A 55,136-nucleotide genomic window follows, 5' to 3' on the forward strand; every position below is an offset into this window, starting at 1 on the left:
CTGCTCGGCTGCGCCTGCGCGCTCGGCGCGCTGTACGCGGACGCCGGGGCGGCTGACGTGGCGGCACTGGACGCGTTCGGCCGTGAGGCGGGGCTGGCCTTCCAGCTGATCGACGACGTGATCGGCATATGGGGAGATCCGCGCCGTACCGGCAAGCCCGCCGGTGCGGATCTGGCCGCCCGTAAGAAGTCCCTGCCGGTGGTCGCCGCGCTCACCTCCGGCACCCCGGCGGCGTCCGAACTCGCCGCGCTGTACGCGGCCCCGCATGCGGAGGAGGATCTGGAGCACATCGCCCTGACCGTGGAACGGGCGGGCGGCCGCGACTGGGCGCAGGCCCAGGCCGCCGACCGCATGGCCCGGGTGATGCAGGAACTCGCCCGCGCGGTGCCGGCCCCGGAGGCGGCGGACGGACTGCTGGCCCTCGCCGAGTTCGTGACCCGGCGCATCACCTAGGTGCCCGGTGACCCGGGTCACCGGGCCGCCGGGCCGGGGACGTGCGGGACCCCGACCCCGTACGGCCACCGTGCTCCCGGTCCGGCGGACCCCGCACTTTCCCACGATGCGGGGCCCGGCCGTCCCGCGGCCTCCCGTCCCTGCCCCTGTCATGGCAGGGACGGGAGGGCTTTTGATGAGCGGCCGTAGTCGTTCTCCCGTCGGCCACCGTCGTCCCGATAGGGTCAACCCCCGTACGGTAGGCGAGGGTTGAGGCGGAGGGGCGGACATGGGTGTGGCGATCCGGGCGGCTGGGGACGGGGACCGGGAGCTGCTGGTCCGGCTCCTGGACGAGGCGTTCCAGGACGACCCGGTCAGTGGCTGGGTCTTCCCGGGCACGGAGTACCGCCGTACGACGCACCACAGGCTGATGGGAGCCTTCACCGACATCGTGCTCGCCGAGGGACGCATCGACGTCATGGAGGACGGTTCGGCGTGCGCGCTGTGGATGTCGATGCCGGCGGACGACCACGGCGCCGGGGACCCGGCGGACGACGAGGGCCCGGCGCAGGTACGCCGGGCCGTCGATCCGGAGAACGAGCGGGTGGAGATGATCGGCCGGCTGACGGCGGGCGTCCACCCCACCGGGCGGGCCCACGAGTACCTGTGGATGATCGGTGTGCTGCCCGGCCGACAGGGTGAAGGGCTCGGTACCGCGCTCATCGGCTCGGTTCTCGACCGCTGCGACCGCGAGGGGCTGCCCGCCTATCTGGAGGCGAGCAGTGTGCGCAGCCGCCTGTTGTACGAACGCCTCGGTTTCGCCCAGGTCTGCGAGCCCCTGCGGCTTCCGGAAGGCCCCCGTATGTGGCCGATGTGGCGCGAACCCCGCACCCCGTGACCGCGGCCGGCGTCCCGCCCGCACCCGACCGGACCCGCCCGTGCCCGGTTGAGCCCGTCCGAGCCCGACCACGGTCGACTGAGCCTGCCCGTCTGCCCGCCTGCCCGCGCCCGATCGGGCCGGTTTCCTCTCGCCTCAGGGACGTTCGGCCCTGGCTGCCGGTGCGCGTCCCCGCTTCACTGGCCCTCGCGAGGACCGGTCGGCGAGGATTGTCAGGGGCGAGATGAGCACAACGGCGCGCGACAACGGGGCGGCAGGCGACCAGGTGCCGGGCGGCGGGGCGGCGGGCAGGGAGATCGCGGCGGTCGGACATGCCGATCTGACCCCGCGCACATTCGCGCTGGTGGAGTCCGCGTTCCAGGAGCGACTGAAGCGCCTGGAACGACTGGGGAGGCATGTCGAGCCGGGGTCGGTCATGGTGCGCTGCGGTGCGGGGGCGCCGGTGGCGCTCGGCCGGGCGGCGAGTGCGTCGGGCCGCCGCCTGGTCGTGGTCATCCCCACGCACAACGGCGTCCCCGCCATGCCGCCCCGGCACGACCGGATGGCCGCCGGTGAACTGCTGAACCTCGCCGACCAGGCGCGGCTGCTGCCGTACGACCCGAACCACCGGGATTCCTGCATCGGCGCGGACGAGCGGATGATCGCCACCAGCGGGCTGCTCCTGGCGGTCTGGGACGGCTCCCCGACCAACGGCTTTGACGCCACCGCCCACTTGGTGACGTATGCCCGAGCCCGGGGCATCCCCGTGGAGATCGTGTGGCCCGCGGGAGCCGAACGCGGGACGGGAGAGGCCACGCCTGCCCCTTCCGCCGCACACCCGGTCGGAGGGCTCGTGGAACCGCCCGGCGCGCGTTATTCCTGAGCCCGTTCCTCACCCCGTTTCTCCGCCGTCTCGGTCGTTTCCGCCGTCTCGGTCGTTTCCGGCACGATCGTCGCCACGATCCGGTCCACGAGCCCGTCCGGCACGCTCACCCCGGGCAGTACGCCCTCCAGGACGCCCGGCAGCGTCAGGTGGTCCAGGAGCAGCCCGAGCATGGCCAGGTACAGCACCGCCACCGTCTCGTCGCCGCCCGGAAGCCCGGCGGTCCGCTGGAACTCCATGCCCTCCACGAGGTCGCCGCGGATCGAGGCGGTGTAGGAGGCGAGCAGCCCGGGGCGCCGGGTGGCCTCCAGCCGCATCTCCAGCAGGGCCAGCCAGCCCGTGCGGTCACCGGTCGCACGCGCCGTCAGGTCGTGCATGAACGCGGCGACGAGCGCGCGGTCCCGCGGCCGGGTCAGCAGCTCGGCGACGACCGAGGGGTCGGGCGCGAGCCGTATGTGCAGCCGGGAGTCGATCTGGCGCAGCAGGTCGTCCCGTCCTGCGAAGTAGTTGGAGGCGGTCCCCACCGGCACCCCGGCCTGCGCGTCCACCGCGCGGAACGTCAGTCCCCGGGCCCCCTCGCGGGCGAGCACCTCGACCCCGGCATCGACCAGGGCCGTACGGCGTCCAGGGTTGGCGACCATGCGGAATCCCTTTCCTCACTTGCCTCGGTTTCCGACCCGCGTCGGTATCTCTCTTGCAACCACTACAACTGAAGTACTACAACTGAAGTGGTTCATGGACGAGGCAGCCTACGGAAAGAGACCGCGTTGCGAAAGCTCACCTACTTCATCGCCTGCTCCATCGACGGCTTCATCGGGGACCCGGAGGGCGACGCGTCGGCGATGATGCGCTTCGTCGACGAGGAGTTCTTCGCGTTCCTCAAGGCGGAATACCCGGAGACCCTCCCGACCCACGGTCGCCGCCCGCTCGGCATCGACGACCTGCCGAACCGGCGGTTCGACACGGTCGTCCAGGGCCGCGCCAGCTACGACATCGTGCTGAAGGACGGCATCACCAGCCCGTACGCCCACCTGCGCGAGTACGTCGCCTCGCGCACGCTGAGCGAGTCGCCCGACCCGAACGTCGAGATCATCGCCGACGATCTGGTGGGCCGGGTCCGGGAGCTGAAGGCCGAGGACAGCGGGCTCGGCATCTACCTGTGCGGCGGCTCCGTGCTCGCCGGTGAGCTGCTCGACGAGATCGACGAGCTGGTCATCAAGACGTACCCGATCGTGCAGGGCTCCGGCATGCCGATGTTCGGGGCGGGCTTCTCGGTGACGGAGTTCGCCCTCGAGTCGGTGCGTACGTTCAAGAACGGGGTGCTGGTGCGCACGTACAGCAGGCAGCGCTGAACCGGAGCCGGGCCTACCCTGGGGGCTATGGGCAGCGACGAATCGGTCTGTCCCTCCTGCGGACAGCCAGTGGAGACGGTCATCCGGCGTCACAAGACGCTGGGCGCATGGGTCCCGACCTGGGTACCGGGACCGTGCGGCAACCCGGACTGCGACAAGCACCCCGGCCGTGAAGGCGCCGATTCCCCCCGGCCCGAACACACCGGAAGTCCGGCCCCCGTACCGGAAGAGGGTCCGGGCTGACCCCGACCCGGCGGGAACGGCTCCCGGTCACGTGGAACGCGCGAGCTGTTCCCGTACCCATGCGGGGTCGGGATTGACGTGAGGCCGGCCTGCCACGACGACCGTGGGCACGGTCTCGTTGCCGTCGGCGGCGGCCCTCACGGCTGCCGCGCCGGCGGGGTCGCGCCAGATGTCGACCCAGTGCAGCCGCCGGGCGCCGCGACCCAACCGGATGCGCAGGCGCAGGCAGTAGGCGCAGCCCGGCCGCCAGAAGACGACCGGCCGGCCGTCGGCCTCGCTGCGGCGTTGTGCCTCCAGCGCGCCGACCGACCTCGGGAAGACCAGCGGCGAGTTCACGCCCGCGATCAGAACGAACATCAGCAGGAGTGCCACGGCCGAGCCGGGTCTCCCACCGAGGGCGAGCGAAGTCGCCACGACTGAGCCACCGAGCACCAGCAGCACCGGCAGGATCCATGCGCGCGTCATGACACCGCAGGCTATCGATGAGCCGGTGGGGGGCCTGACGGTGGAAGGAGACGGCGAGGGTCGGCACGGCTCGACCGGCGGGCAGGCCTTCCTGGTCTCCGGGGCGGAGGACGGGCCGGTGACCCGCGGCGATCTTCCCCGTGGGTCGATGGCCCGGTCGTACCGGACTCGGTGGCCGTGGACGCCTTCTGCGGATCATCCCTCGAGTCCGAGTCCGAGTCCGGGTGGTGGAGGTCGCTCCGTCGGGAAGGCGCGGAAGGGGATGGACACGGCTCGGTACCGTGACCGATGATCTCCGGCATGATCCGGGCCGCCACTGTGAAGGACGTCGCGGAGATCCGCGCGATGATCCGCGAACTCGCCGAGTACGAACGGGCTGTGGAACAGGCCCGGGCGACCGGGGAGCAACTCCGCGAGGCGCTGTTCGGAGAACATCCCGCCGCCTTCGCACTGATCGCCGAGGACGACGGGACGGGCGAGGTCGTGGGCTATGCCCTGTGGTTCCCCCACTTCTCGACCTGGACCGGTACACGCGGCATGCACCTGGAGGACCTCTACGTCCGCCCGTCGGCCCGCGGCGGGGGACACGGCAAGGCGTTGCTCGCCTCCCTGGCCGCGATCTGCGAGCAGAGAGGCTACGAGCGCTTCGAGTGGTGGGTCCTGGCCTGGAACGAGCCGGCGATCGACTTCTACAAGTCGCTCGGCGTGGAGTTCCTGGACGAGTGGAGGGTATGCCGGCTGAGCGGTGAGCCCCTCGGGGAACTCGCTGCCCGGGGCCCGGCTGTCCTCGACCGGCCCTCGGCCCTGCGGGACGGAGGGTCCTGCGACCTTCCGTCGCAGCAATGACCAAGGCCACGGGATGCCGGAGAGGCTCGTGGCCGGACCGAACGACCAGCAGGCCGTCGAGGCGTCCGTCCGCGTCGGCCGCGTAGCCTCCGCCCCCATCGCCGGCGGAGCGGGCGTCGGGCCGGTGCGGATCGCTCTCCGTCACGTGTTCGCCGTCATCACGCCGTGGATCTGTGCGTACCTGGGCCCGGGCCGGGCGAAGAAGACCGCACCCGGACCGTCATGGACGCCGTGTTCGGCGGCCTGCGGTCCGGGTGCGGGCAGGTAGACCAGGCGACCAATGAAATCGCAGGTCAAGCGGCATGATCGAAAATCAGGCCTTCTTGGTCTCCCAGAAGATCTTGTCGATCTGGGCGATGTAGTCCAGCGCCTTCTGGCCGGTGGCCGGGTCGGTCGAGCCCTTGGCGGCCGACAGGGCCTTCAGGGTGTCGTTGACCAGCTGGTGCAGCTCCGGGTACTTCTCGAAGTGCGGGGGCTTGAAGTAGTCGCTCCACAGGACGGAGACATGGTGCTTCGCCAGTTCGGCGCGCTGTTCCTTGATGACCGTGGCGCGGGCCTGGAAGTGGGGGTCGTCGTTGCCGGCCATCTTCTCCTGGACGGCCTTCACCGACTCTGCCTCGATGCGGGCCTGGGCCGGGTCGTACACGCCGCAGGGCAGGTCGCAGTGGGCGCTGACCTTGACCTTGGGGGCAAACAGGCGGGAAAGCATGGAGCAGTCCTTCCTCGTGATCGTCTTCTCACAGGGGACATTACTCCGTGGAGCAGTGGATTTCGCGAGTGCCCCCAGGGGCTTAGGACGAAAGTCCGGGGTCAGACTGGGACTGGTGGAGGAAGAACCGGGGAGGTGCCGGGTGATGCCGGAGCTGTCGCAGGATGCCGAGCGTGCGGGAGCGCTGCCCTTCGGGGTGGCCGAGGTGACGGGGCCCTCCATGGTGCCCACGCTGCGCCACGGGGACCGGCTCCTGGTGCACTACGGGGCCCAGATCGGGCCGGGGTGCGTCATCGTGCTGCGGCACCCGTTCCAGCAGGATCTGCTCGTGGTCAAACGGGCCGTCGAGCGGCGCGAGGGCGGCTGGTGGGTGCTGGGGGACAACCGGTACGCCGGCGGTGACAGCACCGACTACGGGGTGGTGCCCGACGAACTGGTGCTCGGCCGGGTCCGCCTGCGCTACCGGCCGCGCACATCGGATCAGCGGTCGCCGCTGGCCGTGGTGGGCTGGGCGCTGTCGGCGGCCCGGCCGGTGTTCTCCGCCCGCTCGGCCTCCAGGCGTTTGCGGGCGCGGTAGGCGGCCACGTTGGCGCGGGTGGCGCAGCGGTCCGAGCAGTAGCGCCGGGAGCGATTGGTCGACGTGTCGAGATAGGCGTTGCGGCAGGGCGGCGCCTCGCACAGACCGAGACGGTCCACGCCGTACTCGGTGAGGTGGAAGGCCAGGCCCATCGCGGCGATGGCGGCGTAGCCGGCGGTCGCGTTGGACGGATGGTCGGCCAGGTGCATGTGCCACAGCGGGCGGCCGTCGTCGTCACGGAAGTCGTGCCCGGAGATCTGCGGGCTCACCGGGAACTCCAGCAGCAGCGAGTTCAGCAGGTCGACGCCGAGCGTCTCGTCCCCCGCGTCCGCCGCCTCGAAGACCGCGCGCAACCGGCCCCGGACGGAACGGAACCGGGTCACGTCCGCCTCGGTCGCGCGCCGCGCCGCGGACTGGTTGGCGCCGAACAGACCGCGGACGGCCTCCACCGAGGTCAGGGTGTCCGTGCCCCGGGCCGGCTCCTCGGTGTTGACGAGACGCACGGCGTAGTCCGAGTAATAGGCCAGTTCCACTTGTAGTCCTTACTCCGGAAGTCTATGGTCGTACCCGCGATCAAGTAACAGGCGATCGCAGTTAAAGGGTATTACGTTTCGCGATGCGGGAGGGGTTTCACGATGACCGCGAACACCAGTACGTCCACGGTCGACTGGCAGACCTGGCAGGAGAGCTGGGACCGGCAGCAGGAGTGGTACATGCCCGACCGCGAGGAGCGGCTGCGGGTCATGCTCGACATGGTGGAGGCCGTCGTCGGCACCTCCCCGCGCGTCCTGGACCTCGCCTGCGGGACGGGGACCATCACCGCCCGGCTGCTCGCCCGGTTCCCGGACGCCACCAGCACCGGAGTCGACCTGGACCCGGCGCTGCTCACCATCGCCGAGGGGACCTTCGCGGGGGACGGGCGGGTCTCCTTCGTCACGGCCGACCTCAAGGACCCCGACTGGCCCGCCGGGCTCCCCCGCGACTCCTACGACGCCGTACTGACCGCCACCGCCCTCCACTGGCTGCACAGCGAACCCCTCGCGGACCTCTACGGCCAGGTCGCGCGGCTGGTCCGCCCCGGCGGCGTCTTCATGAACGCGGACCACATGATCGACGAGACGACCCCCCGGATCAACGCGGCCGAGCGCGCCCTGCGTCACGCGCGCATGGACCGGGCCAAGCGGGACGGCGTCCTCGACTGGGCCGAATGGTGGAAGAGCGCGGCTGCGGACCCCGTCCTTGCCGAGCCCACCGCCCGCCGCTTCGAGATCTACGGCGAGCACGCCGACGGCGACATGCCGTCCGCCGCCTGGCAGGCCCGGGTGCTGCGCGAGAAGGGGTTCGCCGAGGCCCGCCCCGTGTGGTGCTCCCCCTCGGACACCCTGCTGCTCGCGCTGAAGTGAGACCGGCCGCATCCATGGGGCAGGGGCGGCACGGATGATCTCCGTGCCGCCCCTGCCCCATGGATGCGGTGTGTCCCGCGCGGTGTCAGAGCACCTTGGAAAGGAACGACTTCGTCCGCTCGTGCTGCGGGTCGGTCAGCACGTCCCGAGGAAGGCCGGACTCGACCACCACGCCGCCGTCCATGAAGACCAGGCTGTCGCCCACCTCGCGGGCGAAGCCCATCTCGTGGGTGACGACGACCATCGTCATGCCCGACTCGGCCAGGTCGCGCATGACGTCGAGGACGTCACCGACCAGCTCCGGGTCGAGGGCCGAGGTCGGCTCGTCGAACAGCATCAGCTTCGGGTCCATGGCGAGCGCCCGCGCGATCGCCACCCGCTGCTGCTGGCCGCCGGAGAGCTGCGAGGGGTAGTTCCTGGCCTTGTCGGCCAGGCCCACGCGTTCCAGCAGCTGCCCCGCGCGCTCCCGGGCCTGCGCCTTGCTCACGCCCTTGACCTGCACCGGTGCTTCCATGACGTTCTCGACGGCCGTCATGTGCGGGAACAGGTTGAAGCGCTGGAAGACCATGCCGATGTCCCGGCGCTTCAGCGCGACCTCGCCGTCCTTGAGCTCGTACAGCTTGTCGCCCTTCTGGCGGTAGCCGACCAGCTCCCCGTCGACGTACAGACGTCCCGCGTTGACCTTCTCGAGGTGGTTGATACACCTCAGGAAGGTGGACTTGCCGGAGCCGGAGGGGCCGATGAGGCAGAACACCTCGCCGGACTTCACCTCCAGGTCGATGCCCTTGAGGACCTCCACGGGGCCGAAGGACTTGTGGACGCCCTCGGCCTTGACCATGGCGGGGGAGGACTGGTTCATGCCGCGACTCCCTTCGGGCGGCGCGTGGGAAGCACCGCGGCCTTGAAGCGCTGCAGCGGTGTCGGAGGCAGGGAACGGCTCGAACCGCGGGCGTAGTACCGCTCGACGTAGTACTGCCCGACACTCAGGATCGAGGTCATGATCAGGTACCAGGCGGCGGCCAGGAAGTACATCTCCACCGGCGAGCCCGCGTTCTGACCGATGTCCTGCGCCTCCTTGAAGAGGTCGTAGAACTGCACCGCCGAGACGAGCGAGGTCGTCTTCAGCATGTTGATCACTTCATTGCCGGTCGGCGGCACGATGACGCGCATGGCCTGCGGGATGACGATCCGGCGGAGCGTCTTCGTGTGGCTCATGCCCAGGGCGTGCGACGCCTCGGTCTGCCCCTCGTCGACCGAGAGCAGACCGGCGCGGCAGATCTCGGCCATGTAGGCGGCCTCGTTGAGACCCAGGCCGAGCAGCGCCGCCAGCAGCGGCGTCATGAAGGACGACCAGTAGTCCTTGTAGACCGGACCCAGGTTGATGTACTCGAACACCAGACCCAGGTTGAACCAGACGAAGAGCTGGACCAGGACCGGTGTGCCGCGGAAGAACCAGATGTAGAACCACGCGATCGACGACGTCACCGGGTTCTTCGACAGGCGCATCACGGCGAGCAGGATGCCGCCGACGATGCCGATCACCATCGACAGCACCGTGAGCAGCAGGGTGTTCACGACACCGTCGATGATGCGGTCGTCGAAGAAGTATTCGGGGATCGCGCCCCAGTTGATCTTGCCTTGCGCGAAGGCGTAGATGACCGCGCCCAGAAGGAAGAGCGCGACGGCCGCGGACACGTACCGCCCCGGGTGCCGGACCGGAACGGCCTTGATGGCCTCCGGCCCGGCGGGGGGCGTCGCGTCGGGGCCGGCCGTCTTGTTGACGTCAGCAGTCACGAATGGAGCCTTTCAGAGCCGCGTCGAACGGGTCGGTTCAGGAGCCGCCGTTGATCTTGGCCTCGGTGATCGCGCCGTCCTCGACGCCCCACTTCTCGACGATCTTCTTGTATTCACCGCTGTCGATGACCGCCTGGAGGGCCGCCTGCAGGGCGTCGCGCAGCTCGGTGTTGTCCTTGGCGACGGCGATGCCGTACGGGCCCGCCTCGACCTGGTCGCCGACGATCTCGAAGTACTCGCCACCGCCGGAGTTCTTCACGGAGTACGCGGCGATCGGGAAGTCGGCGGAGACGACGTTCGCGCCCTTGGAGCGCATCCGGGTCTCGGCCTCGGGGTTGGTCGCGAAGTCCTCGATCTTCAGCGTCTTCTTGCCGTCCTCCACGCACTTCTTCGCCTGGTCCTTGGCGAGGTCGTGGGAGAAGGTGTTGCGCTGGACCGCCATGGTCTTGCCGCACAGGTCGTCCCAGGTCTTGATGCCCTGGTCGTCGCCCTTGTTGGTGTAGAGAGAGACGCCCGCGGTGAAGTAGTCGACGAAGTCGACACCGGCGCCGACCTTCTTGCCGGTGTCGGAGTCGACGCCTTCCTGCCGCTCCTTGGTGTCGGTCATGGCCGACATCGCTATGTCGTAGCGCTTGGACGCGAGACCGCCTATGAGGGTGTCGAACGTGCCGTTCTGGAACTCGAACTTCACGCCGAGCTCCTTGCCCATGGCGTTCGCGACGTCCGGGTCGATGCCGACCGTCTTGCCGGAGTCGTCCTTGAACTCGACCGGGGCGTACGCGATGTCCGAACCGACCTTGATGACGCCCTTGTCGCGTATCGACTGGGGCAGCTTGTCGGCCAGCGGGGCGGTGCTGCCGGCCGCGGTGCCACTGCTGTCCGAGCCGTTGTCCTTGGTCTGGTCACCGCAACCGGTGACGAGCAGGGAGCCTGCGACCGCGATCGCGCCCACCGCCGCCAGTCGGGACTTGGCGGCGAGGGAGCGACGGGTGATACGTGCGGTCATGGTGGTTCCTCCGGCGGAAGGGTGGGATGCCGATGGGGTCGGCCACTGCCGAGGGGACTCGGCAGTGCCGCAGGTCGACGGAAGCACACGTCTTCGAGTGTCGCGACCTCGTGTGATTACCGCATCTTGCCATTCGGACTACGCCGTCCAGTGGGCCAGCCATGTCAAAATCGGATAACAGGTGACGCTCGAACCGCACTCGTCCGCTCCACCATGGCCGGACAGTCTGCGGGAGTATGCCATTACGGCCGGAAGATCTCCGGTCGCCGGTGGGATATGGAGCGGTCGGCCGCCGGACTTGCCGGATCTCGAGCACTTGCCGAGTGTTCATCCAGGTCTTGTCCTGAAATTGGTCGATGGGTCCTGGTACCCGCATGTGACCTTTGCGTTATGGACTCGTCGCCGAAGGCGTCGGTCCGGTAAGAAGGTGCTTTACACCCCTCATCCGGGGATCAGGGCGCGTGTGCGGCGCGCCCGTCGCGTCCGAGCCCGACGCATCAACCCACCGGGCCCTGCGCGGTCCCGCCCGCCCCTCACCCGGAGCGGCAACCCTCAAACCATGATCGATTAAGGGGTACAACCAAGTGGCAGCGGAGATTGTGAATCCTCGCAGCGACAGCGAAGGCCGGACCGGTCATACCGAACAGGACGGCGGGGCGGAGCCCCTCGAGTCCTTCGACCCGGCATTCGCGCTGCACCGCGGCGGCAAGATGGCTGTGCAGGCCACCGTGCCGCTCCGTGACCGGGACGACCTGTCCCTGGCCTACACGCCCGGCGTCGCGAAAGTGTGCAGCGCGATCGCCGAGCAGCCGGACCTCGTCCACGACTACACCTGGAAGTCCTCGGTCGTCGCCGTCGTCACCGACGGTACGGCTGTGCTGGGGCTCGGTGACATCGGCCCCGAGGCGTCCCTCCCGGTGATGGAGGGCAAGGCCATCCTCTTCAAGCAGTTCGGCGGCGTGGACGCGGTTCCGCTCGCCCTGAACTGCACCGACGTGGACGAGATCATCGAGACCGTGGTCCGGCTCGCCCCGTCCTTCGGCGGCGTGAACCTGGAGGACATCTCGGCGCCCCGGTGCTTCGAGATCGAACAGCGGCTCCAGGAGCGGCTGGACATCCCGGTCTTCCACGACGACCAGCACGGCACCGCGATCGTGTCGCTGGCGGCGCTGCGGAACGCGGCGCGGCTGAGCGGACGGACCCTGGGCGAGCTGCGGGCCGTGATCTCGGGCGCGGGCGCGGCCGGTGTCGCCATCGCGAAGATGCTGGTCGAGGCCGGCATCGGCGATGTCGCGGTGGCCGACCGCAAGGGCGTCGTCTCGCGGGACCGCGAGGACCTCACGCCGATCAAGCGCGAACTGGCGGCGTTCACCAACAAGGCGGGCCTGTCCGGATCGCTCGAGGACGCGCTGGCCGGGGCCGACGTCTTCATCGGTGTCTCCGGCGGTACGGTCCCGGAGCCGGCGGTGGCGTCGATGGCCGAGGGCGCCTTCGTCTTCGCCATGGCCAACCCCGAGCCCGAGGTGCACCCGGAGATCGCGCACAAGTACGCGGCGGTCGTGGCCACCGGGCGGTCGGACTTCCCGAACCAGATCAACAACGTGCTGGCGTTCCCCGGGATCTTCGCCGGGGCGCTGCAGGTGCGGGCCTCGCGGATCACCGAGGGGATGAAGCTGGCGGCGGCCGAGGCGCTGGCGGCGGTGGTGGGGGACGATCTCGCACCCGACTACGTCATCCCGTCCCCGTTCGACGAGCGGGTCGCGCCGGCGGTGACCGCGGCGGTCGCCGCGGCGGCCCGCGCGGAGGGCGTCGCCCGCCGCTGAGGCGCGCGAAGGTGTCGGCCCCGTCCTCGGATGGACGGGGCCGACTCTTGTGTGGGGCCGCTCTCCGGGGAGGGCCCGCGGGCGGGGCCGGCGGCCGGAACGCCGGGGCGGGCCGTGCCGGGGCGCGGTGGCAAGAAGGCGTGTCTCACAGCGACGCGTTGTTCCGTCAGGGGGGCGGGCGACCTATCGTCAAGGTCATGTTCGCTGTCTACGCCGCCCGAATCGACCGTGACCAGCCGCTTTCCGGTCTGGAGTTGGGGGAGCGTCCGGCTCCCGAGGCCCGTCCCGGCTGGAGCACCGTGACCGTGAAGGCCGCCTCCCTCAATCACCATGACCTGTGGTCCCTGCGGGGCGTCGGCCTCCCGGAGGGCCGGCTGCCGATGATCCTCGGCTGCGACGCCGCCGGAATCGACGAGGACGGCAACGAGGTCGTCCTGCACTCCGTGATCGGACAGACCGGCCACGGGGTGGGCCCCGGGGAGCCCCGGTCGATCCTGACGGAGCGCTACCCCGGCACGTTCGCCGAGCAGGTCGCCGTGCCCACCTGGAACGTCCTGCCCAAGCCGAAGGAGCTGTCCTTCGAGGAGGCGGCCTGCCTGCCCACGGCCTGGCTGACCGCGTACCGGATGCTGTTCACCAACGCCGGGGTGCGGCCCGGTGACTCCGTCCTGGTGCAGGGCGCCGGCGGGGGCGTCGCCACCGCCGCGATCGTGCTGGGCAAGGCTGCGGGCCTGCGGGTGTTCGCCACCAGCCGGGACGAGGCGAAGCGGAAGCGGGCCCTGGAGTTGGGGGCGGTGGAGGCGCTGGAACCCGGGGCGCGGCTGCCGCAGCGGGTCGACGCGGTCATCGAGACGGTGGGGGCCGCGACCTGGTCCCACTCGGTGAAGTCGCTGCGGCCCGGCGGCACGCTGGTGATCTCCGGCGCCACCAGTGGCGACCGGCCCTCGCACGCCGAGCTGACCCGGATCTTCTTCCTGGAGCTCAAGGTCGTCGGGTCGACGATGGGTAGCAAGGACGAACTGGAGGACCTGCTCGCCTTCTGCGCGGCCGCCGGAGTGCGGCCCGTCATCGACGAGGTGCTGCCCATGGACCGGGCCCGGGAAGGGTTCGAGCGGATGGAGACGGGCGGGCAGTTCGGAAAGATCGTGCTCACCGGTCCGTAACCGCGCGGTGGTGGACCTCCCGGTCCTGCCGCCTCCGACGGGGGTTCTCACGGCCGGTCCGGTCTCCGGGCCGGCCGCCCGCGTGTCAACTGGGGTTGACGTGCGGCATATTGTCAACGTAAGTTGACAGCATGACTGAGGCAACCGATCTTGCCGAGCGGGCGGGTGACCGCGATCCGCGGGTCGGCCTGCGGGCCGTCGCCGCGCTGCGCAGGCTGCTGGAGCAGCTGGAGGCCGTACAGGTGCGCAACGCGCGCAACCACGGCTGGTCGTGGCAGGAGATCGCCAACGAGCTCGGAGTGAGCAGGCAGGCCGTGCACAAGAAGTACGGGAGGCATTGATGTTCGAGCGGTTCACGAAGGACGCCCGCGCCGTGGTGAAGGGGGCGGTCGAGCAGGCCGAGGAGGCGGGAGCGCGGTATGTCGGCGCCGACCATCTCCTGCTGGCCCTGATCGACCGGGAGGGCAGCCGGGGTTCGTTCGCGCTGGCGGCTCTCGGACTCGCCGAGCGACGGGACTCGGTGCGGGCCGCGGTGGGGGAGGCGCGGCGGAGGGCCGGGCTGACTCAGGCCGAGACCGACGCGCTGGCCGGGCTCGGTATCGATGTCACGGAGATCGTCGCCAGGGTGGAGGACGTGCACGGTCCCGGAGCCATGTCCCGCGACGAAAGGAGCGCAGGCCGGTGGCGTTCGGGGCACCGGCCCTTCGCCCGGGAGGCCAAGGACGCCCTGACGGGTGCCCTGCGTGTCGCGACCGACCGCCACGACCGCCACATCGGCGACGAACACCTCCTGCTGGCCCTGACCGTCCGCCCCGGCGTTCCGGCGGAAGTCCTCGCGGATCACGGCGTCACGTACGAGTCCCTGACGAGGGTCCTGTACGGCGACGGGGAAGCCAAGGCGGGCTGAGCGGCGTTGGGGCCGACGGCCGGGGCGCAGGCCGGTCGAGGGCGGGACCCGGCCGGGGCGGGAGTCCGGTCGGGTCCCGGCCGCCCGTCAGGGCGTCGACACGGGCTCAGCCGTGAGCTCCCCCGGGGACGGGTGGGGTGGACAGAGGGGCATCGTGGAGCCGGTCGAGGGGTGCACCTGCGCGGCGGTCGAGGTGGCCGGGTCGCGTGCGGTCGTGAGCCGAGCGGGACCGGACCGGCCGGGGCCCGTCGGCGCCCGGTCGGGCCCCGACCGTGTCCCGGCCGGTTTGCCGGGGGTCCTCGTCAGGGTTTCGGGGTGTGCAGGAGGGCTCCGATCCGGGCTGCGGCCGTGGACAGGTGGCGGCGGGCTTCGCGGAGCTGGTCCGGGGTGATGCCGTGGTCGCGGGTCGCGTCGCGGATGTCGTCCCGGAAGCGGTCCAGTAGGCGGTCCAGGTCGCGCGCGGGGTCGCCGGTGGTGTCCGTGGCGCCCTCGTGGGCCCAGGCCGGGGTGTAGTCGGCGGGGAAGTCCTCCGGGGTCCGGGAGTACGACGGTCCGGGCCCCGGGGTGGCGCTCTCCGTGCCGGTGCGGCCGAAGCCGAAGTCCTTGCCGAACTCGCCCACCTCCTTGACCAGCTCACCCAGGCCCTCGCGCAGGCCCGTCGGCCAGTCGCCCCGTGAGAAGTGGTCCTGCACCTGCTCCTGGACCCGCCGGGCGATGCGCTGCACCTCCTCCTGGGCCTGGGCGGCGGCCCGGTCCTGGGCCTCCTTGGCCTGCCGGCGGGCACGCTGCGCCTCGTCGCGGGCGCGGCGGCTCTCGTCCTTCGCGCGCCGGGCCTGTTCCTTCCACTCCTGCTTGGCGCGGCGCATCTCCTCCTTCGCGGCGTGCCAGGCCTCCTTCTCGCCGAGGCCCGTGACATCGCCTGCCCCCGCATCGGCTTCGCCGGGCGCCCCCGCGCCATGGCCGCCCTTGCGGGCCTGGCCTGCGGCGGCGCGCATCTCGCGGCGCAGGTCGCCCGCCGCACCGCGGACGTCGGCCTGGATCTCGGCGGCCAGTTCGGCGACCGACTCCCGGATCTCCAGCTCCAGGTCGATCAGCTCACCGCTGCGGTCGGCCAGTTCGGCACGGCCGGCGTCCGTGATCGAGTACACCTTGCGGCCGCCCTCGGTGGTGTGGGTGACCAGGCCCTCCGCCTCCAGCTTGGCCAGGCGCGGGTAGACCGTGCCCGCCGACGGCGCGTACAGCCCCTGGAAGCGCTCCTCGAGCAGACGGATCACCTCGTAGCCGTGGCGCGGGGCCTCGTCCAACAGCTTCAGCAGGTACAGGCGGAGGCGTCCGTGGGCGAAGACGGGGGGCATGTCAGAGCACCTTCTTGTCGGTGGAGCCGTCGGAGGAGCCGCCGGATACGGCGTCGGTGGGGCCGGGGCTCGGGGCGGGGACGGAATTGCCCCCTGTCCCGCCCCGTGGCCCGCTCCCGGGGCCGTCCGGGCCCGCAGGTCCGTCCGTGGGCGTGTCCGCAGGTGCGCCCGGTCCGCCCTCGGCGGCGGGCGGCGCGTTCCACGGCTCGCTCTCCTCCTCGTGGGGCGGGCGGCGCAGCAGGGCGATGGAGCCGGAGACGGTGGTGGCCCGCAGCTTGCCGGTGCCCGCGCCCAGCCGGCCGGTGATCTTGTGGGCGCCCCACTGGCCGTGCACCCGCAGGCCGTCGAAGGCGTTGGAGACGGCGCCGCTCGCCGTGTTGGCCTCGACCTCGGCGTCCGCCGGATCGGGCAGCCGGATCGCGATCTCGCCGGAGACGCTGGTCAGCCGGATGTCGGTGGGGCCGTCGGGAGCGAGGTCCACGATCATGGAACCGCTGACCGAGTCCGCGCGCACGGTGGAGCCGGAGCCGTCGACCACGGTGAGGTCGCCGGAGACGGAGTTGAACCGGAGGTCGCCGGTGACGGACTGGGCCTCGACGTTCCCGGCCACGGTGTCCGCGCGGACCGGGCCGGAGAGGGCGACCAGGGTCGCGTCGCCCGTGACGCCCTTCACCACGGACGGCCCCTTGACCCCGGAGAGGACGGCACCGGCGCCGACCACGCCCACCTCGACCCGCGTGTGCGCCGGAACGGCCAGGGAGACCACCGCGCTGCGGCGCCAGCCCTTGCGGTCCAGCCACTTGAGGAAGCCCTTCCAGGGCAGGTCCTCGTAGGCCACCGTCAGGACGCCGTCCCGCTGGGTCACCACCAGGGGCGGTCCCTCGATCTCGGAGACCTCCAGCCGGGCGGGACCCTCGTCCGTGCCCACCACGTTCACCGTTCCGTTGACGATGCGGACGTGGAGCTCGGCCACCGGGTCGTCGAAAGTGAGCTTCTCGGGCCCCGAGACGGACCTTTCGAACATGGTGGAACCTCCTGGACCGGGCTGCCGGATGTCTGACTGGTGGAGGGCGAAACGGCGGGACGAGGAATGCGGAATGAGGAATGCGGCGCATGGCCGCACGCGCGCCTCGACGCGCCATATCGCGTCTCACGTAATTCACGATATATCGCGGCCGATGAAAGTCAAGACACTCGTTCCGGTGATCAGTCGCCGTGCGCGGCGGGTGAATTGTCCTACGGTGTGACCATGTCGACGGAACCATCCCAGGTCACCGGCCGGGCCCGTCCCGCATCGGGAGCCCTGCTGCTGTGCCGCGCGGAGCCCGGCTCCGTCGGTCCCGCCGCCCGGCTGCTGCACGAGCGCATGCTGCTCGCCCGAGCCGGCGACGCGTGGAGCGTGCTCGTCCCCGAGGGCGGGCCCTGGCGGTCCGGCACGGATCCGGTGGACCGGGTGGTCAACGGCTGGGCCATCGCGCTCACCGTCGGCGTCTCCTGGCCGGTGCTGGCCCTGTGGTGGGACGGGGAGCGGGCCGGATTCACGCTCGCCGCCGGCTTCCGCCGCCCGGTCGGCTACGTGTGGCCGGCCGACGGCACGCCGGCCGGCATGGAGGAGGCCATGCGCACCTTCGCGGACCGGCTCGACCTCGACCCGGTCCTGGACATGCAGGCCCTGGAGGAGCTGACCGAGCCTGATTCCGCCGCCGACGCCTCCGCGCGGCTGAGCGGAGTACTCGCCGTCCTCACTCGCGCGGGCGTATCCCTTCCCCCGGGAATCGTCCCCGGTGGCCCCGTTGACGCACTGCTCGAAGCGGCCCGGATCCAGCCGGACACCCGTCTGATCGGGGCGGACGAGGGCGGCGAGAGGAGCGCGACGGGCGGGGGCGAGCGCAGGGCCCGGGAGCAGTCCCGGGCCCTGCGGAGGGCGCACGAAGCGGGGGAGACGGCCCGGCCGGAAGGCGCCACCGACGCCGGGCCCTCCGTGCTGCGGCCCTCCCGCGCGGGCGGCCCGCCGTCCGTGCCCGCCGTGCCCGCCCTGGCCCTCGCCCAGATGGCCGCGGGCCTGCCGCTGGCCGTCTGGGGCCTACGGCACCGCAGCGGCGGCTGGATCGTCGCGGGGACGCTCCTGCTGGTCCACGGCGCCCTCACGCTGGCGAGTCACACCCTCACCCACCCGCGCGACTGAAGCGGTAGACAGGACACGCTCGCGCGGCAGGGCAGGCCGGCCCCGGTCGGGCCGGGCCGGGCCTACTCCTCGTCCTCGTCGTCGTCCAGCCGGGCCAGCCATGTCGCCAGGCGCTCCACCGGCACCTCGAAGTCGGGGTTGAGGTCGACGAAGGTCCGCAGTTGCTCGGCGAGCCACTCGAAGGTGACCTCCTCCTCACCGCGCCGCTTCTCCAGTTCCTCGATGCCACGGTCCGTGAAGTACATGAGGACAAGAATATGTGCGCGCCGAACCGAGTCGAACCGCACAGAACCGCGCCGAACCGCGAAAACGTGACCGGGCCGCACCCCCGGAGTGGGGGTGCGGCCCGGTCACGTACGACCTGTGACGGCGTCGCTCGGATGTCCGTCGGGCGCGAGGCCCGTCAGGCTTCGAACACCTCACGCACCAGCTGCTCCTGCTCGGCCTGGTGCCGCTTCGCGGAACCGACGGCCGGGGACGAGCCGTGCGGGCGCGAGATGCGGCGCAGACGCTCGCCGTGCGGGACGTCGGCGCCGACCGCCAGGTCGAGGTGGTCGATCAGGTTGAGCGCGATGAACGGCCAGGCACCCTGGTTCGCCGGCTCCTCCTGGGCCCACAGGTACTTCTCGGCGTTCGGGTACTTCTTGATCTCCGCCTGGAGCTCGGTACCCGGCAGCGGGTACAGGCGCTCGATGCGGAGGATCGCCGTGTCCGTCACGCCGCGCTTCTTCCGCTCGGCCTCGAGGTCGTAGTAGACCTTGCCGGTGCAGAAGACGACCTTCTTGACCGCGGCCGGGTCGACCGAGTCGTCGCCGATGACCGGGCGGAACTGGCCCGTGGTGAACTCCTCCGCCTTCGAGGCCGCGGCCTTCAGGCGCAGCATCGACTTCGGGGTGAAGACGACCAGCGGCTTGTGGTGCGGGTTGTGCACCTGCCACCGCAGGAGGTGGAAGTAGTTCGACGGCGAGGTCGGCATCGCGACCGTCATGTTGTTCTGCGCGCAGAGCTGCAGGAACCGCTCCGGGCGGGCCGAGGAGTGGTCCGGGCCCTGGCCCTCGTAGCCGTGCGGCAGGAGCAGGGTCACACCGGAGGTCTGGGCCCACTTCTGCTCGGCCGACGAGATGAACTCGTCCACGACCGTCTGCGCGCCGTTGACGAAGTCGCCGAACTGCGCCTCCCACATCACCAGCGCGTCGGGGCGGGCCAGCGAGTAGCCGTACTCGAAGCCCATCGCCGCGTACTCGGAGAGCAGGGAGTTGTAGACGTTGTACCGCGCCTGGTCCTCGGAGAGGTACAGCAGCGGCGTGAACTCGGCGCCCGTCTCACGGTCGATGACGACCGCGTGACGCTGGCCGAAGGTGCCGCGCTGCGAGTCCTGGCCGGCCAGCCGGACCGGCACGCCCTCCAGGAGCAGCGAGCCGACCGCGAGGGTCTCGCCCATGCCCCAGTCGATCGTGCCGTCCTCGACCATCGCCGCCCGGCGCTGCAGCTGCGGCAGCAGACGCGGGTGGATCGTGACGTGGTCGGGGATGTTGACCTGCGACTCGGCGATCCGCTTGACGACCTCCGAGGTGACCGCCGTGTTCACGGCCACCGGGAACTGGGCCTGCGGCTCCGAGGGCTCGACGGCCGTCGGCTGCGACGCAGCCTCGCGGACCTCGGTGAAGACCTTCTCCAGCTGTCCCTGGTAGTCCTGCAGCGCCTGCTCGGCCTCTTCCAGGGTGATGTCGCCGCGACCGATGAGGGACTCGGTGTACAGCTTGCGCACCGAGCGCTTCTTGTCGATCAGGTCGTACATCAGCGGCTGGGTGAACGCCGGGTTGTCCGACTCGTTGTGACCGCGGCGGCGGTAGCAGATGAGGTCGATCACCACGTCCTTGTTGAACGCCTGGCGGAACTCGAAGGCCAGTCGCGCGACGCGGACCACGGCCTCCGGGTCGTCGCCGTTCACATGGAAGATCGGGGCCTCGATCATGCGGGCCACGTCCGTCGCGTACATCGACGAGCGCGAGGACTCGGGCGCGGCGGTGAAGCCGACCTGGTTGTTGATGACGACGTGGACCGTGCCGCCGGTGCGGTAGCCGCGCAGCTGCGACATGTTCAGGGTCTCGGCCACCACGCCCTGGCCCGCGAAGGCCGCGTCGCCGTGGATCGCCACCGGCAGGACGGTGAAGTCCGTGCCGCCCTTGTTGATGATGTCCTGCTTGGCGCGCGAGACGCCCTCCAGGACCGGGTCCACCGCCTCCAGGTGGGAGGGGTTGGCGACCAGGGAGACCTTGATCTGCTCGCCGTCGAGACCGGTGAAGGTGCCCTCGGCGCCCAGGTGGTACTTCACGTCGCCGGAGCCGTGCATCGACTTCGGGTCGAGGTTGCCCTCGAACTCGCGGAAGATCTGCGCGTACGACTTGCCCACGACGTTGGCCAGCACGTTCAGCCGGCCGCGGTGGGCCATGCCGATGACGACCTCGTCGAGACGGGACTCGGCGGCCGAGTCCAGCACGGCGTCCAGCAGCGGGATGACGGACTCGCCGCCCTCCAGGGAGAAGCGCTTCTGGCCGACGTACTTGGTCTGCAGGAAGGTCTCGAACGCCTCCGCGGCGTTCAGCCGGCGCAGGATGCGCAGCTGCTCCTCGCGCTCCAGGTTGGAGTGCGAGCGCTCCACGCGGTCCTGGATCCACTTGCGCTGCTTCGGGTCCTGGATGTGCATGAACTCGATGCCGGTGGTGCGGCAGTACGAGTCGCGGAGCACACCGAGGATGTCGCGCAGCTTCATCAGGGTCTTGCCCGAGAAACCGCCGACCGCGAACTCGCGCTCCAGATCCCAGAGGGTGAGCCCGTGCTCGGTGATGTCCAGGTCGGGGTGCTTGCGCTGGCGGTACTCCAGCGGGTCGGTGTCGGCCATGACGTGGCCGCGGACCCGGTAGGAGTGGATCAGCTCGAAGACGCGGGCGGCCTTGGTGACGTCGTCGTCGTGGGACGCGTCGATGTCCTTGAGCCAGCGGACCGGCTCGTAGGGGATGCGCAGCGCCTCGAAGATGTCGTCGTAGAAGCCGCTCTCGCCGAGCAGCAGGTTCGCCACGGCGCGCAGGAACTCGCCGGAGGCGGCACCCTGGATCACCCGGTGGTCGTAGGTCGACGTGAGCGTCATGACCTTCGAGATGCCGAGCTTGTTCAGGGTGTCCTGGCTGGTGCCCTGGAACTCCGCCGGGTAGTCCATGGAGCCGACGCCCAGGATCACCGACTGGTTCGGCATCAGGCGCGGCACGGAGTGGACGGTGCCCAGGCCACCGGGGTTGGTCAGCGAGACCGTGACGCCCGTGAAGTCGGCCATCGTCAGCTTGTTGTCGCGGGCGCGACGGACGATGTCCTCGTAGGCCTGCCAGAACTCGAAGAAGTTCAGCGTCTCGGCCTTCTCGATGCCCGCGACGACCAGCTGGCGGTCGCCGTTCGGCTTGACCAGGTCGATGGCGAGGCCGAACTTGATGTGCTCCGGCTTCACCAGGGTGGGCTTGCCGTCCACCTTCGCGTAATGCCAGTTCATCGACGGCATCGCCTTGATGGCCTGGACCATCGCGTAGCCGATGAGGTGCGTGAAGGAGATCTTCCCGCCGCGGGCACGCTTGAGGTGGTTGTTGATGACGATGCGGTTGTCGAACAGCAGCTTCACCGGGAGCGCGCGCACGGACGTGGCCGTGGGCACCTCAAGGGAGGCGTCCATGTTCTTCGCGACGGCCGCGGACGGACCGCGCAGCGTCACCTGCTCGATGCCCGGCTTGACCCCGTCGGCGGGCTGCGCCTTGGAGGCCTGGGACTTCGCGGCGACCGGCTTGGCGGGGGCCGGAGCGGCCTTCGCCGGAGCGGGCACCGGGGCCTTCGCGACCGGCTGGGCAGCCGGCGGTGCGGCGGCGGGCTGCGGGGCGGCGGGCGCGGGCGTGGCGGCGGGCCGGGCCGGAGCGGCCGGCGCGGCCGTCGTCGTGCCAGCGGTCCCCGTCGCCGCGTTGTTCACCGGAGCCGAGGCCTGAGGGGCGCCCGGCTTGTAGTCGGCGAAGAAGTCCCACCAGGCCCGGTCGACCGAGTTCGGGTCCTGGAGGTACTGCTGGTAGATCTCGTCGACGAGCCATTCGTTGGCACCGAAGGCCGCGGCAGGGTTCTTGCCCGCGTGGTCGGTGTCGGTCGAAATGCTCGAGTTACTGGGGGACTGTGGCGACACGGCGTCAACCGCCCTCTTCCGCTTCACAAGATGATGGACAGCGGAAATTAAGGCTACGCCTCCCCGACCGAGAAGGTCAGGCCGGGCCCGTTCAACGTCGCGTAAGTCACATCTCTGAGGGTGTTTCGGTGCAGGAAATGGCGGGAAACAACCGTGGTTCCGCGTTGTCGGGGCGCGTCGGGGGCAGGTCGGCCGCGACCTGGGGCACTCGCTCCACAGGCCTGTGTGCGCATCCGAGCCCGATCACACGTGTCCATCAGCGCGAACACGGATGGATCTTGCGGCTCCGTTTCGCACCCTACGTCAACCTGACGAGGGAGAAGCTCCCGGAAGGGTGATAAGAATTCGGCAACCCCGCTCGGATTCGGCCACCCCGATCCGTCCGCCGTGGAGATCGACGGCCCAGCGGGCGATCGCCAGGCCGAGACCGGTGCCCCCGTCGCTGCCCGGACCGTGCGGCTGATTGACGCTGCCGCGGTTGAACCGCTCGAAGACGCGGTGCCACTCGGTCCGCGGAATGCCGGGCCCCTCGTCCAGGATCTCCAGCCGGAGCGAGTCCGGCTGCGGGCCGGGCCGCGCCTTGACCGTCACCCGGCCGTGCGGGGGGCTGTGCTTGACCGCGTTGTCGATGAGGTTGGCGACGACCTGGTGGATGCGCTCCGGGTCGACGTGCGCGGTGAGCTCCGGCGGCCTGACGTCGAGACTCAGGTGGACGTCCTTGCGCGTGTGGCCGCCGGAGCCGGTGGTCATGCCCGCGCGTGCGGAGGCGACCATGTTGGCCTCCTTGAGCACACCGGACAGATACGGCCACACCTCGAAGCGCTGCCGCCGCAGCGGGACGACCCCGTTGTCCAGACGGGACAGGTCGAGGAGCGTCTCCACGAGACGCCCCAGCCGCTCGGTCTGCTTCAGCGCCGTGCGCATGGTCTCGGGATCGGCCTCGGTGACGCCGTCGACGATGTTCTCCAGCACCGCGCGCAGCCCCGCGATGGGGGTGCGCAGCTCGTGCGAGACATTGGCCACCAGCTCCTTGCGCTGATGGTCCTGGGCCTCCAGCTCGTCGGCCATGACGTTGATGGTCTGGGCCAGGTCGCCCAGCTCGTCCCGGCGGTGCTCGCGCACCCGGCGGGTGTAGTCGCCGTGCGAGATGGACCGGGCCACCGCGTTCATGTCGTCCAGCGGCGCGGTGAGGGAGTGCGCCACGAACTGGGTGATGAGCAGGGTGGCGATCATCGAGAAGACCGTGATGAAGCGCAGCTCCGTCTTGGTCTGCACCGCGATCATCGACAGCCCGGTGGTGATCAGCACCGAGATGACGACCAGCGCACCCAGCTTGGTCTTGATGGAGAACGGGCGGACGCCGCCCCATGGACGAGGGTCCCCGGGGCCTCTCCGTGCGACCGGCCCGTCGCTCATGGCGTCGGCGTCTCCAGGGCGTAGCCCACGCCGTGCACGGTACGGATGCGCTCGGCGCCGATCTTCCGGCGCAGCGCCTTGATGTGGCTGTCGACGGTCCGGGTGCCGGAGGCGTCCGCCCAGTCCCAGACCTCGGCCAGCAACTGCTCCCGGGAGAGCACCGCGCGGGGGGTGTTCGCCAGGCACACCAGGAGGTCGAACTCGGTGGGCGTCAGATGGACGTCCTCGCTGCGCACCCGCACCCTGCGCTGCGCGTGGTCGATCTCCAGTTCGCCCAGGCGCAGGATGCCGCTGCGCGGGGTGGAGGCCGCCAGGGCCGCCCGCTCCATGCGGCGCAGCAGCACATGCACGCGAGCCGCGAGTTCCCGCATGGAGAACGGCTTGGTCATGTAGTCGTCGGCGCCGACGCCCAGCCCGACCAGCATGTCGGTCTCGTCGTCGCGCGCGGTCAGCATCATCACCGGCACCGGCCGCTGGGCCTGCACGCGCCGGCAGACCTCCAGGCCGTCGAAGCCCGGCAGCATGATGTCGAGGATCAGCAGGTCGGGCTGCCAGGCCTCCGCCGTGTCGACGGCGGACGGACCGTCGCCCGCCGTCTGCACCAGGAATCCCTCGGCGCGAAGGCGGGTCGCGATGGCGTCCACGATCGTCGCGTCGTCCTCGACCACCAGGACCCGGCGTTGTGCGCCCGGAGTGGTCGCCGCCGTGCCGTTGTGGGAGGTGTGTGTCTGCTCCATCGCCCGCCCCTGAAGTGTGCTTTCCGGAATCCGTGGGGTGAATCCGTTTCTGCGCATGACTGCGATTGACGCTTGAATGATCCGCGTCCGTGCAGCAGCGTACGGGGAGTCATCACGGCTTTGCTATCCAGGGCGGACGCCGAGGTGCACGACGTCAGGAACGCCCCGGGCAACGGGGATCTCTTCGGTACGGACCTGTTGGAATCCGGCATTCCGCAAGGTTCCCTCGAAATCCGCGGACGGCTGGGCGGACCACACCGCGAGCACTCCGCCGGGGGTCAGCACCCTTGCGCAGTCCCGGAGTCCGGCGGGGGAGTAGAGCCCGTCGTTGCCCTCGGTGACGGTCCAGTCGGGGCCGTTGTCGATGTCGAGGCACAGCATGTCGAACGTGTCGGACGTCTCCTGGACGTACGCCACCAGATCGGCCTCGACGATCCTCGCGCGGGGGTCGGCGAGAGCGCGCGCGGAGAGTTCGGCCAGAGGGCCCGCGCGGTGCCACTCGATGACGGCGGGTTCCCGCTCCACCACCGTGATGCGGCCCCAGCGGGGCGCGGCGGCGGCGTGCGCGAGGGAGAAGCCGACGCCGAGTCCGCCGATGAGGACGTGCGGCTCCTGCCGCGGAGCGTGCCCCGCGCGGGTGTCGGCGGCATCGAGCGCGGCCAGGGCGGCGTCGACCAGCAGGCGCTCCGAGCGGCCGTCGGAGGTGTCCATCAGGAAGCAGCCGTTCGCGATGATCTGCAGCAGGCTGCCGTGCCGGCGGAGCACCACCTCCCCGTACGGGCCCTCGCGGCGGTCCAGGACTTCGGGAATGTCGTAGGGGGTGGACATGCGTTCATCCTGGCAGCACTCCCCGTCCGACGGAGAGCCCCCTCGTTCCGGGCCGCCCCGGGCGGTCCCCGGCGGCCTCCGTGGCTCCCGGCGGTCCCGGCGGTCCCGGCGGTCCGGAGGGGCGCCCTTCGCTCCCCGGTCGCCGGATGATCGCTGAGAGCGAACGCAGTCGCCCGCGGGCCGGGAACAATCAAGGGCTCAGGAGCATTGAGCCGGTATAACTCAACTTGACTGCCGAAGGGGAGATCATGGCTGCTGAGTCCACACCACTCGCCCTGCCCGTGCTGCCGCTCGACGACGAGGTCGTGCTGCCCGGGATGGTGGTCCCGCTGGACCTGAGCGATTCCGAGGTGCGCGCCGCGGTGGAGGCCGCCCAGGCCGCCGCCACGTCGGAGCCCGGGAAGCCCAGAGTCCTGCTGGTGCCACGCATCGACGGGACCTACGCCGCCACCGGCGTCCTGGGCACGGTCGAGCAGGTCGGCAGGCTGGCCGACGGAGACCCGGGCGCCCTGATCCGGGGCCGGGACCGGGTGCGGATCGGCGCCGGGACGACCGGGCCGGGTGCCGCGCTGTGGGTGGAGGGCACCCGGATCGACGAGACCGTGCCGGAGCGTTCCCCGGGGTCCCCGCTCCGACCGGGCAAGGGAGACCCCTATCCCGGCCAGGTGGCCGAGCTGGTCACCGAGTACAAGGCGCTCGCCACCGCCTGGCTGCGCAAGCGCGGCGCCTGGCAGGTCGTCGACCGCGTCCAGGCCATCGACGACGTCTCCGCCCTCGCCGACAACTCCGGTTACTCACCGTTCCTGTCCACCGAACAGAAGCTGGCCCTGCTGGAGACCGCCGACCCGGTGGCCCGGCTGAAGCTCGCCACCCAGCAGCTGCGCGACCACCTCGCCGAGCAGGACGTCGCAGAGTCCATCGCCAAGGACGTCCAGGACGGTGTCGACAAGCAGCAGCGCGAGTTCCTGCTGCGCCGTCAGCTGGAAGCCGTGCGCAAGGAACTGCGCGAGCTGAACGGCGAGCAGGAGGGCGAGGAATCCGACGACTACCGGAGCCGCGTCGAGGCCGCCGACCTGCCGGAGAAGGTGCGTGAGGCCGCGCTCAAGGAGGTCGACAAGCTGGAGCGCTCCTCCGACCAGTCGCCCGAGGGCTCGTGGATCCGCACCTGGCTCGACACGGTGCTGGAGATGCCGTGGAACGAGCGCACCGAGGACGCGTACGACATCCAGGGCGCCCGGGCCGTGCTCGACGCCGAGCACGCGGGCCTGACGGACGTGAAGGAACGCATCACCGAGTACCTGGCGGTGCGCAAGCGGCGTGCCGAGCGCGGGCTCGGGGTCGTCGGCGGCCGCCGCGGCGGTGCCGTGCTCGCGCTCGTCGGTCCGCCCGGCGTCGGCAAGACGAGCCTCGGCGAGTCCGTCGCCCACGCGATGGGCCGCAGGTTCGTCCGGGTCGCCCTCGGCGGCGTCCGCGACGAGGCCGAGATCCGCGGCCACCGGCGTACGTACGTCGGCGCGCTGCCCGGCCGGATCGTGCGGGCCGTCAAGGAGGCCGGGGCGATGAACCCGGTGGTGCTGCTCGACGAGATCGACAAGGTGGGGTCGGACTTCCGGGGCGACCCGTCCGCCGCCCTCCTCGAAGTGCTGGACCCGGCGCAGAACCACACCTTCCGCGACCACTACCTGGAGGTCGAGCTGGACCTCTCGGACGTCGTCTTCCTCGCCACCGCCAACGTCCTGGAGGCCATCCCCGAGGCGCTGGCGGACCGGATGGACATCGTCCGCCTGGACGGCTACACCGAGGACGAGAAGGTCGTCATCGCCCGCGACCACCTGCTCCCGCGTCAGCTGGAGCGCGCCGGGCTCGCCACCGACGAGGTCACCCTCGACGAGGGCGCGCTGCGCAAGCTGGCCGGCGAGTACACGCGCGAGGCGGGCGTCCGCGCCCTGGAGCGGTCCATCGCGAGGCTGCTGCGCAAGGTCGCGGCCCAGCACGAACTGGGCGAGCGGGAGCTGCCCCTCACGGTCGGCGACGGTGATCTGCGCGCTCTGGTCGGACGGCCGCACCACGTGCCCGAGTCCGCCCAGGAACCGGCCGAGCGCCGCACCGCCGTCCCCGGTGTCGCCACCGGGCTCGCGGTGACCGGTGCCGGCGGTGACGTCCTCTATGTGGAGGCGTCCCTGGCCGACCCGGAGACGGGCGCCGCCGGACTGACCCTGACCGGTCAGCTGGGCGACGTGATGAAGGAGTCGGCGCAGATCGCGCTGAGCTTCCTGCGGTCCCACGGCGCCGAACTGGAGCTTCCGGTCGGCGACCTGAAGGAGCGGGGCGCGCACATCCACTTCCCGGCGGGCGCGGTGCCCAAGGACGGCCCGAGCGCCGGCGTCACGATGACCACCGCCCTGGCCTCGCTGCTCTCCGGGCGCCTGGTCCGTACGGACGTGGCGATGACCGGTGAGGTCTCGCTGACCGGCCGGGTGCTGCCGATCGGCGGGGTGAAGCAGAAGCTGCTCGCGGCGCACCGGGCGGGGATCACCACCGTGATCATCCCCAAGCGCAACGAGCCCGACCTGGACGACGTCCCCGCTCACGTGCTGGACGGGCTCGACGTCCACGCCGTGACCGACGTCCGCCAGGTCCTGGAGCTGGCGCTCTCGCCGGCGACGAACGGCGCGGCGCCGGAGGTTCCGGTGGCGGTGTGACGGCGTCACCGGACGGGCGGCGGCCGGGATCCCGTGAGGGAGATCCCGGCCGCCGCCCCACGGCGCCGGGGCCGGCGGCGCGGGCCGGCGACGTCAGCCGAGGGCCGGGGCCCGCACCCGGTCGACGGTGCCGTTGAAGAGGTCGTGGTCCCCGACCACCGGGCCGGTGGAGGTGTACTGCCACCTCGTGCAGGACGCCCGGCCCGCGGGCGGCTCGCCCGCGGTCGCGGCGTACCGGGCGACCCGCAGCGGGTGGGTGGTGCCGAACCCGGCGTGGTTCCCGGTGCGCTGCTGCCACCGGCTGGTCGCCGTGTGGATCACGGCGTCGCGGCCGGTGCGCGCCCGGTACCGGTCCGGGACGTCGCGGATCCAGCTGACCATCGCGCTCCGCGACGTGCCGTAACAGGCGTCTCCGTAGGGGGTTCCACTCGATGTCGAGCACGCCCGGCAGCGTCCTGCCGTCGGGCGACCAGGCGCCGCCGCGGTCGGCGAAGTGGTCGGCCCGGGCGGCGACGCCCAGGCCCGTGTGGGCGGAACCGCGCGGCAGGACGTCGGGGGCGCCCCCGGCCGACCCGGCCGCGGGAGTCGTACGGGGAAGGGAGGGGAAGGGAGAGGACCGCGAGCAGGACCGCCGCGACGGTCGTGAACGCGCGGAGACGGGTGGAACCGGATCTGTGCACGGGCATGACGGATCTCCGGAGTACTCGGGGGGGAGGAACCCGGGGGAAGCAGGAACGCGACGCACACGGACCGCGATGCGGGACAGGCCACGGGCAAAGTGCCGGAGGCCGGAAGCGGTGGTCGGGGCGTTCCTGCGAAATACTTGTGGAGCCCCAGTGGCGCCGCCATTGGGCGGGAACATGGACGACCGGTGAACCGAGGCAGGGACTGACGTGCACGAAGGCGGAAACGGCGGCGGTGAGGACACCTCGTCGCAGGTGCCCGACAACGGTGTGGACCAGCCCGGATTCCTCGCGCTGGAAAGGGAGTTGACGGTGCTGCTGCGCCGCGCCAGGGCCAGCCAGGGCGAGATGTCCCGCGCGGTCCATTCCGACCTGGAACCGTCCGCGTACGGGCTGCTCGTCCGTCTGGACGAGTGCGGCAAGCAGCGGGCCACCGAACTCGCCGCCTTCATCGGCGTCGGCAAGGCGACCATGTCGCGCCAGCTGCACGCCCTGGAGGAACTCGGGCTCGTCACCCGCGAACCGGACCCCGCCGACGGCCGTGCCTGGCTGGTCGCCCTCACCCCGGAGGGACAAAGCCGGACGGGCCGGGTCCGCGAGGCCCGCCGCGCGCGCTACGCCCGCGGCCTCGCCGACTGGGACCCCGACGAGGTCACGGAGCTCGCGCGGCTGCTGCACCAGCTGAACCGGGGGATGGAGAAGTAGCGGGAACCGGCGCGGGCCGCTCGGCCGCCGGGGGTCGCCCGGTCCACTCGCCCGCCGGTCCCCTTGCCCGCCCGGGCCGGCCGTCCGCCGGGAGCCGGGGGCTCAGAACTCCACGTACACGACCGTCGCGTCGTCGTGCGTCTTGCTCCGGCCGAGCAGCACCCGGTCCGTGTCCGCCCGTTCCAGGGCCCGGACGCGGTCCACCAGCGCCTGCGGCCCTTCCTTGCGGACGAGGGCGAGACAGTCCGCCCAGTCGCCCTCGCGGAACTTTTCCACCCAGCGGGTGGCCCCGTCCGTCAGGGCGGCCAGGGCGCGCACCTCGGCGCGCGGCAGCGTCCCGGTGACCGCGCGCACCGCGACCGACGGATCGGCCGCCGCGGTGAAGAAGCCGCCCTCCCTGTTGCGCACGGTGGAGTCCACCAGCGCGTCCGTGGCCAGCGCCGAACGGGGCAGCCGTGCCAGCCGGTCGTCCAGCAGCGCGGTGACCGTGCCGCCCGGGGACTCGACGAGCAGGGCGGAGTCGGAAAGGACCAGGTACTCGACCGACTCCGGTGACCAGCGCGCCAGCACCACCGTCGCCTGGGGCGTGCGGGGGTGAGAAAGGTCACAGGTTTTCGCGTGTGCCCCGGCGGTACGGGACACGGCCCGGGAGAGCAGGTCCGCCAGAGGGACATCCTGGAGGGAAACGGTCAGTTCGGCCAGCGCCCCGCCGAGACGCGCGGTGAACCAGGGGACCGAATGCCGACACCCCGTGCCGTCCCGCGGCGGCGTGACCCCGTCCAGCAGGACCAGGGAACCGCCCTGTCCGGAGGCCGGAAGCCCGATGCTCGCGAAGTCCTCGTTGGGAAGGGCCGCGTCCCCGGGCTCCGAGACAAGTTCCGTACGCATCCGGCCAGTCTGCACGACCCCTCCACAAGGGCTCCCGAAGGCCCCCACCGCTCGCCGGACACCGGCAGCCGTGCAGGTCAGACGCCGCGTTTGGGTGGGATTGCAGCACTCCGCAGGCGCGTGGCGGCGAATCCTGCCATCGGCCGCCGCAGACGTCCAACCGGCGTGCCGCGATGGGCCGCTGCGGGAGGTCGCGCGACTTGCTCCCCAACTCGCCTCCGATGTTCACTCCTTCGAGTGGCGGGTCAGGTGATGCGCGTGCGGTGCCCATGGGCACTGGGAGGGTCGGGGAGCGACGGGGGCGTCTCGCTGCCCGAGCGCGACCGGCCGTCCGCCAGGGCGTACGCCCTCGATACGGGCAGGGCGTAGGCGCCTGTTGACGGAACGTCACCCCGACCCACGGGTACACGAGTCAGGAATGCGAGCACCGGTGCAGAAGACGCGGCCTCGTCGCACAGGCAAGCAGACGCCCCCCGCGGGAGACGCTGAGCAGACGCCCACCGTCGGCCGGGGCCGCCCCACCCATGTGCGCAACCGGCTCATCGTGGCCGTCGCGGTCGTGGCCGCGGCGATCGCCGGCGCCGGGACGCCCTCCCTGCTCACCGCCTCTGGGCAGCTGAGCGACTCCCAGAACCTGGTGACCCAGGCCGAGCAGACCCGGGACGCCCTCGCCCTCGCGCACTCGCTCGCCGACGAGCGGGACGACGTGACGTCCTACATCGCGGCCGGCCGCCCCAAGGCCAAGGCGCCCACCGAGCAGCACAGCACTCGCGTCGACCGGCAGGTCGAGGAACTGCGCGCCGACTCCGGCACCTCGGCCGGGATGCGCGACGACCTCGAGGCCATCGCGGCCCTGCGCAGGGCCGCGCTCACCGGCAAGAGCAGTGCGATCGAGGCGCACCAGGCGTACTCCACCGCCATCACCCAGCTGCACCGGCTCGCCGAGCAGCTCGCGGAGGAGACCCCGCCCCGGGCCGGCTCCGGCTCCTACGCGCTCGCCGAGCTGGACACCGCCGTCCAGCAGGCCGCCGCCACCCGCGGGCTACTGCTCGCCGCGCTCAGCGTGCCGAGCACCACCCAGACCGTGATCGACCCCCTCACCGGTCTGCCCGTCACGGCCACCTCCACGTCGGACGACGACGCCGAGCGGCGCGACGCGCTGACCGCGGCCGCCCTCCAGGCCCGCGTGCGCTCCGACGCCGCGCTCGCCGACTTCCGCGAGACGGCGCCCAAGGCCGCCCGCGCCTCGTACGACTCCACGGTCACCGGCCCCGAGGTCGACGCCGCCGAGAAGTACCTCAAGAACCTCACCGACCAGCCGACCCTCTCCGACGAGGAACTCGCCACCGGTTCCAAGAAGCTGGCGGCCGCGCTCACCGCCCGCGTGGAGGCGATGCGCGGAGTCGAGTCCGCCCTCTTCGAGCAGCGCACCAAGGACCTCGCCCAGCTGCGCGACGACGACGTCACCGCGCTCGAGATCCGCGTGGCCCTCCTCGGCGCCCTCATGCTGCTCGCGGTCGGCGTCGCCACCGCCATGGCCCGCACCCTCACCCGTCCGCTGTCCGCGCTGCGCCGCGGTTCCGCCCGGCTCGCCGGCGCGGAGAACCCCGCCGTCGAGGAACCGGTCGCGTTCACCGGGCGCAACGACGAGTTCGCCCAGGTCGTCCGCTCCGTCAACGCCCTGCACGCGCACGCCGCACAGCTCACCGGGCGGATCACCACACTGGAGGCCGACCGCAAGCACCTCGTCGCGCAGCGGGAGCGGATGGCCGACGCCCGCGAGGAGCTGCACACCCAGGTCACCGAGTCCGCCGCCCGCCTGGAGCAGCTGCGCAGCAGCATCGGCGGCACCTTCGTCAGCCTGGCGCTGCGCACTCTCGGTCTGGTCGAACGGCAACTCGGCGTCATCGAGGGCCTGGAGGAGCGCGAGGACGACCCGGACCGCCTGGCCACCCTGTTCAAGCTCGACCACTTCGCCACGGTGATGCGCCGGCACAGCGAGAACCTGCTCGTCCTCGCCGGCACCGAACACGTCCAGCACTCGGCGGCCCCGGTGCCGCTCGTCGACGTCGTACGGGCCGCGGTCAGCGAGATCGAGCGCTACGAGCGGGTCCGCATCGCGGCGCTGCCGCCGCACGCGCACATCGCCGGGTTCGCCGCCGACGACGTCAGTCATCTGCTCGCCGAGCTCCTGGAGAACGCGACCTCGTTCTGCCCGCCCGACCTGCCCGTCGAGGTCTCCGGCTGGCTCCTGGAGAGCGGCGAGGTCATGCTCTCCGTGCAGGACGAGGGCATCGGCATGACCGGGGAGCGGCTGGAGCGGCTCAACGCCCGCCTGTCCGACTTCGACCCGGAGGCGCCCTACGAGCAGGAGGGTGAGGACGGCCTCGGGCTCGGCCTGTACGTCGTCGCCCGGCTCGCCCAGCGGCACGGGGTACGGGTGCAGTTGCGGGAGCAGAAGCAGGGCGGTGTCGCCGCGGTCGTGGTCCTGCCCATGCCCCTGCTGGCCGCCGCCACCCCGGGCGCCGTACCCGCCTCCGGTCCCGTCGCCGACGGGTCGCTCCGTGTCTCCCTGCCCGGCGCGGACGCCGAGGCCAATTCCAACGTCCTGCACGGACGCACGGAGGACGACGACCCGCTGGTCGCCCTGGCGGAGCAGACGGTACGGCGGCAGGAGGAGCCCGCGGCGGAGGAACCCGCCACGGGGGAGCGGCCCGGCTCACCGGAACCCGAGGCGAAGGAATCCGCGGCGAAGGAACCCGCCGCGAAGGGACCCGAGGCGGACGGGCCCGTGGACGAGCCCGCCGGAGAGCGGTCCGCGGAGCCCGCGACGGACGACGTCACGGAGCCGGCGCCCTCCCGGGCCACCCCTGAGGGCACCTCCGGGACGGCCGCCGCGGCCGAAGCCGTCGACGGTACCGCCGAGGGCCTGGACGCGACGCACGAGCGGCCCGCCGAGACGACCATGGAGCTGCTGATCCCGGCGCCCGCGCAGGCGCCCGACGAGCAGCCCGCACGGCCGGCCGCCGCCGGGACCCCCGGCGCCGACACCCCGGCCGCCCACCCCGGCCACCCGGTCGACGACGCCCCGGCGGCCGTCGACCTCACGGCCGACCCGCAGGCAGCGGCCGTCCCCGCTCCCGCCGCCCGACCGGAGTCCACGCCGGAACCCGAGCCCGCACCGGCACCGGTACCCGTGCAGGACTCCGCCCCCGCCCCGGCCCCCGTCGCCGAGCACACGCGCGTGCCCGACGGTCCGGAGCCGGAGCGAGCGGCGCAGCCGGAACCGGAACCGGAACCGGAACCGGAGGCCCCGGAGCCGGTCACCGCCAAGGGACTGCCCAAGCGCACACCGAAGATCACCGCACCCGTCGAGGCACCCCGGCAGCGCAGCGGCTCGGTGGACGCCGAAGTCCTGCGCCGCCGCCTCGGCGGCTTCCGCCGGGGGGCGGAAGCCGGACGCCGGGACGTCGAGGTGGAGATCACCGAGGAGACGGGCCCGCACCGGACGCCGTCCACCGCGGTCACCGCCACATCCGAAGAAGCCACGGGGGGCACCGTCGAGGAGGCAACCAGTTGACCGCGCCGAGTACCTTCGGACTGAGCAGTGAAGCCCGCAATCTGCACTGGCTGCTGACCAATCTCGTCGAGGAGGTGCCCGGCATCCTCTCGGTTGCGGTGGTCTCCTCCGACGGTCTGCTGCTGCTTTCCTCGGACCCCGATCTCGCGAAGGCCCGGACGGACTCGGGCGAGGGCGCCCGCACCCCGGGTGCTCCGGCGGTGCGGGCCGGGAAACGCGCCGGCCCGCGTGGCTCCGCCGCCGATCTGGCCACCGTCGTCTCGGGCATCGGCAGCCTCACCGTCGGCGCCGCCAAGCTGATGGACTACGGCCAGGTCCGGCACACCATGGTGGCGATGGACGAGGGCAGCCTGTTCGTGATGTCGATCAGTGACGGCTCACTGCTCGGTGTGCACGGCTCCGCGGACGTCGACATGAGCGTCGTGGCGTACCACATGGCGTTGTTCGTGGGCAGGGCCGGCCATGTCCTGACCCCCGAACTCCGCAGCGAACTGCGCATGTCCATGGAGAACACAGCCCTGGAGAACAAGTCCACCGGGAGTCCCCGTTGAGCGGTAAAACCAGGAAGAACCTCCCGGTCCGCGGCGGCGACCGCAAACCCGCCAGGGTCCGCCCCTACTCGCTCACCGGCGGCCGTACCCGCTTCGGGCACGTGCTCCTCGTCGAGACGTTCGTGGCGAGCACCGCCGAGCTGGAGGCCGCCGAGGAGCGCAAGGAGCTGTCGAAGGGCTCGCTGAAGTCGGTGTTGATGCCGGAGCTGCGGGCCATCGTCGAACTGTGCCGCCGTATGAGAACGGTGGCCGAGATCGCCGCGCTGCTGAAGATGCCGCTCGGCGTGGTCCGCGTTCTCCTGAGCGATCTCGCGGACCAGGGAAAGATCCGTGTCTACGGAACGGGAACCGGCCACGGCACGGGCCGCCCGGACCGCGCGCTGCTGGAAAGGGTGCTGAGTGGACTCCGCCGTCTCTGAGGCCGTTCAAGGCGTCACCCCGCTCGACGAGGACGACGAGCCGTTGCTGCCCTGGCAGACGGACCGTACCCGCGCCCCGATCGCCACGAAGATAGTGGTGGCCGGCGGTTTCGGCGTCGGCAAGACCACGCTGGTCAGCACCGTCTCCGAGATCAGGCCGCTGGAGACCGAGGCGCTCATGACCGAGGCGAGCGCGGAGACCGACGACCTCACCGCCACGCCGGACAAGATCACCACCACCGTGGCGATGGACTTCGGCCGGATCACGCTCGACGACGACCTGGTGCTCTACGTCTTCGGCACCCCCGGTCAGCAGCGGTTCTGGTTCATGTGGGACGACCTGGTGCGCGGGGCGATCGGCGCGGTCGTCATGGCCGACACCCGCCGGCTCAAGGACTGCTTCCCGGCGCTCGACTACTTCGAGAGCTGCGGACTGCCGTACGTCGTCGCGGTCAACCACTTCGACGAGACCGAGCTGTTCGAGCCGGACGACGTGCGGGAGGCGCTCACCATCCCCTCCCACATACCTGTCATGATCATGGACGCGCGGCGCCGGATCTCGGTCATCGAGACCCTCCTGTCCCTGGTGGGTCACGCGCTCGAGGAAACCCCGGAGTAACCCGGAAACCCCGGAGCAACCCGGAAGCCCCTGTCCGGAAGCCCTTGCCCGGCCACCGGAAGCCCTCGTCCAGCTAGGAGAACCCCGTATGCGGAAGATACTCGTCGTCGGAGCCGGCCAGTCCGGTCTCCAGCTCGCCCTCGGCCTTCAGTCGCACGGGTACGAGGTCACCCTGATGTCCAACCGGACCGCGGACGAGATCCGCACCGGCCGGGTGATGTCGACGCAGTGCATGTTCCACACGGCGCTGCAGCACGAGCGCGATCTCCAGCTGAACTTCTGGGAGTCCCAGGCCCCGAAGATCCAGGGGCTCGGTGTCTCGGTCGCGGCCCCCGGCTCGCACGACCCGGGCCCGACGCAGCGTGCGATCAACTGGCTGGGCAGGCTCGACGGGTTCGCGCAGTCGGTCGACCAGCGGGTGAAGATGGCGGGCTGGATGGACACGTTCGCGCAGCGCGGTGGCCAGCTGGTCATCCACGGCGCGGCCGTCGGCGACCTGGACTACTTCTCCCGTACGTACGACCTCGTGCTCGTCGCCGCCGGCAAGGGCGAGCTCGTGCAGATGTTCGGCCGCGACGCCTCGCGCTCCCCGTACGCGGAGCCGCAGCGCGCGCTCGCGGTGGCCTACGTCCACGGGATGGACCCGCGTCCGGAGCACCCGGACACCGAGGCGGTCCGCTGCAACATCGTCCCCGGCGTCGGCGAGATGTTCATCATGCCGACGCTCACCACCTCGGGCCGCGCCGACATCCTGTTCTGGGAGGGCATACCCGGCGGCCCGCTGGACGTCTTCAAGGACGTCAAGGACCCGGCGGAGCACCTCTCCCTGACCCTGGAACTCATGGAGAAGTTCCTCCCCTGGGAATACGCGCGGGCCACCAAGGTCGAACTGACCGACGCCGGCGGCACCCTCGCCGGCCGCTACGCCCCGACCGTCCGCAACCCCGTCGGCACGCTGCCCGGCGGCGGCCTGGTCCTCGGCGTCGCCGACGTGGTCGTGGCCAACGACCCGATCACCGGCCAGGGCTCCAACTCCGCGTCCAAGTGCGCCGACTCCTACCTCGCCTCCATCCTCGAGCACGGCGAGGCGCCGTTCGACGAGACGTGGATGCGGCAGACCTTCGACCGCTACTGGGCCACCGCCCAGCACGTCACCAAGTGGACCAACGCCATGCTGGCCCCGCCGCCCCCGCACGTCCTCGACGTCCTCGGTGCGGCCGGCGGCCTCCAGCCCGTCGCCGACCGGTTCGTCAACTGCTTCGACAACCCGGCCGACCTCGAGAACTTCTTCTACGACCCGGAGAAGGCCGGCGCCTACCTGGCGGAGGTCTCGGGGGCCGTGGAGGCGTAGTCCGGCGCGTCCCCCCGGTACCCCTGGTCGGCCCCCTGCGTCGCCCCCTCGGGGAGCTCGGGCGGCACATAGCGCCGCAAGGGCGCCCGGCCCGGGTCGGGGCGTACGGCGCCCAGGACCGGGTTGGCCGCGATCGGGGAGACCTTCACCCGCGTGCCGGGCCGCGGCGCCTGCACCACCATGCCGTCGCCGAGGTAGACGGCGACATGCGTGGCGTCGGGGAAGTACACGACGAGGTCACCCGGCCGCAGTTCGTCCAGCGGTACCCGGTCCAGCCGCGCCCACTGCTCCTGACTGGTCCGGGGCACCGGCGTCCCGGCCGCCCGCCACGCCTCGGAGGTCAGCCCCGAGCAGTCGTACGCCTCGGGGCCCTCGGCGCCCCACTCGTACGGCTTCCCGATCTGCTCCACCGCGTACCGCAGGGCCCGGTCGCCCGCCGCGGAGGGCGTGCGCCCGGCACCGGGAGCACGGGGAGTGCCGGGGGCGGCGGGAGTACCGGGAGTGCCGGGGGCCGCGGGAGTGCCGGGGGCGGTGGGGGTAGTGCCGGGAGTGCCGGGGGCGGTGGGGGTACCGGGGGCGGTGGGGGTAGTGCCGGGAGTATGGGGAGTACCGGGGGCCCCCGGCGCGCCGAGGGCTCCGGAAGCCAGGAACTCCGCCTGGTCCTCGGCGACTTCGGCCCGCTCCAGCTCGGCGAGTGCCGCCAGCTGCTCAGGGGTGAGCGAAGCGAGCAGTTCCTCGACCTCGCCGAGCCGCTCGCGCACCGCGTCACGCTCCTTCTCGCGCTGCTCGGCGAGGGCGAGCTGGTCGTCGAGTGCCTTGCGGGCCCGCCGGGCGAGCGTCTCGGCCCGCTGCTCGCTGCCGGTCAGCCGCCCCACCGTGTCCGCGCGGTTGCGTGCCAGCCGCCCGATCACATGTCCCTGGTCGAGCGCGTGCTGCGGATCGCGGGCCAGCAGCAGCCGCACGTACGGGGAGATCCCGGTGCTGCCCTGGTACTGCTGCCGGGCCAGCCGCCCGGCCGCGCCCCGGCTGTCGTGCAGGGAGAGCCGGGCGACGGCGAGGGCACGGTCCAGCCGTCGTGTCTCGGCGCGCTGCTTCGCCAGCCGCTCCTCGGCGGCGTTGTAGGCCTCGGTGGCCTTCCCGGCCTCGCGGTACAGCCGCTGAAGGTCCGTCAGCAGCTCGGCGACGGACCGGTCATCGGGCGGTGTCGCCTCGGTGGCGGCCGCACTGTCCCCGGAACGTTCCGTCGCGGTACTCGCCGGCGGTTCCGGAAGGGCCGTCGCGGGCCCCGGCGGTTTTGGAAGGGCTGCAGCGGGCCCCGGCGCGAGAACGGTGCCGACCGCGACCGCCGCCGTACATGCCAGACGCAGAAGCATTCCTGACACCTCATCACCTCCGATGCGGGCGGCTCCTCCGCTCCGCATCGCGAGCATCCGGCGGCTTGGCCGGGTCCGCTCGCCGGGTGTGCGCGGTTCGGCGCAACGGTGTCATCCGTCGGTGTCGTCCGGCTTGCCGCGCGGCGTGGCGTCTGGATCGGCGGCCGGATCGCGGGTGCGCCCGGACCACGGCCACCTCGGGCGGTCGGCCGTCGCGGCCCCGTCCGGGTCGTACCGGTACTTCCACCCCTGGGTCAGTCCGAGCCGGCCGCTCTGCCCCCGAGGCACGCGCCGGTAGACCAGCACCGCGGGCGGGCCGCCGTCCGGGGCCGGGACGGGGATGCGGTACGTCTTGGGCGGGTGCCCGGTGATGCCCAGCAGCACGGGCAGGACGCGCCCGTCCATCGGTCCGCCCTCGAAGGGGGTGTCCTGACTTCTCACGGCACCAGTGTCGGTCATGCCCCCGCGTCGGGCGTCCACCGGCCGTCCGTCCGACGGGTCAGCCGTCCTCCGACAGCGCCCGGACGAGGGCCCCGGTCTCCGCGTCGCGCCGCGCGGTCACCTCCAGGGCGGCCAGGAACTGCTCCACGAGCCAGTCCCGCAGCTCGTCGACGGGCAGCTGCCTGCCCTCGTCGAGCCAGATCAGCGAGGCCGCCTCCACGGCGGTGATCCACATCCGGATGGTCATCCGCAGCCGGGGCCCCGGCTCGGTGGCCCCGAGATGGCTGAGGATGTGCTCGGCGGCGGCCCGGCGCACCCCGTCGACGATGGCGGTCGTACGGGAGGTCTCCACCACGCTCCCGCCCTGCAGCAGCGCGCTGAACCCGGTGCCGTGCCCCTCGACGAAGGCGAGGTACCGGTCGAGCGCCCTGGCCAGCCGGGGCAGCAGCGGGCCTTCGCGGGGCTCGTCGAAGCAGTCCCGCAGCTCGTCGGCGGCGGACCGGAGCGCCGCCTCGTACAGCTGCTGCTTGCCGCCCGGGAAGTACCGGTACACCAGGGGCCGCGACACCCCGGCGGCCTCCGCCACGTCGTCCAGCGACACCTCGTCGGGCGCGCGGTGGGCGAAGAGGGACAGCGCGGCGTCGAGCAGTTGTCTGCGCCGCTCCTCGACGCCGAGGCGCCGGTAGGCGGGGGTGGGGGCCGACGGGGTCATGCCCCGCAGCGTAACCGCCCGCCCCCGGCGGCTGCTCCGGCGCCCGCCCCTTCGGCACGCGCCCGGTGCCTGCGCCGGCAGCCCGGAGGACTTCCGCAGTCGTCGTCCGGCCCCGCGCAGGACACCGAAGTCGTCCAGGCCGGGTCGATGTGCGGCTCCGCCGCGGGGTCGTGAGCCGCTTGGCGGCTGCCGGGGCGGTGGTGCTCAGGCCAGCAGCCCGGAGGACTTCCGCAGTCGTCGTCCGGCCCCGTGCAGGACACCGGTGTCGTCCAGGCCGGGTCGATGTGCGGCTCCGCCGCGGGGTCGTGAGCCGCTTGGTGGCTGCCGGGGCGGTGGTGCTCAGGCCAGCAGCCCGGAGGACCTCCACAGCCGCCGTCCGGCCCCGCGCAGTACACCGATGTCGTCCAGGAAGTCCGTGAGCCGTTTCGCGCCCTGCTGCATCACGTCCCGCCGGTGCGCGCAGGCCCTGACCTGGGCGACGGCCTCACGCTTGTCCAGCCCGACGTTCGTGTAGACGTCCGGGTTGACGAACGCCACCGAGAAGACGCGGGCGAACTCGCCGGAGGTGATCCGGGTGAACTCCTGCGACCACTTCGGCGCGGTCACCATCTGGCGCCGCAGCTCCTCGCGGGCGTAGCGCACATGCCGGGCCTCCTCGACGACGTGGATGCGCGTGACGCCCCGGATCAGCGGCTGGACGCGCTCGTCCGGGAAGGTCAGCCGCTGCATCCAGTCCAGGACCTCCTCGCCGAGCAGGGTCGCCGTGAAGGAGCCGGGCGTGGTGGAGATGGTCTTGAACAGCCGTCCGAGGTGCTGGTGCAGCGGGCTCACCGGGTACCAGGGAGTGTCGCCGCGGGTGATCAGCCGGGCGAACATCCTGGAGTGCCGGCACTCGTCCTCGATCTCGGTGAGCGCGTACCGCACATGCGCGCTCGTGGCCGCCTTGTCGTAGATGTGCCGCACCAGCAGCTGCATCAGGATCAGTTCGAACCAGATGCCGAGCGAGGCGAGCGCCGCCGCCTCGTGCCGCGACAGCAGGAGGCGCTGCTCCTCGCTCATCCGCTTCCACAGCGGGGTGCCGTACAGCGAGACCAGCTCCGGCGGCCAGAACCACAGACCCTCCTCGAAGGGCGCGTCCCAGTCCAGTTCCTTGTCCGGGTCGAAGGAGTGCTTGGCGGAGGCGTCGAGCAGCCGCTCGGCCACCTGCTCCCGGTCCTTGAGCAGGCCGAGTGCGTCGCGCAGCCCGTCGAGGGCGTCGGCGTCCGTCAGGGGCTGGGTCGTCATGGCGGTTCCACCTCGTGGGCGTAGCGGGCTACCGGTGGGTCACCTCACTTATGAGACTGCCTGTCAGCAAGCCCGTCAATCCCCTGCGCGCGACTTGTCGGCGGACGGTCCACCCGGCGCGGGCGTCGACGGCGCGCTCTCCGGAGCACCTCATGGAGCGGCGGATCGGCGTTCGCCCTGGGTGGGCTGACGGTGCCGGTCGGACTCCGGACTCGGTGGAGCGGGACCGTGAGGCCAAGCCCCGTAAATACGCGGCCGCGGGGATCGCGCACTTCTGGCGCGTCGAGGAGGACGAGGGACTCCCCGTGGTCCACGTCTACGAACTGGACGACGCGACCAAGTCGTACGTGCCCATGGGCATCTTCCACAACCGCCTCGAGCTGACCGTGCCCTTCCCGATCGACATCGACCTCGCCGCCGTCGACCGCCGCCGCTAGACCGGGCGGCCCAGCCCGTTCGGCGCCTCGCCCGGGACGGGCTCCGCGCTCCCCTGCGGGAACGACGTCCGGAGCGTGAACGCGTAGGGCGTCGGGCCGTGGGCGCGCAGGTGCAGCAGTCGCGCCTCCGCCTCCGCGACCGTGGGACGGTGGCCCTTCGGGACCCACCACAGGGTCGTCATCGCCTCCTTCACCTGCTCGAACCACTCCCGGCGCCGGGCCAGCATCTCCCGGTGCCGCCCCTGGTACATGTACGCGGTCAGAGCACGGGTGTCCCGCCACACCGACATGTTCACGATCAGCCATGGGTCGTCGAAGACGGACACGTCGGTGGCGTTCCCCTCCTCGCCGAGCAGCCGCCAGACGAAGCCGTCGGCGGCCTCGGCGTCTGCGTTCACCGGGTCGAGATTGTCGACGAAGTCCTTCAACCGCGGTGAATCCAGCGGGGCTTGGAGGCGAGAGATATTGACCTGGGCGAGTTCGTGCACGGGGATGGCTTCCGTCATGGGCCGAACGGTAGACGGACGGAGGCGGGTTCGGCAGCCCTCGTCCCAGCAGATGATCCGCACGGCGATGCCTACGGCTTCAACACGGCCTCCATCACCGCTTTGGCGATCGGCGCCGCAGTGCCGCCGCCGCTGATCTCCCGGCGACTGGCCGCCGCGTCCTCCACCACGACCGCCACCGCGACCTTCGCCTCCGCGTCTCCGTCGTTCTGCGCCCAGGACACGAACCAGGCGTACGGCGTACCGGAGTTGCCGATGCCGTGCTGGGCGGTGCCGGTCTTGCCGCCGACCACGGCACCGCGGATCGCCGCGTTCGTGCCCGTGCCCTCCTCCACCACCCCGCGCATCAGTTCCCGCATCCGCAGCGCCGTCGACGGGTACATGGCCTGCCGGGACCGCCCCGGGCCGGCCGTCGACACCGTGCCGCCACTCGCCCGGGTCGTCCGCTCCACCAGGTACGGCTCCCGCACGTGCCCGTTGTTGGCGACGGCCGCCGCGACCATCGCCATCTGCAGGGGGGTGGCCCGCGTGTTGTACTGACCGATCGACGACAGGGCGAGCTGCGCCCGGTCCATCGTGGTGTCGAAGGTGCTGCGCGCCACCGGGAACGGCACCCGCAGCCCCTCCTCGTTGAACCCGAAGCCCTCCGCCGTGGCCGTCAGGTCCGCCAGGCCCGTGGCCACCCCCACCTTGGCGAACACGGTGTTGCAGGACCAGGTGAACGCCTCCCGCACCGAGGCGTCCGCGCAGCCCCGGGACTCGTTCGTCAGCCGTGTCGTCGTCCCCGGCAGGGTGTACGGGTCGGGGGAGTCCGTCGGCTCGTCGAGGTCGGTGACCACGCCCGCGTCCAGCGCCGCCGCCGCGGTGACCACCTTGAACGTCGAACCCGGTGGATACGTCTGCCGCGCGGCCCGGTTCAGCATCGGCTTGTCCGGGTCGGCGTTCAGCCGGGCCCAGGCCTGCCGTGCCGCCGCCCCGTTCCCGGACAGCAGCTCCGGGTCGTACGACGGGACGGACACCAGGGCCAGGATCCGCCCGGTCGAAGGCTCCACCGCCGCCACCGCGCCCTTGCGCGAGCGCAGCCCTTCGTACGCGGCCCGCTGGGCGGCCGGGTGGATGGTCGTGAGGACGTCGCCGCCCGCGTTGCGGGATCGGGTGAAGTCGTTCCACAACGGCAGTGGCTGGAGCAGCGGGTCGGTGCCCGCCAGCAGCCCGTCCTCCGTGTGCTCCAGCAGGGTCGTTCCGTACTCCTGAGAGGCGAAGCCGGTCACCGGCGCGTACAACGGGCCGTCGGCGTAGGTCCGTTCGTAGCGCAGATGCTCCCGGGTGTCCCGCGAGCCGGTGACCGGGCGGCCGTCGACCAGGATGTCACCGCGCGGCTGGCGGTAACGGGCGATGGTGTCACGGCGGTTGGCCGGGTTCTCGTCGTAGGCGTCGGCATGCAGCACCTGGACGCGGGTGGCGTTCACCAGCAGGGCGAACAGCAGCAGTCCGCAGAACACGGCGGCCCGCCGGATGTACCGTGTCATGAACCCGCACCTCCGTCCGTCCCGTCGGACCGAGGACGTCCGTCCCCCCGGTGGCCTGCCGAATCGCTCAGCCGGACCAGCAGCGCCACGATCGCCCAGTTGGTGACCACCGACGAACCCCCCTGCGCCAGGAACGGCATCGCCATCCCGGTCAGCGGGATCAGCCCCGTGACCCCGCCCGCGATCACGAACACCTGGAGGGCCACGATCGCGGCCAGCCCCACGGCGAGCAGCCGGCCGAACGGATCGCGCAGCGCGAGGCCGGCCCGGTAGCCGCGTTCCACCAGCAGCCCGTACAACAGGAAGATCGCGGAGAGCCCGACGAGCCCCAGTTCCTCACCGGCCGTGGCCAGGATGAAGTCGGACTTGACCGCGAAGCCGATGAGCACGGAATGCCCGCGCCCCAGCCCGGTGCCGAGCAGCCCGCCCTCCGCGAAGGCGAACAGCGACTGCGCCAGCTGGTTCGGGCCCTCACCCGCCTCGATCGAGGCGAACGGATTCAGCCAGGTCTCGATTCTGCTGTGTACATGCGGTTCCAGCCGGCCCACGGCCACCGCGCCCAGCGACGCCAGCAGCAGGCCGACGGCGAGCCAGCCGGTACGGCCGGTGGCGACGTACAGCACGACGACGAACAGGCCGAAGAACAGCAGTGACGTGCCGAGGTCCCGCTCCAGGACCAGCACGCCCACGCTCACCAGCCACACGGCGACGATCGGGCCGAGCACCCGCCCGGTGGGCAGCTGCAGCCGCCAGAACCGGCGGCCGGCGTAGGTGAGCGCGCCGCGGTTCTCCGCCAGGTACGCCGCGAAGAACACCGCGAGCAGCACCTTCGCGAACTCTCCCGGCTGGATGGAGAATCCGGCGACCCGGATCCAGATGCGGGCCCCGTTCACCGCGGGAAAGAGGATCGGCACCGTGAGCAGGACGAGCGCCGAGGCGGCGCACACGCGGGTGAAGCGCCGCAGCACCCGGTGGTCGCGCAGCAACAGGACGACCGCGATGAACAGTGCCACGCCCAGCGTCGACCACACCAACTGGGTCGGGGCGGCCTCGTCGCCCGGTGTCTCCAGGTCGAGCCGGTAGATCAGCACCAGGCCGAGCCCGTTGAGCAGGACTGCGATGGGGAGCAGGAGCGGGTCGGCCCGGGGCGCGCGGAAGCGCACCGCCAGATGCGCGAACAGCGCGAGCACGCCGAGCCCGGCGCCGTAACCGGCGGCGCCGGGCGGGACGGCGCCGTTCCTGGCGAAGCCGACGGCGCAGTAGCCGTACACCGACAGCAGGACGGCCAGGACGATGAGGGCGAGTTCGACGCCACGGCGCCGGGGGAGGGGAGCGGTGGGCGTGGGCGGATCAGCCGTCGCCAAGGAGATTCCGGCCTTGCTCATGTCCGGAACCTACCTATATGTGACCTCTTGTGTGGTGTGCCGGTCAGCACCAGCGTGGCGCGGGCCCGATGTTGTCGATGTGGCGGGCGGTACCCCAGGCCCAGGTTCTGCCGTCGGTGACCAGGTACCAGAGCGGGTTGCCCTGGACGTTGTCCCCGCCGGCCTTGCAGTAGATCGAGACGACATCGCCCTTGCGGACGTGCCGGATGACCCGTGCGCCGCGGTCCGGCGAGGTGCGCAGGGCGAGCGAGGGCGCCGTGACGACACCCCTGTACCGGCTGTGGTCGCCGTGGTTGCCGCCGCCGTTGCCGCCGACTCCGTCATTGCCGTTCCCGTGGCCGACGCCGTTGTCGTTCCTGCCGTTGCCGCCTCCGCCCCCTCCGTCGTCGTTGCCGCCACCGTTGCCGTGGCCGCCCCTACCCCCTCCGTCGTTGCCGCCACCACCGCCGCCGCCGCCGCCGCCGCCGCCACCGTCACCGCCGCCGCCACCGCCACCGTCACCGTCACCGCCGCCACCGTTGCCGTGGCCGCCGCCGTTGTTGCCGACGCCGTTGTCGTTGCCGCCCCTGCCCCTTCCGTCGTTGCCTCCGCCTCCGCCGTTGTCGCCACCGTTGTTGTTGCCGTTATCCCAGTCGCTGCCGTCGTTGCCGCCCCTGCCCCCTCCGTCGTTGCCTCCGCCTCCGCCGTTGCCGCCACCGTTGTTGTTGCCGTTATCCCAGTTGCCCCCGCCGTTGCCGCCCCCGCCCCCACCGCCGTTGCCTCCGCCCCCGCCCCCACCGCCGTTGCCTCCGCCCCAGTCGCCTCCGCCGTTGCTGTTGCCGGGGCTGCCGTCGTTGCCGCCCCTGCCCCCTCCGTCGTTGCCTCCGCCTCCGCCGTTGCCGCCACCGTTGTTGTTGCCGTTATCCCAGTCGCCGTCGCCGTCGCCGTCGCCGTCGCCGCCATTGCCGTCGCCGGTCTGCTGGGTCCAGTCGCCGTTGCCGCCCTGTTGGTTCGAGGGGCCGCCGTTGTCGCCGTTGTCGCCCTGTTGGTCGGTTGTGCCGCCGTCGCCGGTCTGCTGGTTCCAGTCGTCGTTGTCGCCGTTGTCGCCCTGCTGGCTCCAGCCTGACTCATCGTCATTGCCCAGTGTGTCGCTCGCGATGGCGGGGACGACGGCGGCCGCGAGGGCCAGGGTGCCGACGGCCAGCGACATCGGCAGGCGGCGGAGGAGGCGGGGGCGCGAGGCGAGTGGTGAGTGCGGGGAGTGCCGTGACATGGAGTACCTCCATATAGGGGCGAAAGGCTGCAAAGTGACTAATCGCCACATTAGGAGCAGCCCTCCGCCCCCGCCCGCCTTGGTGCGCCATCGGGGACGGTCGTCCGGATCGCCCCGCGTCGCCGCTGGTGACAGCCCCGTGCTGAGGAAGCGTCAGGCCGCCCGACGCGCACCCCACGGCGTCCTGTCCTTTTACTCCGTCAGTTCCTCCAGCAGCCGGGCCGTCGGCAGTCCGGCCCGCAGGTAGTCGACGAACAGGTCGTTGTGCAGGGCCCAGCCCGAGCGGCGGGCCCGGATCAGCCGGATCGCCTCCTCGGCGGAGCTGCCCCGGCGCATCAGTGCGTGCGCGACGACCAGTCCTGAGCGGTTGTATCCGTGATAGCAGCGCACCAGGACCTTGCGGCCGTCGTCCAGCGCCTCGCACGCCGCCTCGGCGAGCCGGATGACTCCCAGGAGCTGGGTCCCGTCGAGCGGCCCGTCCGGGATCGGCCACACATGGTGCTCGACCCCGGGGTCCGGTCCGTGCCCCGGCAGCCGCAGCAGCGTCTGCACAAGATCGAACTCCTGGCGCACGGATGCGAACTCCAGCCGCCCGGTCCGGGCCCTGAACTGGTGCCCGCCCATCCACAGGCCGGGTGCGATCTCGTCCCACGGAGTGTCCGGTGCCGGTACGTCGGGTTGCTTCCCGCGGGTATGCAACGGTGCCTCCCCAGCATCACGGCTCAAGGGCTCTCCAAGGTAGCCGGGTTCTTGCCCCCGGAGCACCCGCCTGTTCCCATGGAAGGTGGGGTGATGGTGCATGAACGGTCTGCGCGTCGTACCGACCTGGCGGCACGGCCGGGAGCGGCTGTACGTCTGCCTCCCGGACGGAGGGAACATCGCCTGGTACGACCGTGACGCGGCCAGGGTCAACCTGCTCGGTGAGGACCGCGAGGCGGAGGTGCTCGAAGCGCTCGGCCCCTTCCTCACCGGCCCGGTCACGGTCGGTCCGCCCCCGGTCCCCACCCCCGCCGAGCTGGCACGACTCACCCTCCATCCCGACGACGACCTCGCCCCGAACCGTCCCGGCGAGGCCCTCCTGGTCGCGCTCGACCGCGACCCCGGCCCGGCCCACCGCCTCCGTCCCGACCCGCGGCACCGGGCACTCGACGCGGAGCGGACGGTGGGCGAGGCCCTGGACCGCATGGACGGACTGGGGGTACGCGTTCTGCACTCGATCCCGCTCCCCGGCGGCGATCGCGTCCACCACCTGGCGATCGGCCCCGGCGGGCTGTACGCCGTACACGCCGTGTACGCCCGCAGACAGCGGGTGACGGTCGCCGACCCGCTGGTCACCCTCGGCCGCCGCGAGCCGCACCCCGTGCTGCGCCGCGTCCGCGCCGACGCCGACCGGGTCTCGTACGCCCTGACCGCGGAGGTCCGCCCGGTGCTCGTCCTGGTCGGAGCGTCGCATGTGACGATGAGGACTCCGCCGCGTGCGGTGCGCGTCCTGACGGGCGACGAGGTGGAGCGTCTGGGCGACCTCGGGGGCGTACTGAAACCGGCCGACGTGGAGGCCCTGCACGCGATGGCCCGGGACCGGAACACCTGGGCCCGGCTCTGAGCGGGACGGGATCGGCCGGCCGGGCGGGCTGAGCGGGCGGTCGTGGGACAAGGAAACGGTATTCACCCGTATGGCGGTTGATGGATCCTAGGACCCGTGTTCCGCGTCTTCCTCCAGGGCTGTGCTTCCATGTGCGTGATCTGTTGAACCTGTGTGCATGTCAGGGCCGGCCGGTCGTACGCACATTCCCGGACACCGGTGGAGGGCATGACCGAGGACGAGTTCGACGCTTTCTACGCGGCCGCGTTCCCCCGTCTGACCGGTCAGCTCTTCGCCTTCACGGGGGATTTGGGCGAGGCCCAGGACGTGGTCCAGGAGGCGTTCGTGCGGGCCTGGGACCGGCGCCACAAGCTTCAGGCCGACGGGGCTCCCGAGGCGTGGGTGCGCACGGTCGCCATGCGTCTCGCGGTCAGCCGCTGGCGCCGCGCGCGACGCTGGCTGGAGCTGGCGCGCCATTCCGCGCTGCCGGAAACGACCCCCGGTCCCGGTCCCGAACGCGCCGCGCTGGTCGCCGCGTTGCGCGAACTGCCCGAGCATCAGCGTATGGCGGTCGTCCTTCACCATCTGTGCGACCTCAGTGTCGAACAGGTAGCCTCCGAGACCGGCGCACCCGTGGGGACGGTCAAGGTCCGGCTGTCCCGGGGACGGGCGGCACTGGCCAAACAGCTTGCGGTGGACGAGGCCGAGGAGCCGGCCTGGAGGGAGGGCGGCCGTGTCGGATGAACTCGCCACCGCGTTGCGCGAGTTGGCGGAGGCGAACCAAGCGCCGCCGCCCCTGCCGGCCGCCGAGGTCCGCACCCGGGCGCGCCGCCGCTCCCGCCGTCGCCGGACCACCGTCCGCCTCGGCCTGGCGACCTCGGCGGCCAGCATGCTGGCGACGATCGGACTCACCGTGCACGCCGAGGAGCCCGGCCGGGACCCGCGCGCCTCGGCCGGGTCCGCGACGATCGGCACGCCGACGTCCAGTCCCCGGGCACCCGAGGCGGTGACCGCCCGGCCGGCCGACACCGAGGAGGCCGTCCTCGACCTGGGCCGTCACACCCTCACGTTCGACGGCCGTGTCATGCGCGTCGACTCGCACTTCTTCGGCACCTTCCTGTCGCCCGGCCGCGAACTGACCGTGCGGGCCAAGCACGAGGTCATGCTGCTGCGGGGCGAGAAGAGGACCGAGAACCGCCACGAGGCCAAGGTCCCGTACGTGGTGGAGCTGCGCACCGGCGACCGGCCGCCGGTCTACGCGGGCGCCCTCGCCTTCGACACCCGGTCCCTCGGTGCCCTCGACGTCAGGACGGGCTGGCTGGGCCTGAGCGTCAACGACGCGCGATGGTTCTACACCCACGTCCAGCGGGGCGAACACGTCGAGATCACCTCCACGGCCACCCCGCCCCCGCCCGCACCGACGCCGGTCCCGGGCGACGGACCGGACCCCGGGCCCGAAACCGGAACCGCGACCTCCCGGCCGGCAGGCTGACCGACCGCCCGGGCCGTGTCGCGGGAGCGGCGGACGGTCCCCCGCCGTTCCTCCCGCTACCCCTTGACCGCCCCCGATGTCAGCCCCCGGATGAACGAGCGCTGGAGGGCCAGGAAGGCGAGTACCGACGGCAGCATGGCCAGGAACGCGCCCACGAGCAGCACGCCGATGCCCACCTGGTCGTCCGAGCGCATGGAGCGCAGGGCCAGCGGCAGGGTGTACTGGGCCGGGTCCGTGGCGACCAGCAGGGGCAGCATGTACTGGTCCCAGATCATGGTGAAGCCGAAGATGCCGATGACGCCCAGGGCGGGGCGGCACAGGGGCAGCACGACCTGCCAGAAGACGCGGAACTCGCCCGCGCCGTCCAGCTTCGCCGACTCCTCCAGCTCCTTGGGGATCTCCTTCATGAACTCGGTCATGACCAGGATGGAGAAGCCCCACGCCGCCACCGGCACGATCATGCCGGCCAGCGAGCCGACCAGGCTGATGTGCACCACCGGCAGATCCGCCAGCAGCACCGACAGCGGTACGGCCAGCACCTCCTCCGGCAGCATCATCGTCGCCAGGACGACCACCAGCACCGTCGCCGAACCGCGGAAGCGCTTACGGGCCAGGGCATAGCCGGCGAAGACGCTGACCAGGACCTGCAGGGCCAGGCCGGCGCCGACCACGATGAAGGAGTTGAGGAGATAGTCCAGGACGCCCCGGTCGATCGCCCGTTCCAGGTTGTCGAGCGACAGCCGGTCGGGGAGCAGGGTGAACTGCGTCGGGTCCACGGTCGGTGTGAAGGCGCCGACCATCAGGGCCAGCAGCGGCCCCGCGAAGATCACGAAAAGGACGGTGTGCAGGACGAACCGGGCGGCCCGGGCCCATGGCCCGTGAGCCTCCTGCAGGCCGAGCGCGGTCTCGTTCCTCATCGGGCCTCCCTCCTGCGCAGTCGCGACGCGACGGTCAGCACCAGCAGAACCAGGAACAGCAGGACGGTTCCGGCCGCCGCCACGCCCAGCTCGTTGCGTTCGAGCCCGAGCTTGTACGTCAGCGTCAGCAACACCTCCGTCGAGCCGTCCGGCCCGCCGTTGGTGAGCAGGAACACCTCGGTGAAGATCCGCAAGCCCCGGATCGCCGCCAGGGTCAGCAGGATCGCGAACACCGGCCGCAGACCGGGCAGCGTGACGTGCCAGATCCGGCGGAAGCGCGAGGCGCCGTCGACCGCCGAGGCCTCGTACAGCACCCGGTCCACACCGGCCAGCCCCGCCAGGAAGATCATCATGTCGTAGGGGGTGCCCCGCCAGACGCCGACGAAGGCGATGGACGCCAGTGAGCTGTCCGGCGAGTTGAGGAACTCGCTCGGCCCCAGACCGAAGACGGACAGCACCGAGTTCAGCGCCCCGCCCTCGGCCGGGTAGTACATGACCCGCCACACCTCGGCCACCACCGCCATGGCGGTGACCACCGGCAGGAAGATCGCCGACCGGACGAACCACAGGCTCCGGGTCTGCCCCTCCAGCAGCAGCGCCAGCGCGAGACCGAGCACGATCGACCCGGCGGTGGTCGCCACGGCCAGTACCACGGTGTGCCACACCGCCGCGCCGAAGTCGGAACTTCCCGCGATCTCCGCGTAGTTCGCGCCGCCGACATAGGTGTTGCCGAGGAACGGACGGACCTCCTCGAAGCTCATCCGCACGGCCTGGACCATGGGGATGAACTTGAAGTACAGGAAGAGCAGCAGGGCCGGGGCGAGGAAGAGCCACGGTGTCGCGGCCCGTCGCAGCCGTGTCTTCGCCGGCGGGCCCGCGCGGAGCGGACGCCGGGTGCCCGGACCCGGCGACGTCCGTGCCTCGGTCGCCGTCATTCGCCCTTGGCCCCCTGCTTCTCGAGCTCGGCGTCCAGCTCGTCCGCGAGCTCGCCCATCGCCTTGCCCACGTCGCGCGAGCATGTGGAGACGACGCCGTTCAGACCCTCGGACGACAGTTGCCGGACGGCGGACCAGTTGGGCAGGGCCGGCGCGTTGCGGCCGGACTCGTTGTAGATCTCCTGGAAGGTCTCCCAGCGCGGGTCCTTCCGCTCGGCGGCCCCGTCGACCGTCGTGTTGACCGGCAGCCGGACGATGATGCCGCCGTTGTCGACGCCGAGACCGATCCTCTGGCCGGCCGGGGAGGCGGCGAACTCGGCGTACGCCTGCTGACCCTTCTCGTTGCTGGAGCCGGCCATCATGTAGACGTTCTCGCCCTCCGCCAGGACGGCCTCGCCGCCGGCACCCGGCGGCGGCGCGAGCACCTCGTACTTGTCCTTGCCGAGCGATCCGTCGAAACGCGGCAGCATGTACGGGCCGGTCAGATAGATGCCGCCCTTGCCGCTCTCGAAGAAGGTGTGCGTGGCCGAGGAGTCGGCGGTACTGGCGCCCGGCTGCGCGACCTCGGAGTCGCAGAACATCGCCTGGAGCTTCTCGACCGCCTCGACCGACGCGGGCTCGTCGATCGCGGCCGCGTAGCCCTCGCCCCGCTCCTTGACGAAGTCGCCGCCCCCGGACCACAGCATGGTCGAGAACCACCAGGTCAGATAGCCGCGGGTGGTGCTCCCGGGTATCACCATGCCGGCGGTGTCGTTCTTGCCGTTGCCGTCCGGGTCGTCCTCGGTGAACTTCACGGCCAGTTCGGTGAGTTCGTCCCAGGTTCGGGGAACGCCGGCGCCCACGGCCTCCCGCCAGTCCTTGCGCACCAGCAGGGCGAAGGCCTGCGAGTTGAAGGGCACGCCGTAGTACTTGCCGTCGTAGCCCCGCGCGGCCTCCCAGGCGCGGTCGGCGAGATCGGCGTTCCCGGCCACGCCGTCGCGGTCGACCTCGCGGACCAGCCCCTGGGTCACCAGGTTGCCCAGCTGGCCCGTGTCGTTGATGACGACGTCCGGCAGGTCCTTCTGCGCGGTGCGCTGCTGAAGCTTGGTCTCGAAGTCCGTCACCCCGACGGCGACCAGCTTCGCCTCGATGCCGCTCTCCTTGGTGAAGGCCTTGGTGAGGGCCTCGGCCGACTCCGCGGCGGGACTCCCGGCGTCCTGCCGGATCCAGACCTCCAGGGGCCGGGAGTCGTCCTGTTGGGCTGTGCCGCCCGAGGAACAAGCGGTGGCGGTGGCAGCGGTCACGGCGAGAACGGCGGCGAGAACGCCGGCCTGCCGCCCTCCTCTTGGCTTGCGGAGTTGCTTGGACACGAGTGGCTCCGTCCAGTGCGTGCGGGCGAGGTGACCGGACTCTACGCACAGACGGCCCACCTCATCAAGACAGTGAACTACATTTATATACATGAACAGTGAGGGTGTGATCGGAGAGCGATCGGTCGTGCCTGCGGGGGTGCGAGCGGGGCGGGACGGGGCAGGCCCCGTTCAGAACGTTCCGGCCGCCAAGTGGGCGCGCCGGCCGCCGAGACGAGTGATGCCGGGGCCGGTCGCGGCCGACTCCACCCCGGAGCCCGGAGCCCGGAGCCCGGAGCGCGGGTCCCGGGTCCCGGGCTCAGTCGAGGCCGCGGGCGTGCTGGAAGCGGGCCAGCCCGTCGGCGAGGCCGATCAGCGGGGCGGGGTAGTCCAGGGCGGCACGCCGTTCCTCCGGCAGTCGCCAGGGCTCGTGCACGTTCCGCTCGTCCACGTTCTCCAGTTCGGGCACCCAGCGCCGTACGTAGGCGCCGCTCGGGTCGTAACGCCGGCCCTGGCGGACGGGGTTGAGGACGCGGTTCGGGCGGGAGTCGGTGCCGGTCCCGGCGACCCACTGCCAGTTGAGCTGGTTGTTGACGAGGTCACCGTCCACCAGCAGGTCCAGGAAGTGCCGGGCGCCGACCCGCCAGTCCACGTACAGCGTCTTGGCCAGGAAGCTCGCCGCCAGCAGCCGTGCCCGGTTGTGCATCCAGCCCTCGTGGAGCAGTTGGCGCATCGCCGCGTCCACGAGGGGATAGCCGGTACGGCCCTCCCGCCACGCGGCGACGTCCTCGGCCGCCTCGTCCTCGGACCGCCACCGGTCGTGCCGGGGGCGGTAGTCCCGCCGGGACGCCTCGGGCCGCGCCGCCAGCACCTGGTGGTGGAAGTCGCGCCAGCACAACTGGCGTACGAACGCCTCCGCCCCCACGCCACCCCGCGCGCGGGCCCGTTGGACGAGCTCCACCGGGGAGAGGGTCCCGAAGTGGAGGTGGGGCGAGAGGCGGGAGGTCACGTCGCCCGCCAGGTCGTCGTGCCCCTCCTCGTACTCGGCCATCCGGGACCGGGCCCACCGGGCGAACCGTTCGCGCCCTCGTGTCTCGCCCCCGGTGGGGAGGCCGGGGGAGAGGCCGGACAGTTCGTCACGGGAGGGCAGCGGCTCGCCGCGCACCGCGTCGGGGACCCGCACGGTGCGCGGCGCCGGGCAGGTCTCCCGCAGCCGCTCCTGCGACCAGCGGCGGAAGTAGGGGGTGAACACGGCGTAGTGGTCGGACCCCGCGGGCGTCACGGCCCCGGCGGCGACGGCGGTGATCACCGCGTCGTGCACCCGCAGCGCCACCCCGCGCCGGCCGAGGTCCTCCCGCAGCCGCTCCTCCCGCCGCTGGGCGTAGCCGCTGACGCCCGCCGCCGTGTGCACCTCCACGGCCCCGCACTCCGCGGCGACCGCGCCGGCCTCCCTGACAACCGGCCCCGTACGCACGACGAGCCGGCCGCCGCGCCGGCGCAGCGAGGCGTCGAGGTCCCGCAGGCAGTCGGCGAGGAAGGCGGCACGGTTCGGCGCGTCGAAGCCGGCCGCGTGGACACCGGGATCGCGCACGAAGAGCGGCACCACCTCGTCGGCCGCGGCGAGCGCGGCGCGCAGCGGCGGATGATCGTGCAGACGCAGATCCGAGGTGAACAGGACGACCGCGACGGTCATGGGGCTACTCCTGGTCGGGCATGAGGGCTTGCTTGCTTTCCCGCCGTCTCTTCGGGCTGTTCCCGGCACACGGATGCGGAGCCGGGCACGCCACCGCCGGACGCGTCACCCGCGGGGCAGGCGCCGGGCGCGCCGTACGTGCCGTGCGGGCGCGTGGCCTTCGCGGCGGCCCGTGCGCGCGTCGGCCCCGTGCGCGCTCATGCCCTTCGAGGCCGCCTGGGTGATGTTGCGGGCCATGCCGCCGAAGACGACGGCGTGGAACGGGGCGACGGACCACCAGTAGGCATGGCCCGGCAGTCCGCGCGGGTGGAACAGGGCGCGTTGGCGGTAACGAGTGCGGCCCTCGTCGTCCGTGTCGGCGTACATCTCCAGCCACGCCAGGCCCGGCAGCCGCATCTCGGCCCGCAGCCGCAGCAGTCGGCCGGGCTCGATCTCCTCGACCCGCCAGAAGTCCAGCGAGTCCCCGACCCGCAGCCGCTCGGCGTCCCGCCGCCCGCGCCGCAGGCCGACACCGCCGACGAACCGGTCCAGCCAGCCCCGCACCGCCCAGGCCAGCGGGAAGGAGTACCAGCCGTGGTCCCCGCCGATGCCCTCGATCACCTTCCACAGCGACTCCACGGACGCCTCGACCGGCATCCGGCGCTCGTCCTGGTAGAGACTCCCGCCGGCCCAGTCGGGGTCGGTGGGCAGCGGATCGCTGGGCGCCCCCGGCAGGCTCGCGGACGACCAGCGCGTGGCGACCTGCGCCTCCCGCACCCTCCGCAGCGCGAGGGCCAGCGCCTCGTCGAACGGCAGGGGACTGCCCGGCACGTCGGGCACGTACCGGGCGATGTCGTGCTCGTGGCAGACGACCTCGTGGCGCAGCGATTCCGTCAACGGCCGGGCCAGGGAGGCGGGTACGGGGGTGACGAGCCCGATCCAGTGGCTGGACAGTCTCGGTGTGAGCACCGGCACCGGCACGACGAGCCGCCGCCGCAGGCCGGCCACGACGGCGTACTGCTGCATCATCTCGCGGTAGGTGAGGATGTCCGGGCCACCGATGTCGAACGCCCGGTCGACTTCCGCGGGCATGCGGGCCGAGCCGACGAGGTACCGCAGCACATCGCGTACCGCGACCGGCTGGATCCGGGTGTGCACCCAGCTGGGGGTCACCATGACCGGCAGCCGCTCGGTCAGATAGCGCAGCATCTCGAACGACGCCGACCCCGAACCGATGACGACCGCGGCCCGCAGCACGGTGGCGGGCACCGGCCCGTCGAGGAAGATCCGTCCGACCTCGGCGCGGGAGCGCAGATGCGGGGACAGGGACTGCTCCGGCACACCGCGCGGGGTCAGCCCGCCCAGGTAGACGATGCGCCGTACGCCGGCGGCCCGGGCCTCTTCCGCGAAGGTCCGGGCCGCCTGCCGGTCGGTCTCCTCGAACCCGGAGCCGGTCCCGAGGGCGTGCACCAGGTAGTAGGCGACGTCGATCCCGCGCAGGGCCCCGGCGACCGAACCGGGGTCGGTGACGTCGCCCCGGACGGTCTCGACGTCACCCGCCCAGGGATGGTCGCGGAGCTTG

53 protein-coding genes and 2 pseudogenes (2 of these 55 cut by a window edge) are annotated in these 55,136 nt (G+C 71.8%); 25 read left to right on the forward strand and 30 right to left on the reverse strand.

Going from position 1 to position 55,136, the window contains the following annotated elements; translation table 11 throughout:
- The 3 genes from OHB56_RS28435 to OHB56_RS28445 form a co-directional block, all read left to right on the forward strand.
- Positions 1–453 carry the final stretch of a family 2 encapsulin nanocompartment cargo protein polyprenyl transferase gene (locus OHB56_RS28435; RefSeq protein WP_406359232.1) on the forward strand. It extends 636 nt beyond the left edge of the window, so only the last 453 of its 1,089 coding nucleotides appear in the window; its start codon lies off the left edge, out of view; its stop codon occupies positions 451–453.
- Positions 454–721: 268 nt separating this feature from the next.
- On the forward strand, positions 722–1,330 hold the full coding sequence (locus tag OHB56_RS28440; RefSeq protein ID WP_326754691.1) for a GNAT family N-acetyltransferase: 609 nt from the start codon (positions 722–724) through the stop codon (positions 1,328–1,330).
- A 223-nt stretch (positions 1,331–1,553) separates the two neighbouring features.
- Positions 1,554–2,192, forward strand: coding sequence for a hypothetical protein (locus OHB56_RS28445; protein WP_406356389.1), 639 nt, complete (start codon positions 1,554–1,556; stop codon positions 2,190–2,192).
- On the opposite strand, the gene OHB56_RS28450 is transcribed toward OHB56_RS28445, so the two are convergent.
- The gene (locus OHB56_RS28450) at positions 2,183–2,833 is read right to left on the reverse strand and encodes a TetR/AcrR family transcriptional regulator (protein ID WP_406356391.1); all 651 of its coding nucleotides are present in this window, start codon (positions 2,831–2,833) and stop codon (positions 2,183–2,185) included. The genes OHB56_RS28445 and OHB56_RS28450 overlap by 10 nt on opposite strands.
- Positions 2,834–2,959: 126 nt before the next feature.
- Here OHB56_RS28450 and OHB56_RS28455 point away from each other — a divergent pair, with 126 nt between their 5' ends.
- Together OHB56_RS28455 and OHB56_RS28460 are read left to right on the forward strand one after the other, a co-directional pair.
- The gene (locus OHB56_RS28455; protein WP_326754694.1) at positions 2,960–3,544 is read left to right on the forward strand and encodes a dihydrofolate reductase family protein; all 585 of its coding nucleotides are present in this window, start codon (positions 2,960–2,962) and stop codon (positions 3,542–3,544) included.
- A 27-nt stretch (positions 3,545–3,571) separates the two neighbouring features.
- Positions 3,572–3,787 carry a hypothetical protein gene (locus tag OHB56_RS28460; protein ID WP_326754695.1) on the forward strand — a complete coding sequence of 72 codons (216 nt, stop codon included), beginning with the start codon at positions 3,572–3,574 and terminating at the stop codon, positions 3,785–3,787.
- 27 nt (positions 3,788–3,814) lie between these two features.
- Here OHB56_RS28460 and OHB56_RS28465 read toward each other — a convergent pair whose 3' ends face one another.
- Complete coding sequence (locus tag OHB56_RS28465) at positions 3,815–4,252, reverse strand: glutaredoxin domain-containing protein (protein ID WP_326754696.1); 438 nt, start codon at positions 4,250–4,252, stop codon at positions 3,815–3,817.
- 300 nt (positions 4,253–4,552) lie between these two features.
- Between OHB56_RS28465 and OHB56_RS28470 the strand changes: the two genes are divergently transcribed.
- Positions 4,553–5,098 carry a GNAT family N-acetyltransferase gene (locus OHB56_RS28470; protein WP_326754697.1) on the forward strand — a complete coding sequence of 182 codons (546 nt, stop codon included), beginning with the start codon at positions 4,553–4,555 and terminating at the stop codon, positions 5,096–5,098.
- 28 nt (positions 5,099–5,126) lie between these two features.
- Positions 5,127–5,366, forward strand: a complete 240-nt coding sequence (locus tag OHB56_RS28475; RefSeq protein ID WP_326754698.1) for a hypothetical protein — start codon at positions 5,127–5,129, stop codon at positions 5,364–5,366.
- A 45-nt stretch (positions 5,367–5,411) separates the two neighbouring features.
- Here OHB56_RS28475 and sodN read toward each other — a convergent pair whose 3' ends face one another.
- Complete coding sequence (gene sodN / locus OHB56_RS28480; RefSeq protein ID WP_003992892.1) at positions 5,412–5,807, reverse strand: superoxide dismutase, Ni; 396 nt, start codon at positions 5,805–5,807, stop codon at positions 5,412–5,414.
- Between the two features lie 145 nt (positions 5,808–5,952).
- On the opposite strand from sodN, the gene sodX reads away from it, so the two are divergent.
- Positions 5,953–6,384 carry a nickel-type superoxide dismutase maturation protease gene (sodX, locus tag OHB56_RS28485; protein WP_406356395.1) on the forward strand — a complete coding sequence of 144 codons (432 nt, stop codon included), beginning with the start codon at positions 5,953–5,955 and terminating at the stop codon, positions 6,382–6,384.
- On the opposite strand, the gene OHB56_RS28490 is transcribed toward sodX, so the two are convergent.
- On the reverse strand, positions 6,288–6,917 hold the full coding sequence (locus OHB56_RS28490) for a CGNR zinc finger domain-containing protein (RefSeq protein ID WP_326754700.1): 630 nt from the start codon (positions 6,915–6,917) through the stop codon (positions 6,288–6,290). The two genes, sodX and OHB56_RS28490, sit on opposite strands and share 97 nt — an antisense overlap.
- A gap of 102 nt (positions 6,918–7,019) precedes the next feature.
- Between OHB56_RS28490 and OHB56_RS28495 the strand changes: the two genes are divergently transcribed.
- Entirely contained in the window at positions 7,020–7,787 is a 768-nt protein-coding gene (locus OHB56_RS28495; protein WP_406356397.1) for a class I SAM-dependent methyltransferase, read from the forward strand.
- A gap of 85 nt (positions 7,788–7,872) precedes the next feature.
- Here the strand turns inward: OHB56_RS28495 and OHB56_RS28500 are convergent, their stop codons facing one another.
- From OHB56_RS28500 to OHB56_RS28510, 3 genes are read right to left on the reverse strand one after another with little or no spacing between them, the layout of a single operon-like run.
- The gene (locus tag OHB56_RS28500) at positions 7,873–8,646 is read right to left on the reverse strand and encodes an amino acid ABC transporter ATP-binding protein (protein ID WP_326754702.1); all 774 of its coding nucleotides are present in this window, start codon (positions 8,644–8,646) and stop codon (positions 7,873–7,875) included.
- A complete protein-coding gene (locus tag OHB56_RS28505; protein WP_326754703.1) occupies positions 8,643–9,581 on the reverse strand; it encodes an amino acid ABC transporter permease in 939 nt (312 codons plus the stop codon). The genes OHB56_RS28500 and OHB56_RS28505 overlap by 4 nt, the downstream gene beginning before the upstream one ends.
- 37 nt (positions 9,582–9,618) lie before the next feature.
- Entirely contained in the window at positions 9,619–10,587 is a 969-nt protein-coding gene (locus OHB56_RS28510) for an ABC transporter substrate-binding protein (protein ID WP_326754704.1), read from the reverse strand.
- Between the two features lie 584 nt (positions 10,588–11,171).
- Here OHB56_RS28510 and OHB56_RS28515 point away from each other — a divergent pair.
- The 4 genes from OHB56_RS28515 (at position 11,172) to OHB56_RS28530 (ending at position 14,480) form a co-directional block, all read left to right on the forward strand.
- On the forward strand, positions 11,172–12,410 hold the full coding sequence (locus OHB56_RS28515) for an NADP-dependent malic enzyme (protein ID WP_055627855.1): 1,239 nt from the start codon (positions 11,172–11,174) through the stop codon (positions 12,408–12,410).
- 197 nt (positions 12,411–12,607) lie between these two features.
- The gene (locus OHB56_RS28520) at positions 12,608–13,573 is read left to right on the forward strand and encodes a zinc-binding dehydrogenase (RefSeq protein WP_326754705.1); all 966 of its coding nucleotides are present in this window, start codon (positions 12,608–12,610) and stop codon (positions 13,571–13,573) included.
- A gap of 131 nt (positions 13,574–13,704) precedes the next feature.
- Positions 13,705–13,914 (forward strand): HTH domain-containing protein, encoded by a 210-nt coding sequence (locus OHB56_RS28525; protein ID WP_055598204.1) that lies wholly within the window; start codon positions 13,705–13,707, stop codon positions 13,912–13,914.
- Positions 13,914–14,480 (forward strand): Clp protease N-terminal domain-containing protein, encoded by a 567-nt coding sequence (locus OHB56_RS28530; protein ID WP_406356400.1) that lies wholly within the window; start codon positions 13,914–13,916, stop codon positions 14,478–14,480. Before OHB56_RS28525 ends, OHB56_RS28530 begins: the two co-directional genes overlap by 1 nt.
- A gap of 302 nt (positions 14,481–14,782) precedes the next feature.
- Here OHB56_RS28530 and OHB56_RS28535 read toward each other — a convergent pair whose 3' ends face one another.
- Positions 14,783–15,835, reverse strand: a complete 1,053-nt coding sequence (locus OHB56_RS28535) for a helix-turn-helix transcriptional regulator (RefSeq protein WP_406356402.1) — start codon at positions 15,833–15,835, stop codon at positions 14,783–14,785.
- Position 15,836: 1 nt separating this feature from the next.
- Entirely contained in the window at positions 15,837–16,859 is a 1,023-nt protein-coding gene (locus tag OHB56_RS28540) for a DUF4097 family beta strand repeat-containing protein (RefSeq protein WP_406356404.1), read from the reverse strand.
- A 225-nt stretch (positions 16,860–17,084) separates the two neighbouring features.
- On the opposite strand from OHB56_RS28540, the gene OHB56_RS28545 reads away from it, so the two are divergent.
- The gene (locus tag OHB56_RS28545; protein WP_406356406.1) at positions 17,085–18,020 is read left to right on the forward strand and encodes a hypothetical protein; all 936 of its coding nucleotides are present in this window, start codon (positions 17,085–17,087) and stop codon (positions 18,018–18,020) included.
- A 62-nt stretch (positions 18,021–18,082) separates the two neighbouring features.
- On the opposite strand, the gene OHB56_RS28550 is transcribed toward OHB56_RS28545, so the two are convergent.
- The 5 genes from OHB56_RS28550 to OHB56_RS28570 all read right to left on the reverse strand — a co-directional run bounded on the left by OHB56_RS28550 (position 18,083) and on the right by OHB56_RS28570 (position 25,211).
- Positions 18,083–18,265 carry a DUF6104 family protein gene (locus OHB56_RS28550; protein ID WP_018571400.1) on the reverse strand — a complete coding sequence of 61 codons (183 nt, stop codon included), beginning with the start codon at positions 18,263–18,265 and terminating at the stop codon, positions 18,083–18,085.
- A 158-nt stretch (positions 18,266–18,423) separates the two neighbouring features.
- Positions 18,424–22,230 carry a multifunctional oxoglutarate decarboxylase/oxoglutarate dehydrogenase thiamine pyrophosphate-binding subunit/dihydrolipoyllysine-residue succinyltransferase subunit gene (locus OHB56_RS28555; RefSeq protein WP_406356408.1) on the reverse strand — a complete coding sequence of 1,269 codons (3,807 nt, stop codon included), beginning with the start codon at positions 22,228–22,230 and terminating at the stop codon, positions 18,424–18,426.
- Positions 22,231–22,533: 303 nt separating this feature from the next.
- Entirely contained in the window at positions 22,534–23,646 is a 1,113-nt protein-coding gene (locus OHB56_RS28560; protein WP_326754711.1) for an ATP-binding protein, read from the reverse strand.
- The gene (locus OHB56_RS28565; protein WP_055594804.1) at positions 23,643–24,383 is read right to left on the reverse strand and encodes a response regulator transcription factor; all 741 of its coding nucleotides are present in this window, start codon (positions 24,381–24,383) and stop codon (positions 23,643–23,645) included. Before OHB56_RS28565 ends, OHB56_RS28560 begins: the two co-directional genes overlap by 4 nt.
- A gap of 123 nt (positions 24,384–24,506) precedes the next feature.
- A complete protein-coding gene (locus OHB56_RS28570) occupies positions 24,507–25,211 on the reverse strand; it encodes a spermidine synthase (RefSeq protein ID WP_406356411.1) in 705 nt (234 codons plus the stop codon).
- Between the two features lie 248 nt (positions 25,212–25,459).
- Here OHB56_RS28570 and lon point away from each other — a divergent pair, with 248 nt between their 5' ends.
- Complete coding sequence (gene lon / locus OHB56_RS28575; RefSeq protein ID WP_326754713.1) at positions 25,460–27,913, forward strand: endopeptidase La; 2,454 nt, start codon at positions 25,460–25,462, stop codon at positions 27,911–27,913.
- A gap of 93 nt (positions 27,914–28,006) precedes the next feature.
- Here lon and OHB56_RS28580 read toward each other — a convergent pair.
- Positions 28,007–28,424, reverse strand: a pseudogene (locus OHB56_RS28580) (GH25 family lysozyme); the annotation flags it as partial.
- Between the two features lie 382 nt (positions 28,425–28,806).
- Here OHB56_RS28580 and OHB56_RS28585 point away from each other — a divergent pair.
- Positions 28,807–29,301, forward strand: a complete 495-nt coding sequence (locus OHB56_RS28585) for a MarR family winged helix-turn-helix transcriptional regulator (protein ID WP_326754715.1) — start codon at positions 28,807–28,809, stop codon at positions 29,299–29,301.
- Between the two features lie 102 nt (positions 29,302–29,403).
- On the opposite strand, the gene OHB56_RS28590 is transcribed toward OHB56_RS28585, so the two are convergent.
- Complete coding sequence (locus OHB56_RS28590; protein ID WP_326754716.1) at positions 29,404–30,189, reverse strand: protein phosphatase 2C domain-containing protein; 786 nt, start codon at positions 30,187–30,189, stop codon at positions 29,404–29,406.
- Positions 30,190–30,619: 430 nt separating this feature from the next.
- Here OHB56_RS28590 and OHB56_RS28595 point away from each other — a divergent pair, with 430 nt between their 5' ends.
- The 5 genes from OHB56_RS28595 (at position 30,620) to OHB56_RS28615 (ending at position 36,709) form a co-directional block, all read left to right on the forward strand.
- Positions 30,620–33,769 (forward strand): nitrate- and nitrite sensing domain-containing protein, encoded by a 3,150-nt coding sequence (locus tag OHB56_RS28595; RefSeq protein WP_406356414.1) that lies wholly within the window; start codon positions 30,620–30,622, stop codon positions 33,767–33,769.
- Positions 33,766–34,320, forward strand: coding sequence for a roadblock/LC7 domain-containing protein (locus OHB56_RS28600; RefSeq protein ID WP_326754718.1), 555 nt, complete (start codon positions 33,766–33,768; stop codon positions 34,318–34,320). Before OHB56_RS28595 ends, OHB56_RS28600 begins: the two co-directional genes overlap by 4 nt.
- On the forward strand, positions 34,317–34,739 hold the full coding sequence (locus tag OHB56_RS28605; protein ID WP_326754719.1) for a DUF742 domain-containing protein: 423 nt from the start codon (positions 34,317–34,319) through the stop codon (positions 34,737–34,739). The genes OHB56_RS28600 and OHB56_RS28605 overlap by 4 nt, the downstream gene beginning before the upstream one ends.
- Entirely contained in the window at positions 34,720–35,358 is a 639-nt protein-coding gene (locus tag OHB56_RS28610; RefSeq protein WP_326754720.1) for an ATP/GTP-binding protein, read from the forward strand. Before OHB56_RS28605 ends, OHB56_RS28610 begins: the two co-directional genes overlap by 20 nt.
- Positions 35,359–35,446: 88 nt before the next feature.
- A complete protein-coding gene (locus OHB56_RS28615) occupies positions 35,447–36,709 on the forward strand; it encodes a styrene monooxygenase/indole monooxygenase family protein (protein WP_326754721.1) in 1,263 nt (420 codons plus the stop codon).
- Here the strand turns inward: OHB56_RS28615 and OHB56_RS28620 are convergent.
- The 4 genes from OHB56_RS28620 to OHB56_RS28635 form a co-directional block, all read right to left on the reverse strand.
- Complete coding sequence (locus OHB56_RS28620) at positions 36,673–38,091, reverse strand: NlpC/P60 family protein (protein WP_406356417.1); 1,419 nt, start codon at positions 38,089–38,091, stop codon at positions 36,673–36,675. The two genes, OHB56_RS28615 and OHB56_RS28620, sit on opposite strands and share 37 nt — an antisense overlap.
- Positions 38,092–38,193: 102 nt before the next feature.
- A complete protein-coding gene (locus tag OHB56_RS28625; RefSeq protein WP_326754723.1) occupies positions 38,194–38,523 on the reverse strand; it encodes a hypothetical protein in 330 nt (109 codons plus the stop codon).
- A 58-nt stretch (positions 38,524–38,581) separates the two neighbouring features.
- Positions 38,582–39,235, reverse strand: a complete 654-nt coding sequence (locus OHB56_RS28630; protein WP_326754724.1) for a helix-turn-helix domain-containing protein — start codon at positions 39,233–39,235, stop codon at positions 38,582–38,584.
- A 339-nt stretch (positions 39,236–39,574) separates the two neighbouring features.
- Entirely contained in the window at positions 39,575–40,519 is a 945-nt protein-coding gene (locus OHB56_RS28635; RefSeq protein ID WP_326754725.1) for a diiron oxygenase, read from the reverse strand.
- A 209-nt stretch (positions 40,520–40,728) separates the two neighbouring features.
- Here OHB56_RS28635 and OHB56_RS28640 point away from each other — a divergent pair.
- Positions 40,729–40,956: pseudogene (locus tag OHB56_RS28640) on the forward strand (Uma2 family endonuclease); the annotation flags it as partial.
- Here the strand turns inward: OHB56_RS28640 and OHB56_RS28645 are convergent.
- From OHB56_RS28645 to OHB56_RS28665, 5 genes are all read right to left on the reverse strand, one after another.
- Positions 40,953–41,462: a DUF3291 domain-containing protein gene (locus OHB56_RS28645; RefSeq protein ID WP_326754726.1), complete on the reverse strand. Its 510-nt coding sequence runs from the start codon at positions 41,460–41,462 to the stop codon at positions 40,953–40,955. The pseudogene OHB56_RS28640 and the gene OHB56_RS28645 sit on opposite strands and share 4 nt — an antisense overlap.
- Positions 41,463–41,533: 71 nt before the next feature.
- Entirely contained in the window at positions 41,534–42,991 is a 1,458-nt protein-coding gene (locus OHB56_RS28650; RefSeq protein WP_326754727.1) for a penicillin-binding transpeptidase domain-containing protein, read from the reverse strand.
- Positions 42,988–44,376, reverse strand: a complete 1,389-nt coding sequence (locus OHB56_RS28655) for an FtsW/RodA/SpoVE family cell cycle protein (RefSeq protein ID WP_406356421.1) — start codon at positions 44,374–44,376, stop codon at positions 42,988–42,990. The genes OHB56_RS28650 and OHB56_RS28655 overlap by 4 nt, the downstream gene beginning before the upstream one ends.
- Positions 44,377–44,419: 43 nt before the next feature.
- Positions 44,420–45,628, reverse strand: coding sequence for a hypothetical protein (locus OHB56_RS28660; RefSeq protein ID WP_406356423.1), 1,209 nt, complete (start codon positions 45,626–45,628; stop codon positions 44,420–44,422).
- A gap of 192 nt (positions 45,629–45,820) precedes the next feature.
- Entirely contained in the window at positions 45,821–46,327 is a 507-nt protein-coding gene (locus OHB56_RS28665; RefSeq protein ID WP_055593475.1) for a dual specificity protein phosphatase family protein, read from the reverse strand.
- Positions 46,328–46,427: 100 nt separating this feature from the next.
- Here OHB56_RS28665 and OHB56_RS28670 point away from each other — a divergent pair, with 100 nt between their 5' ends.
- The 3 genes from OHB56_RS28670 to OHB56_RS28680 all read left to right on the forward strand — a co-directional run bounded on the left by OHB56_RS28670 (position 46,428) and on the right by OHB56_RS28680 (position 48,702).
- Positions 46,428–47,231 carry a nuclease-related domain-containing protein gene (locus OHB56_RS28670; RefSeq protein WP_326754730.1) on the forward strand — a complete coding sequence of 268 codons (804 nt, stop codon included), beginning with the start codon at positions 46,428–46,430 and terminating at the stop codon, positions 47,229–47,231.
- Between the two features lie 207 nt (positions 47,232–47,438).
- Positions 47,439–47,954, forward strand: a complete 516-nt coding sequence (locus tag OHB56_RS28675) for a SigE family RNA polymerase sigma factor (RefSeq protein ID WP_406356426.1) — start codon at positions 47,439–47,441, stop codon at positions 47,952–47,954.
- On the forward strand, positions 47,944–48,702 hold the full coding sequence (locus OHB56_RS28680; RefSeq protein ID WP_406356428.1) for a hypothetical protein: 759 nt from the start codon (positions 47,944–47,946) through the stop codon (positions 48,700–48,702). The genes OHB56_RS28675 and OHB56_RS28680 overlap by 11 nt, the downstream gene beginning before the upstream one ends.
- Before the next feature lie 56 nt (positions 48,703–48,758).
- Here the strand turns inward: OHB56_RS28680 and OHB56_RS28685 are convergent, their stop codons facing one another.
- The 5 genes from OHB56_RS28685 to OHB56_RS28705 all read right to left on the reverse strand — a co-directional run.
- The gene (locus OHB56_RS28685) at positions 48,759–49,619 is read right to left on the reverse strand and encodes a carbohydrate ABC transporter permease (RefSeq protein WP_326754732.1); all 861 of its coding nucleotides are present in this window, start codon (positions 49,617–49,619) and stop codon (positions 48,759–48,761) included.
- Positions 49,616–50,554 (reverse strand): carbohydrate ABC transporter permease, encoded by a 939-nt coding sequence (locus OHB56_RS28690; RefSeq protein ID WP_406356430.1) that lies wholly within the window; start codon positions 50,552–50,554, stop codon positions 49,616–49,618. The genes OHB56_RS28685 and OHB56_RS28690 overlap by 4 nt, the downstream gene beginning before the upstream one ends.
- Positions 50,551–51,903: an ABC transporter substrate-binding protein gene (locus OHB56_RS28695; RefSeq protein WP_406356432.1), complete on the reverse strand. Its 1,353-nt coding sequence runs from the start codon at positions 51,901–51,903 to the stop codon at positions 50,551–50,553. Before OHB56_RS28695 ends, OHB56_RS28690 begins: the two co-directional genes overlap by 4 nt.
- 298 nt (positions 51,904–52,201) lie before the next feature.
- Positions 52,202–53,575 (reverse strand): cryptochrome/photolyase family protein, encoded by a 1,374-nt coding sequence (locus OHB56_RS28700; RefSeq protein ID WP_406356434.1) that lies wholly within the window; start codon positions 53,573–53,575, stop codon positions 52,202–52,204.
- A 105-nt stretch (positions 53,576–53,680) separates the two neighbouring features.
- A protein-coding gene (locus OHB56_RS28705) for an SDR family oxidoreductase (protein WP_406356436.1) crosses the window boundary here: on the reverse strand, positions 53,681–55,136 show its 3' portion. Its footprint extends 170 nt past the window's final position; only the last 1,456 of its 1,626 coding nucleotides appear in the window; its start codon lies off the right edge, out of view; it ends in the stop codon at positions 53,681–53,683.

It is taken from the genome of Streptomyces sp. NBC_01635 (assembly GCF_045209715.1).
Lineage (GTDB): Bacteria > Actinomycetota > Actinomycetes > Streptomycetales > Streptomycetaceae > Streptomyces > Streptomyces hirsutus.

Excerpts from the sequence above, each read along its gene's own strand:
- sodX (WP_406356395.1), top strand. The coding sequence starts at position 5,953 with ATGCCGGAGCTGTCGCAGGATGCCGAGCGTGCGGGAGCGCTGCCCTTC.
- OHB56_RS28445 (WP_406356389.1), top strand. The coding sequence starts at position 1,554 with ATGAGCACAACGGCGCGCGACAACGGGGCGGCAGGCGACCAGGTGCCG.
- OHB56_RS28570 (WP_406356411.1), bottom strand. The coding sequence starts at position 25,211 with ATGTCCACCCCCTACGACATTCCCGAAGTCCTGGACCGCCGCGAGGGC.
- OHB56_RS28550 (WP_018571400.1), bottom strand. The coding sequence starts at position 18,265 with ATGTACTTCACGGACCGTGGCATCGAGGAACTGGAGAAGCGGCGCGGT.
- OHB56_RS28630 (WP_326754724.1), bottom strand. The coding sequence starts at position 39,235 with ATGACCCCGTCGGCCCCCACCCCCGCCTACCGGCGCCTCGGCGTCGAG.
- OHB56_RS28545 (WP_406356406.1), top strand. The coding sequence starts at position 17,085 with ATGTCGACGGAACCATCCCAGGTCACCGGCCGGGCCCGTCCCGCATCG.
- OHB56_RS28510 (WP_326754704.1), bottom strand. The coding sequence starts at position 10,587 with ATGACCGCACGTATCACCCGTCGCTCCCTCGCCGCCAAGTCCCGACTG.
- OHB56_RS28465 (WP_326754696.1), bottom strand. The coding sequence starts at position 4,252 with ATGACGCGCGCATGGATCCTGCCGGTGCTGCTGGTGCTCGGTGGCTCA.
- lon (WP_326754713.1), top strand. The coding sequence starts at position 25,460 with ATGGCTGCTGAGTCCACACCACTCGCCCTGCCCGTGCTGCCGCTCGAC.
- OHB56_RS28540 (WP_406356404.1), bottom strand. The coding sequence starts at position 16,859 with ATGTTCGAAAGGTCCGTCTCGGGGCCCGAGAAGCTCACTTTCGACGAC.
- OHB56_RS28590 (WP_326754716.1), bottom strand. The coding sequence starts at position 30,189 with ATGCGTACGGAACTTGTCTCGGAGCCCGGGGACGCGGCCCTTCCCAAC.
- OHB56_RS28525 (WP_055598204.1), top strand. The coding sequence starts at position 13,705 with ATGACTGAGGCAACCGATCTTGCCGAGCGGGCGGGTGACCGCGATCCG.
- OHB56_RS28675 (WP_406356426.1), top strand. The coding sequence starts at position 47,439 with ATGACCGAGGACGAGTTCGACGCTTTCTACGCGGCCGCGTTCCCCCGT.
- OHB56_RS28460 (WP_326754695.1), top strand. The coding sequence starts at position 3,572 with ATGGGCAGCGACGAATCGGTCTGTCCCTCCTGCGGACAGCCAGTGGAG.
- OHB56_RS28560 (WP_326754711.1), bottom strand. The coding sequence starts at position 23,646 with ATGAGCGACGGGCCGGTCGCACGGAGAGGCCCCGGGGACCCTCGTCCA.
- OHB56_RS28690 (WP_406356430.1), bottom strand. The coding sequence starts at position 50,554 with ATGACGGCGACCGAGGCACGGACGTCGCCGGGTCCGGGCACCCGGCGT.
- OHB56_RS28635 (WP_326754725.1), bottom strand. The coding sequence starts at position 40,519 with ATGACGACCCAGCCCCTGACGGACGCCGACGCCCTCGACGGGCTGCGC.
- OHB56_RS28660 (WP_406356423.1), bottom strand. The coding sequence starts at position 45,628 with ATGTCACGGCACTCCCCGCACTCACCACTCGCCTCGCGCCCCCGCCTC.
- sodN (WP_003992892.1), bottom strand. The coding sequence starts at position 5,807 with ATGCTTTCCCGCCTGTTTGCCCCCAAGGTCAAGGTCAGCGCCCACTGC.
- OHB56_RS28685 (WP_326754732.1), bottom strand. The coding sequence starts at position 49,619 with ATGAGGAACGAGACCGCGCTCGGCCTGCAGGAGGCTCACGGGCCATGG.
- OHB56_RS28700 (WP_406356434.1), bottom strand. The coding sequence starts at position 53,575 with ATGACCGTCGCGGTCGTCCTGTTCACCTCGGATCTGCGTCTGCACGAT.
- OHB56_RS28440 (WP_326754691.1), top strand. The coding sequence starts at position 722 with ATGGGTGTGGCGATCCGGGCGGCTGGGGACGGGGACCGGGAGCTGCTG.
- OHB56_RS28655 (WP_406356421.1), bottom strand. The coding sequence starts at position 44,376 with ATGAGCAAGGCCGGAATCTCCTTGGCGACGGCTGATCCGCCCACGCCC.
- OHB56_RS28650 (WP_326754727.1), bottom strand. The coding sequence starts at position 42,991 with ATGACACGGTACATCCGGCGGGCCGCCGTGTTCTGCGGACTGCTGCTG.
- OHB56_RS28450 (WP_406356391.1), bottom strand. The coding sequence starts at position 2,833 with ATGGTCGCCAACCCTGGACGCCGTACGGCCCTGGTCGATGCCGGGGTC.
- OHB56_RS28530 (WP_406356400.1), top strand. The coding sequence starts at position 13,914 with ATGTTCGAGCGGTTCACGAAGGACGCCCGCGCCGTGGTGAAGGGGGCG.
- OHB56_RS28520 (WP_326754705.1), top strand. The coding sequence starts at position 12,608 with ATGTTCGCTGTCTACGCCGCCCGAATCGACCGTGACCAGCCGCTTTCC.
- OHB56_RS28535 (WP_406356402.1), bottom strand. The coding sequence starts at position 15,835 with ATGCCCCCCGTCTTCGCCCACGGACGCCTCCGCCTGTACCTGCTGAAG.
- OHB56_RS28645 (WP_326754726.1), bottom strand. The coding sequence starts at position 41,462 with ATGACGGAAGCCATCCCCGTGCACGAACTCGCCCAGGTCAATATCTCT.
- OHB56_RS28670 (WP_326754730.1), top strand. The coding sequence starts at position 46,428 with ATGAACGGTCTGCGCGTCGTACCGACCTGGCGGCACGGCCGGGAGCGG.
- OHB56_RS28495 (WP_406356397.1), top strand. The coding sequence starts at position 7,020 with ATGACCGCGAACACCAGTACGTCCACGGTCGACTGGCAGACCTGGCAG.
- OHB56_RS28565 (WP_055594804.1), bottom strand. The coding sequence starts at position 24,383 with ATGGAGCAGACACACACCTCCCACAACGGCACGGCGGCGACCACTCCG.
- OHB56_RS28470 (WP_326754697.1), top strand. The coding sequence starts at position 4,553 with ATGATCCGGGCCGCCACTGTGAAGGACGTCGCGGAGATCCGCGCGATG.
- OHB56_RS28615 (WP_326754721.1), top strand. The coding sequence starts at position 35,447 with ATGCGGAAGATACTCGTCGTCGGAGCCGGCCAGTCCGGTCTCCAGCTC.
- OHB56_RS28500 (WP_326754702.1), bottom strand. The coding sequence starts at position 8,646 with ATGAACCAGTCCTCCCCCGCCATGGTCAAGGCCGAGGGCGTCCACAAG.